Here is a 44,096-nt window from a genome sequence, read left to right as displayed (position 1 = left end):
GAGTCGCCGAGGTAACTGCTGGGATAATGCGCCAATGGAGCGATTTTTCAGGAGTTTAAAAACGGAATGGGTGCCAACGCAAGGCTATAAGAGTTTTGTTGAAGCTAAACAAGATGTGACTGATTATATTATTGGCTATTACAACCAAGTCAGGCCACATCATTATAATGCAGGATTAAGCCCAAATGAATCAGAGCGAAGATTTTGGGAAGATTCTAAAGCCGTGGCCAAATTTAGTTGACCACTACACCATTAGTAAATTGCGAATGATGAAAAATATCGAATTGCTTGATAATTTGTTGTTGGCGATATATTTCCTGCACTTGTGGTGTTAACAACTTATACTTCTTTGTCGATATCCATTTCTCTGGATCATTACTATCTAAAGTTTCATGAACGTAAAGCTCAACTACTTTCTGACACACTGCTATACACTCACTAGGTACATCAAGATTAAGCTGTTCAATATTTGATCGATTTAGGAAAAAGGGTAAATCTAAGCCTAATTCGCCTTGCAAGAGACTTAAAAGTAGATCATTACCACCTAAATAAACTTCTCCTGATTTGGCATTTTTGGGTAAACCCAACACCAGATGATCTAACCAAGGTTTTTTGAACTTAAACTCCTCACCACTTTCGATAAAACTTCGGTAAATCTTTAGTACCTGCTCCAACACCACCTGATCATTTTTTTTCTTTTTCGGCTGTTCGATTTCAATAGACTCAAGCAGTGCTTTAACTTCAGTCAAACTTTTAGAATTTTCATCCTCTGTAGCATCAGATCCAGCTTGTTTCAAAATTTGAGTGAGTTGATGCTGTTTTAGAAATTGCGTAAATTTTTTTGCAGTCAGTTTATCGTTAGCTGTTCGCCCTCGTGATATATAAAAATCAAGTTGCTTGACTGACTTAATTGCAGATTGTGATGCTAAAAACTTCTGTTTGATGAGTGTCAACACACTAGTATTTTCGTTGTTCTCCATAAATTGATTCCGATGACACTAGTGAAAAAGCACACTAGTTAATTTCAATAAACCATAAAAAAATTAAAAGTCAAAAAATGAATCACAATTATTTTAAAAAAGCAAAAAATATTGATTTTTATAACACATTGTTTTTAATTTACTTGTTGAAGAATTTAAAAAATAAAAAAATATATTTTTAACTTGACTTTTAAATACACTTGACTATTCAGTTTCAGTTGATAACATGTGCAACGTTGTCAAACGTGTATTTGAAAAAACACAAGTAAATTATGAATAAGCTAATACAAATAGATAAATCATTATTGGAGGTGTGGAACTAGAATCAGATTCTGGTCGCCTACTCTTCAGCCAGAATAAAAAAACAGGAGAGAAAATGATGAAACATGCCAACTCAAGCTAAATTCGAACAAACCTCGTACGTGAGTTATCGAAAGTCATTTTCTAAATGATTTACGGCTTCTTGCACCCAAAATTTAAGATAAAAAATTAATGCTGGACTCACCAGACAGGATTCGTGCGCTTCAAATTTGGTGAGACTAGAAAAATGGAGGTAACAATGAACAAAAATCATCGATGAGGCGGATTACTGATGGCTTCGAAAGTTTATTTAACCAGCAAAACCAAAAGTTAACATACTAATAATTAAGGGAAAATAATGAACTATTCTATATATAAAACTCAATTAGATAGCTTTAAAAGTAACCGTCAAGGTAAAGCAGCTTTGAGAAAGATCTTTGGAAAAAAGCCAGTCAATCTTCAAGATTTATTATCTATCGTCAGGCAGAGACTCATTGAAACTGAAGGTGAAAGTGAATTTAACCTTGGTATGGGAAAAATACTTAGTGAAGAAATGTTATGGAGTGAATGCGGCTCTCCTGTCATCTTTATCGAAAACGAAGCATTGGCTAACAACCTTTTTACTGCTGAGTTCGATTTTAAAAACAACTTTACTGTTCAGCCTCCTTTTAAATCTTTTGCCTTATCATTTCCGAAAGGAACGCTAGTTAACGGTGTAAAACTAACTAGTTGCCTTGTGACCATTATGACAGAACAAGAGTTTGTTGATTTATACAAAGACAAATGTCAAACAATTTGGGGAGAGTTCGCAACCACATATCCTAACCAGTTATGTGTCCATGTCCATTACAGAAGCGAGGAATTTAGAACGGATTCATGTTTCAGTCCTATCCCAATACTTACAGAAACACTAACAAAGAATGCTAAAAAACCTTTACCGAATCGAAGCACAGATGTTTTAGATGCTTTAACTAGAATAGCGTTGTCTATATGCGTTTATCACTCAGCGACTGATGGTAAGAAGCTTGTTGATGGTTATCCAAAGTCAGCAGTAACACTCCCAATAGGAAAAAATAGATCAGCTTTCAAAGGGCTAATGCTATGCGCTCCAGTACAAAATAAATCTGCGGGTGAAGCTCGAAAAATTAAGTATCGAATCCCGTTTTACAGGAATCTTCGAGCAAAAAGATACTATCAAGGTAAGTACAAGGATCTTAAACCAGGGACACGCTGGGTTCTTGTTAAGGAGGTGGATGCAACAAACAGCATGAATACCATGCTTCAGTAACAGCACAGAAAGTACCTGCCGTGTAAAAGGCAGCATTTTAAGTCACGATACGTAATCGAGCCAACAAACAAATCAAAGGAGAATATCTATGGATCTATCATATGAAGAACTTGCAAAAATAATAGAACAACAGCCCCGACTATATGAGTTCGTCAGGTGCTTGTATGAAGGGAAGAACTACAGACTTAATAAGTTAAAGTCTATGGATAGTATTAACTTCAGTATTGCAATCGAAATAGTGCAGTTTTACTACCCAAGTGAGTGCTTCTATCGGCTTGTAATAGCAGGTAAAAAACCAATCTAAACACGTAAAAACATCCAAATAGGATACCAAATGTTTGACCAAATCTTAGTGAATTTATTACTGAGTGGGAGGTGTCACAAAACCTGATTTTGTGCCGTTAAGCCTCCTTTTGCCTAAAAAATATAAAGGAGACAAAAATGGGCTTATCAATCACCACTAAACAATCTTCAGCAGTTATCGTACCAAGTCGAATCATCAACATTTTAAAAGAATGGCATGCCGATTGGGTTTCACTTCAAAGTATCACATCAGGAAGTTCAAAGGACGTCGCGATAACATATGCAAATATGTTGCGAGACATCATTAAACAACGAAAAATAAACTTAAATTCCTGTAGTAACCTACTACTGCTTGCGCTAAAAAACATTGAAGATAGTAATCTTGAGACAACGACTAATTACTTTGCATCTTCAAGCTATCTCAGCTTGGAACAATACCTCATCGATGCAAACCGTCATCAAACTAATATTGAGTTAGAAGCTGTGAAAATCATCAGTTTTCTAGCGGATCGTTTCGATATCAGATTGATGGATTAACAGAAAGAATTAAGCACAACCAAAAACGGTTAGTTTCTGGTTGTGTTTTTAGCTTCTATCTATACACAAACATGTCCCATGCTCAATTAATTGGTTTGGTGATATATTTCCATTAAAAATACTGGTTTCAGCTTACACACTAAAATATATTGGTTTTACATTAGCGTTCAGTTCATTCGTTCTAGTTTGTCAGAAATTCTAATGTTGTAAGGGTTCATCTCATCAGCTAAAAAACCATCAAACCAAACCTCTAAATCTGCTACCAGCTTATTACCAGAAATAGCGATGTCCTTTGCTTTAGTATTGAATTCTGATGGTGATACCTGCTTATCGATAGGTGAACTTCTGACAAGATTGTGAAGCGCAAAGTTTCTAAGCTGACGCCATTCATCTATTCTATGGGATAATGTATCAGGCAAGATCGCTGAAGATAAAACAACAAGTTTATTTAAGGTTTTTGATTTCGCTTTTTCGCCCCGAAGATACAACACCATCGACAACCGATCAGAGATAATACTCTCAGTAAGAGTAATAGCTTCAAGGTAAAACTCTTGCTCAATTGCCATGTTGATCCTATTGTGGGCGTACTTATGAAGTTCATCCTTTTCTTTTAAGCTTGCGGATAAACTGCCAAACTCTACACCAAAGTTCTTTGATAGATGCAGTTCCATCAGCATTGCACGCAATGAAGTAACCTGTTTCATTAGACCACGTAGCTGCGAAAAAAATGTATGCAAGTAAGTAAAAGTAAAAATATCTTCTCTTTTTAGCCAATAAGCGAAGTTAGGCACTTCAATATCGTGTGCAACCTTTAAGTACCTATCACCTATCTCGTAAATAAAATCATGAATAAAGCTAGATATTGGTGCGATATGTAGCAAAATGGTTTTCCCCTCTGGATAAAACCACTTTTTATCTTCATTCATATCCAGTATTGGAGCTTCAAAAATATGACCTTTTTCTGTTGCACAAGGAACTGCAAGCTCAAGAAGCAGATCCATAATCTCATTTGGGCGAATATTTTCATAGCCATCACGAGTCAAGCAATCATAAAGCCAATAGCTAAAGCCATACACATCAAGGTTCGGACCATGAAAGAAAGGAAAAGATTTTAGCCCCTCAATCTGTTGCAGTTGCTCCTCTTGGGTTAAGACGTCTTTCTTCATTAACTATCCCTCAGCATTCATACCAGCTTTATCAACTGACTTTCCCAAGCCCTTCATCAGCATGTCAAACATCAAGCCTGCAAAGCCTCTCGCAACGGCTTCATTGGACAATACCTTCATTGCCATTTGCTCATGAATGCCCATACTTTCAATCACTGCGGTATTAATTGACTCTGGAAACTGGCCTAACATGGCTTGTTCTTTAGTATTATTGCGCAACTGATCCATGACGATTTCATTTTCAGATACTTTACCCGCTATGGTATTTGCATAGTTGATCATATCGGTTTCAGATAAACCATCTTCAACAAACAAATCGTTCATTCGAGCGATAATTTCATTCAATAGCTCAGTTTTCGGATCTTTAGGTGCCGCGCCAGCGCCTTCCTTACTCGGCGCTAAATAAGACTTAGGCTCTTCACCTATTTTTGTTCCTAACTGCAAGTTCGCTTCACGCTGTTCATGCAAACGGTAATGTGTCATCACAACATCAGAAAGATCGACATCATCCTCCAGCATATCAAAGCGTAACAATGGATGTAGATGCTTAGCAAAGATGCTCAGTTTTTCTAGGTCGTAGTCATTAAAATCAACTATCTGAGAGCTAAACTCGTAATAGCGATAGAATGAAATTAAATCTTTCTTAAACACCTCTAAAATATCTCGGGCTTCTTTTGCATGTTTCACGCTGTTTTCAGCAAACTTAATCGCTTTATCATTCTGTACCATTTTCGCTTTTGAAAGCTCGGCCTGTGCAGTCTGCAACACAATCGTCGCCTCTTTGTAGCGTACAGCAAAGCGTTCAACAGGTGCTTTACAGAGGTTAGCCAGTTTTGCTTGGCTGGCATGTTTACTGTTATAGGCAGTGACAAATGCTTCCACTTCAAACCACTGGTAAATGCCGACCTTTGCAAGTTTATCCATGATTTCATAAACAATATTAGGATCTGACACGCCTGAAAGTTCAGCCGTTTCAAAATACACTTTAAACTCTTTTAATACATCCTCGGGATTGTTCACAAAATCGAGCACAAAGGTCATATCCTTGCCTTTAAATGTGCGGTTTAACCTTGATAACGTTTGAATACACTCAACACCTTTTAAGGGCTTATCAACGTACATAGCGACTAATTTGGGTTGATCAAAACCTGTTTGAAATTTATTGGCTACTAACATGACCTGATAATCCGTAGTATCAAATGCTTTGCGCATATCCCTACCACGCAAGTTTGGGTTCATGTTATTTTCAGTAAATGGTTGATCTGGCAAATCAGGATCATTCACCTCCCCCGAAAACGCCACCATTGCATTGATATTCTCGTAGCCTTTAGTTTGTACATACTTTTCAAACGCTAATTTATAACGCACCGCTTCTAAACGGCTACTGGTTACCACCATAGCCTTTGCTTCACCACCTAGTAAGTGTTTAATTTTACTATTGAAGTGCTCAATGATTGTTTCCACTTTCTGGCTGATATTGTAAGGATGTAACCTTATCCATTTAGCCATTTTGGAAGCGGCTTTTTTACTATCTACTTCATGGTCGGTTTCAGGGTGTTCATGTGCTAACTGATAAGCCACTCGATAACTGGTGTAATTCTGTAACACATCCAGAATAAAGCCTTCTTCAATGGCTTGGCGCATTGAATAAACATGGAATGCCAACGGTTTATTGATATCACTTGCAGGGGAGTCCAGATCAGGTCTGCGGCCAAATAGCTCTAACGTCTTAGCCTTAGGCGTAGCCGTAAATGCAAAATAGCTGATGTTGTTTGAGCCTTTACGCGCTTCAAGCGATAAACGCAGCATATCTTCACTGTCTAGCTCTTCATCCCCTTCAAGTTGCTCTGACATTAACACTTCACGGAGTTTTCGAGCTGTAGTTCCCGTTTGGCTTGAGTGCGCTTCATCAGCAATAACCGCAAAACTTCGACCAGCAAGCGTAGAGTCTTGACGAATGGCTTCTAAAACATGTGGGAAAGTTTGAATTGTTACAATAATGATTGATGTGCTGGCTTTTAATTCTCCAGCTAATTGGCTTGATTTACTGCCTTGTGATTCTTCACGATTAACACGTGCAATCATGCCTTCATTATGGTCAAACTGATAAATCGTATCTTGTAACTGGCTATCAAGTACCGTTCTGTCAGTAATCACAATTACAGAGTCAAACACCTTATCACCAACTTTTTTACCCAGTTCAGGGTGATCGCTTTCTATCGCAGGCGAAGTATAGTGTTTTGACGCAAGTTGATGTGCTAGCCACGCAATCGAATTAGATTTTCCGCTACCTGCACTGTGCTGAATAAGGTATTTTTGTCCAGTACCTTCAATATCAAGGGTGTTCAGTAGTTTAGATACTACCGCCCATTGGTGGTAACGAGGAAAAATCAGGGTTTCTTTAGTTTGGATCGACCCGTCTAATTGCTCTTCATCTTTCACTTCAAGATGAATATAACGGCTTAAAATCAACAACAAATTATCTTTCTGGAAGATTTCATTCCAAAGATAAGCGGTTGCATATTCACTTTCATTTGAAGGGATATCGTTACCTTGACCACCATCAGCGGTGCCTTGGTCAAACGGTAAAAAGTAGGTCTTTTTACCCGCCAAGCGTGTAGTCATAGCCACGTTATATTGGCTTATCGCAAAGTGAACCAATGCACCCCGTTTAAAGGTTAATAGTGGCTCTGATTTATTAGTTATAGGATCTTTAGGTTGCCTATCCTTCATGTACTGGACTTTGGCATTGTTAATCGACTGCTTAAACTCTGATTTCAGCTCACAAGTCGCAACGGGAATTCCATTCACAAACAAGGTTAAATCTAACCGACCGTCATAGCCATTAGGTGAGTAAACTAGCTCAGGCACAACCCGCAGAATGTTTTGCTGATAACGAATCAACGCATCAGGGTTTAAATTATGATCTGGCTTGAAACTACAAAGAGTAAACTTAGCGCCCCGATCTTTTATCTGGTTACGCAATACCCATAACGTACCTTTCGCTTTTAAATCACGCTCTATTGATTTAAGTAACGCATCAGCGGTAGCTGTCGGATTACGGTCAGTGTCTGGATAGTGCTTTGATAGTTTATCCCATTGTTCAGGCTGAGTTTCCTTAGCAAAAACAATCACATCATCGGGGTAAAGTGCTAATTGTCTGTTGTATTTTTTCGACTCACCTAGCAACCAGCCTTGAGACTGCATTTGGTCAAGGATGTCGTTTTGGAATATTTTTTCTTGTGCTGCGTCAGCCATCTTCTAATCCTTTAGGTATTCAGCCGTTTGAGACTTAATGTGTTGAGCAACTTCATCAATCTCAGGGAACAATGTTGCCTTTGAAATCCCTAGCCCTTCTAGGTCTAGAATGATCTTATTCTTTGCTTCGGAGTTAATCTTCAGTACACAACCTCGATCTTGAGTCTCTGAAAAATATGTTGTTTTGCTACCCTTACTTTTTAAGCTTTCAACATCAATTTTCTTATAGAGATTATCCAGTTCTTCAGATGGAAGCACCTTGTTTACTCCCATCCCAAAAAGCAAAAAAGCACCACTCTGACGAATAACTCTAGGATTATCAAGCTTCGGCCTAACAGACTGAATTGAATACAAATGTTCTGGTACTATTACATCTTTGAAGTAAGGTTTTTCTGCATATATTGAGTGCAACAACTTACCGACCATCTTCCGTTCAGCTTCGGACTGTTCATCCTTTTTTATTAAAGGATAAACAAAATTCTCATCCATCCTTGCTAAGTTACTAATCACAGTGACGGTATCACTGCCGTGAAACTTAATTGCCTCATCTTTGATTTCGTAGATGATAACCTCACCATCAGACCCTCCCTTACCTCCACCTGCGTGAGAGTTACTCGCAAAGTACAAGGCTACCAATGGGTTGCTGGTGATATCAAGCAACCGAGTGGGAAGTCCATAATGTTGCATTTTTACAAGGTGATCAAATGCCGATTGGCAGCTTAAAAAGTCATTAGGACAAGAAGCTATCAACTGCTCGAACATAATATGCTCTCGCTCAGAGAATAAAGAGCTTTTGTCATTATTTAGATCGGTATGACGAAACACTGAAGGAAAAGGCTTATAACTTTCTTTGGTTTGACCTCGGAAAAACAATGAATAACCCTTTCTCGGCTTGATTTTAGCTATTTCAGTCACAAACGTAGAAACAGCCCCGATTTTTCTTGGTTCTTCCATAATTATCCTTAAACCTCACCTGACGCAGTCCAATCTCGAACATCAATATTTCCCGTTACTGCTGCGGAAATAAGAGCCGTTTTTCGTTCTTGCATGAGCTGAATAGCATTGATTACTCTAGTTTCTAAAGTTGATACTATTTCTAAGAACTTATATAAATGCACTGCAATATGTTTTTGCTCATTAAGTGGCGGGGTAAAGCATTTAAAATTGAGCATATCTGCAACATTCAGACTTGCTTGGTTTGCTGTTCCATGAGCGTGTAAATCTAAATGGTCTCGGTAGGCTGTTGTTTGTAATAAAAAGAATAAATAATCTCTATCAATTTTTTTATCAATAGGTTCAAAAACAACCGTATTTTGGTTCAGTAAAGTGTTATCTAACTCTTTTGGCACCATTGCAATCTGGCCTACAGCACTATTTTTCACATCGGGACTGCTACCTACAGTACTCAGTATGATATTACCTTGAGTTAAATATGCTTTCGGGTATTTTTTAATAAAGTTTATCGGAAGAAATACATCCGACTGTCTTAGAGAAAGAAGCTTTATATCGCTAGCTTTTACAACTCGAACACCATTATCGCAGAAATCAGATGTGCTAAAGGCGACACCTTTCCTCGTTTTGATTACTTTTTTAAAAGCTATTTTCACCCAATGCTCAGGTACTTCACCCAACCATTCCACACCAGAGTCTTTCATTGGTGCGTTTGGCTGCCCTTTATAAGAGATGCCTTTGGTCACTGCGTGAGAGATAACCGCTTGGCGCTTTTCTTTTAACAGCTCAATCAACTTTTCTTGTTTGTCGATTAAGGTGTCGATCTTGGCGGTTTCGTGATCGAGGAAGTTGGCTATTTTTTGTTGTTCTTCATATGGAAGATAAGGAACGCTTATGCCTACTAATTCAGTAGCATTAATTGCTGGGTAGCTAATACCCACAGAACGAGCGACAACTTCTCTGATAAAGCCTTTTGCTCGTAAGCAATAAGCAGCAAAACCCTTATCTAGTTTGCTGTTAGGTCTAATTACAGCAAAGCCTGTGGATACAATCATATTTTCAGGTGGGTTTGTAATTGGTGCGATTGCTTCTAGGTAGGTTCTTACTGTTGAAACAATAACATCACCGTTACGAACTATTCTTCTAGCTCTTGATGGTGACTTTCCAAAAGCTACTTTTTCTGTTTTTGAAATGCCTTCTACCGCAGAAACGCTACCGATATCAACGTATTCAATTATAGTCTCAGGATCTGTGGTTTCATAGATAACATCATCATTATATGTGCATAAAAACTTGAGTGATTTTGAACTCCAATGAGCGGGGATATTTTCAAGCCATTCAACACCAGATTCTTTATATTCAGGATATTCCTTATAACGACCTGTCATTATGAATGCACCTCGTTAAGTAGTTGCATTATTTCAGCCGATACTGCATCTAAATCAGCATCAATGGCTTCTAATGCTCTTGGTGGTTCATACACATAGAAATGGCGGTTGAATGGGATTTCATAGCCGACAATACCGACTTCACCATCTTTATCATCTGTTTTACTGCCCTCAATCCATGCATCTGGAACGTGTGGTAATACTTCACGGGCAAAATATTCATCAACTGACTCAGTTAGTGGCACATTTTCGTTATCACGTAAATCTGGGTTAGCTTCAATCTGACCTTTTGTTTTACATACTTCAGCTTCGTCATCGTGCTCGCCAAGATGTTTGACGATTAGTTTTAACTGAACAGCGCTGAGTTTGACTGCTTTGGCTGCGCTTTCTAGTTTGGTTTTTAATTGCTTGAGGAACTTATCACGAGAAAAGTATTTATCTTGTTCAAAGGAAGTGAGGGCATCAAGAATGACTTGTTGGGTAGTTTCATCCATTTTTAACCAAGCGTTATCGGCTTGCAAGGCTTCAAGACGTAGTGCGTCTTTTGGGTAAATAGCCAATTGAAGTGGACGCTCAACGGTAATTCTGCGATAGCCAAATGCTTTGTAATCAAAAATCTTACTAAAATCATTTTCAACAAATTGACCATAGGTTTTAACGATAATATCAATACTTTCTTCGGTCAGTTCTTTGCGTTTACTGCCTAACGATTTACGCATCGCTTGATAAAATACATTTTCAACTTCTTCAGCAGATTCACCGCCACCACTGCGCCCACGACCGCCTGTTTTAGCACGTTCTTTTGATGCGTTAATAAGCTGCACTTTACCTTTACGATTAGCTGGCTTATGGCTGGATAAAACCCAAACATAAGTAGCAATGCCCGTGTTGTAGAACATATCGGTAGGGAGTGCAACAATGGCTTCAAGTAGGTCATTTTCAAGAATGTAGCGTCTAATCTCACTTTCACCACTTCCTGCGCCACCTGTAAACAGTGGTGAGCCATTCAAGATAATACCGATACGTGAACCACCTTCATGCTGCGGACGCATTTTACTGACGAGGTGCATTAAGAATAATAACGAACCGTCAGATACTCGTGGTAAACCTGCACCAAAACGACCTTCAAAGCCTTTTTCGTTCCGCTCATCATTGATGAACTTTTCGATTTTCTTCCAATCTACACCAAATGGAGGGTTTGATAGCATATAGTCAAATTTATCAGCACGTAGTTGATCATTAGATAGGGTATTACCTAATTTAATATTATCGACCTTTTGCCCTTTAATCAGCATATCGGCTTTACAGATGGCGTATGATTCTGGGTTAAGCTCTTGACCAAAGGCTGACAATGAAGCCTTTTCATTTAGCTCATGAACATATTCCATACCTGACGATAAGAAACCACCTGTTCCTGCTGTTGGGTCATAGATAGAGCGCACTAACCCTGCTTGAGTCAGCACATCATCATCGTTACTGAATACTAATGAAGTGGTTAAACGTACAATATCCCTTGGGGTAAAGTGCTCACCCGCGGTTTCATTGGAGCTTTCAGCAAAACGTCTGATTAACTCTTCAAACACTAAACCCATGCCATAGTTACTAATATTGTCAGGGTGTAAGTCTGTTGTGGCAAAGCGTTTGGTTACTTTATACAGTAAATCTGCTTCTGCTAATTTATCGATGGTATTAAAAAAGTCGAAATGTTCAAATATCTCGCGCGCATTGGGGCTGAATGATTGAATATAACTTTCTAAGTTACTGGCCACGCCTGTTTCACCAAGGCGGTTTAAATCCATCTTAGAAGTATTGTAAAAACTGTGTTTGGCGGCGTGAGTGAGTAGTTTATCTTGCGCCTCAAAGGGCATAGCTTTTACGGCTTCATATTTGGCTAACACATCGGATTTACTTGACTCGAGCACACATTCTAAGCGTCTTAGCAGCGTGAACGGTAAAATGATCCGTCCATATTGTGATTGCTTGAAGTCTCCACGCAGAAGGTCGGCCACCGACCAGAGAAACGCTGCGGTAGAAGAGAAGTTATCAGCCATAAATATCGTCCAGTAATGAAAAGTGCTGCAATGCCTGTACACGGCAACTTAATCAAAAGACGATATCACAATTTACCTATTTCTCATCAAAAAACTGATGCTTTTAATCACAAATTAGGTATCGAATACAATAAAATACAACAAAAAACGCCTACTTGATAAGCAGGCGTTCACAGATGAAAGGCAAAGGGACTAAAGGTTATGGTTCTAATCAATAATCACTTGCTTAGGGTGCAAATTAGTCAATACTTTGATATTGGCTTCTAGTTGCGTCACTTCCCCCATTTTTTCCAACATATTTGCTAATTCATCATAAGCCACAATCTGGTCATCAATGAAGATAACAGCATGTTCATCTTCTAGATCGCCCATGTCAGCGTAGTTCTTCTCAATACGGTAAGCTTCATCTTTTCTGGAGTAACCAAGATATTTAATCGTTTTTCTTAAGTCCCCATGGTCAAATGAAACTTCATCATCTTTAATCACCATCTTTGAGTCTAGTCGTTGGAATAATAGATTAAGTCGTTTTGAATCACTGGTTATATCTTTCAAGTCTACCCAGTTAAGTATGCTATTACCTGTAGCTATACTATATGCCTCTTCTCTTTGTCCTTTTAATTCATTTAGTTGCGCGGTGATCTTTTCCATAACTTTAAGTAACGAGTTTATCATCTCGTTTTCAGAACTCAGCAGCTTATTTTCAAGAACTTGTAGTTTCTCATTGCACTTGATTATTTCGATATCTAACTTTGAAACAGTTAAGTTAGCTTTTTCATTTTGACTTAACTCCATTAACCTAGCTAAAAAGAAGTGTTCAAGGTTTGACCTAAAAAAATATAAAGGCAACAGGTAAGGGAATATTCCTTTAGAACTACATGCATTTCTAGCCAGACGTTGCTTGTAACTGCAGCGCAATACTGGCCAAGAATGTTTCGACTTTTGAATCGAACATCCATTTCCACAGTGGCCACATTGCACTAAACCGCTGAGATGCCACTCTCGGTTAGGGTTTACATTTTTATGTAGACGCTTTTCATGTACAGTTTGAGCCTTGTAATAAATCGACTCATCCACAGCAGCTTTATAAACTTTATAACGCTCAACTTCGTTGATTCGCCAGTAACCCAGAACAACATCAGATGTGATCCACTTGATAACTGTTGACGGGTTCATCCTTTGAACTTCTAGCAAATCAGGATACTTGTCCTTCAGCTGATTTAGGATATTTCGTTGCCCATTTCCAGAAAGATATAGCTCAAACATATCTTTAATAACGACATGCTTATCGTTAACAGTACCATCACTATTCAACCAAAATGGTTTTCTGATATTTGGAGTAATACCTTTTCGAGCTTCATCTCTTCGTTTATTGTAACTACCTAATACTCGTTCTTTACGATTTTGAGACTCAGAAAAAGCACCGTGAATTTCAACCAGAAGCTTAACTTGTATCCCAAGATCATCTTCTCCTTCGGGGCCATATCTTGCATCATCCTTCGCAGTTACAATGGTTACTCCAGCTTTCCAGATCTTCCGCAATAACTCTTGAGTTTCAGATACCTTCATTCGAGAAAGGCGTGAAAAACGTTCTACTAGAATAATAGAGCCATGCCTTACTCGCCCTATTTCAATATCATTAACAAGACGACCTAAGGAACCTTTATCTAAATGTGCTCCTGTATGCCCAGACAATCCTTTATCTTCATACAACCCAGCTTCTACAGCCCAATCTTTATTTCTCTCAAGCCACGCTCGCTGCTCGTTTCCTTGTCGGTACAATGAGCTACCCAACTCCTGCTTAGGACTACTGAAACGCTGATATAAATACACTTTAGTAAGATTCTTCATATTAATTGGTCGCTCAAAAAGTTTGTATGCACACCTTACCACAGTACTCACAGTTACAATGGTCGATCAGCAACTCATCCAAGGAATCTGATTTTATCGCGACATCAATCCAAGTTTGCGGTGTTTCACAGTGAAGAAATGCGTGGATGGGGGCAAGAAGTTGCAGCATGGACTCACTCAATATCATTCTGAATATCGCGCTATTTTACGCATATTTACTCATAAGCTATAGCATTAGGCTTAAGTAAACTTGACGCGCTGAACTTTTTGTTCAATAAATAATCTACACTCTAAAGAACTGAGATCCTGATCACACAGCCTCTCACTTCTCTATGTGTAACCAATCGATGGATAAAAAGACAGGACACCATTTTAACCTCGATTGTAGAGCTGTTATCAGCTCGTCTGACGTTTGGCGAGCCATTCATCAATGCTGAACAAGGATAATTATAATGATACTGAATCACTTAATGGGGCTATACACTCATCCAAAACAAGAGTGGCAAACAATTGAAAAAAACCATGAGGCACTAAAAAGTAGCTTAAGCCATGTAGTACTTATCGCCTTAATTCCGGCGGTGTGCAGCTATATAGCTACGGCTTACATTGGCTGGAATCCTGGCGCTGGCGATCCTATTTACCTTACACCACAAAGCGCCCTATTTATGTCCGCAGGCATGTATTTAGGCCTGATTGCAGGCGTATTCGCCCTTGCCTATTTAGCCTATTGGATGGCAAAAACCTTCGATGCTAACCCAACTTACACCCAAGCATTAGAGCTCGCGTCCTACACTGCAACCCCGTTGTTTATGGTCGGTTTAGCCGCATTATATCCAGTGCTATGGTTTATCATGATAGTAGGGTTGATTGGTTTAGCCTACTCAGTGTATTTACTGTACGCGGGGGTGCCTATCATTATGAATATCCCTGAAGAGAAAGGTTTTATCTACGCCAGCTCTATGGTGACAGCAGGCTTAGTACTCTTGGTGGGGCTAATGGCAACTAGTGTCATTTTATGGAGCTTAGGCTTTGGTCCTATGTACCAATAACCATTTTAATTCATCACAAATTTAATCAACAGCAACTCAAGCTCTGCGTCGCAATTGATTTGTAGCAGAAAATAAAAAAGAAGGCCGTAAAGGCCTTCTTTTTTGGGTTTAATTAACGCTCTGAGCGAGTTAGCAGATCTGTTTGACTCACTAAGCCAAACAGATCCACTTAAGCAAAATCACTCGAAAGAATCACGCAGCGCTACGGTTAAGTTAAACACTAAATTATCCGACGATGAATCTTTGCTGTCAGCGCAGAAATAGCCTTCACGCTCAAACTGATAGGCTTGTTCCGCAGGTGCATTCACTAGGCTTGCTTCAGCAAAACCGTGCACAACCACTAATGATTCAGGGTTTAACACTTCATCCACAGTCTCTGCCGCAGCAGGATTAGGATCGGTAAATAAACGCTGATAGAGACGGAATTCAGCAGGCTTAGCTGTAGATACCTCAACCCAATGGATCACGCCTTTAACTTTACGGCCATCTGCAGGGTTTTTACCTAAGGTTTCAGGATCATAAGTACAGTAAACCGTCGTGATATTGCCTTCGCTGTCTTTGTCACAACGCTCAGCTTTAATCACATAGGCATTACGTAAACGCACTTCCTTACCTGCTACCAAACGTTTGTATTGTTTGTTGGCTTCTTCTCTAAAGTCAGCCACATCAATCAATATTTCACGGCCAAAGGCTAATTCACGCGTCCCCATGCTCTCATCATTTGGATGAGCGGCCGCTTGAATGTATTCAAGCTCACCTTCAGCATAGTTTTCGATGATGACTTTCAATGGACGTAATACGGCCATCGCACGCGGTGCATGTTCGTTCAATTCTTCACGAATACACGCATCTAACATGCCGACTTCAATCATATTCTCTTGCTTAGTCACGCCGATACGTTGACAAAACTCGCGAATTGACGCCGGTGTATAACCACGGCGACGTAAGCCTGCAATCGTTGGCATACGTGGGTCATCCCAACCTGACACGAGTTTACGGGTCACAAGGTCGTTCAGCTTACGTTTAGACATCAAGGTATATTCGAGATTTAAGCGAGAAAACTCGTATTGACGAGTACGATTCGGCGCTTGAAAGTCGTTCAAATTATCCAACACCCAATCGTATAAACGACGGTTGTCTTGGAACTCTAATGTACATAAAGAGTGGGTAATATGTTCTAACGCATCAGAAATACAGTGCGTGAAGTCGTACATTGGGTAAATGCACCACTTGTCACCTGTTTGATGATGATGGGCAAAACGAATACGGTAGATGATAGGATCACGCATACACATGAATGGCGACGCCATATCAATTTTGGCACGCAGCGCACACTCACCTTCTTTAAAACCACCGTCGCGCATCTTAGCGAATAAGGCGAGGTTCTCTTCGACTGATGTGTCGCGGAAAGGACTGTTTTTACCTGGCTCTTTTAACGTGCCACGGTATTCGCGGGTTTCATCCGCATTCAAAAAACACACATAAGCCAAACCTTTATTAATCAGTTCAACCGCATATTGATGTAACTGATCAAAATAGTTTGATGAATAGCGAACATCACCATCCCACTGGAATCCAAGCCAACGCACATCCGCCTGAATAGAATTCACATAATCAATGTCTTCTTTTTCAGGATTAGTATCGTCAAAACGTAAATTACACAGACCGTTATAGTCTCGCGCTATCCCAAAATTTAAGCAGATAGATTTAGCATGACCAATATGAAGATAGCCATTCGGTTCCGGCGGGAAACGAGTCTGTACACTCGTGTGCTTACCGCTTTGTAAATCTTCATCTATGATATTACGAATAAAGTTACTCGGACGTACTTCAGTGTCCACATGACTCATGGAATTCCTCTTTGCGAACAATGGCAATTTTAAGAAAACCAGCATGATCCTACAGATCACCACTAGTTACAATGCCTAGGGTTAAAAACTCTGGTTTTTGACTGTTTGGGGTTATAACCGCGATAGTAAAACAATAAAAGCAGCCATGAAAGCTGCTTTTATCTTTGACCTAACTAAGCTGACATTTATTATTCAGTCACGCCGACTCAGTAAATCTTACTCGGTGATAATGCGGATCCCAGGAATAATCTGCTGGCTTCTTTTACCCTTACGTTTCAACCACAGATAAAAAGCGGCTAATGCAAACAAGAAGAAACCAATCCACAGACTTGATTGAACTGGGTGCTGCGTAAAGGTAGCGGCTTGATAAACTACCGTTGCAGAACCATAAGCCAGTGAGAAAGTCCACGTTGCCGCAAACGTCGCCCACCGAGAACCAAACTCATGCACTAAGGCGCCCATTGCCGCAACACAAGGAGTATAAAGTAAGATAAACAGCAAGTAGGAGAAAGCCGCAACTTTACCACTAAAACCTGCTTGTAAAGCACCAAAAGTCGATGTCGCAACACCTTGTTCTTCAGCCACGGTTTCTTTATTGGTTAAATCACCGACCGACAGTTTAAGCGGATCTTCAAGATCTAAACCAAACAAGTTAGCTGGAATCGTTGCCAGAGCCGCATTAAAGCTTTCGCTCAATGGTGCAAGCTCTTCATCTGTCGGCGCCGCGCTGCTGTATAGACTGTTTAAGGTACCAACAACCGCTTCTTTAGCGAAAATACCCGTGATAATACCGACGGTTGCAGGCCAGTTATCCTGCTCTATGCCCATAGGCGAGAAGATAGGCGTAATTTTTTGACTCGCGACACTTAGGAGTGATGCTTGGCTATCTTCATGGCCAAATGTACCATCAACACCAATAGCATTAATGAAGTTCAATAAGGTCACAACTAGAACAATCGTTTTACCTGCGCCTAATATAAAACTCTTAGTGCGTTTACCTGTACGAACCATAACAGCTTTCAGCTTAGGTAGTTCATAACTTGGCAGCTCCATCACCACAGCGCTACTGCTGCCGGGTAATAAAGTGCTTCTGAGTAATAAACCCGTACCGATAGCGGCAAAGATACCAATAATATACAGCAAGAAGACTAAATTCTGACCTGAATCAGGGAAGAAAGCCGCCGCAAATAGTGCATAAACCGGAAGACGTGCACCACAGGACATAAATGGTGCCATCATCCCTGTCACAATACGCTCACGCTCACTGCCTAAGGTTCGCGTAGCCATAATTGCAGGCACTGAACAACCAAACCCGACAATCATAGGAACGAATGCTTTACCAGGCAGGCCAATACGACGCATTAAACCGTCAACCACAAATGCAGCGCGTGCCATGTAGCCAGAACTTTCGAGGATCGACAAACCGAGGAAAAGCGCCGCAATAACAGGAATAAAGGTTGATACGGTTTGAATGCCTTGGCCGACACCGCCCGCTAAGATAGTGACCAGCCAAGCCGGAGAGCCCATGCTCGTCAAGAATGAACCGAAGTGATCGACAAACAATGCGCCAGCAAAAACATCAAAGAAATCAATAAAAGCACTGCCAATATTAATGCTGAACATAAACATCAAATACATCACAAACAAGAACACAGGAATGCCAAGCACAGGATGTAAAACGAGTTTATCTAATTTGTCACTGAGGGTGAGGAACCCTGACTCTTTCACTGAACCTTGAAAGACTTGTTCAACGAAATTAAAGCGCGTGGTCGCCACCATCACTTCAATATCATGGCCTTGCTGAGCAATAATCTGAGTACAGGAATTCACTTCATCCTGCAGTTCAGCATTTTTACAGCTACCACAACCTGAACCATTACCTAGCATAGCCAAAGCGCGGCCGCGACTTAATTGGGCATCTTTGCTGCAGAGTAACTGCACGCCCGCTTCAATTTGTTCATCATAATGAAGCACTAATGGGGCTTCTGAGACTCGGCCTTGAAGTAAATCGAGTACCTGTGCCTGCACTTTAGCGACATCGGCAGGATCTCGCGAACACACGCCAATCACAGGGCAACCAAGCTCTTGGCTCATTTTCTTTAGATCGACTTTAATCCCACGTTTGACAGCCGAATCAATTTTATTCAGCACCACCACCATAGGGATAGCGAGTTCACGTAATTGGGCTGTGAGATATAAGTGACGTTCGATATTAGTGGCATCAACTAAATTGATAATGCCATCGACACGTTGCTCGGCAAGGTATTGCTGCGCAATTTGCTCATCAAGTGAACAATCGCAACTATTACCCGCCGGAAGAAGATCGTAAATACCCGGTAAGTCTGTCAGATAGACGTCAGCACCGTTTAAGGTGAAATGACCAGTCTTTTTTTCGACCGTAACACCAGACCAGTTACCCACTTGCTGATTTGCGCCTGTTAGCGCGTTAAAGAGTGTAGATTTACCCGCGTTAGGGTTTCCTACTGTGACGCAATGAAACTGCTTAGCCATTCGTCTTTTCCACCTCAATGATGTCTGCCAAATCTCTGCGCATACAAAGTTTACTACCACGAATATCCAGTTCGAGACCAGAACCCATAGGTGCGTATCGGATCAATAAAAAACGCGTATTTGGCGTGATCCCCATGGACAACAACTTGCGCTTCACGGTTTGTGGCAGCGCCAAACGCCCCACTTCAGAAATAAGACCGCGATCGCCGGGACTGAGTTCGCTTAACTTCATTACGTATTCCACCTTGCAACAGGTTCAGCTCGAAAAACTGCGCCCATTGTAACCGAGCGATGACACTAATAACTTTACCTAGATCAAGATTTTTGATTGGTAACGATAATAGTTTTCAATTGTGTTGGGTATTATGTGATAAAAATTCCAATGAATAAACGACCAACCGAAAATAAAAATCCGCACCTTAGCATTAGTGACTATCAAGCGATGCACAGAAGTCAAAACGCTGTAAACAAATCCCACCCGAAGCAAGTGTGATCAAAATCACACTTAATCTATATCGCCTGTAAAATCATCCTTCTTTACAGTGAAAAGACCACGCAATGTTAAGCACGTGTCACACACTTGTTCTAATATTAACCGAGCTCAATAAGCTAAATTAGCAATATCGAAAGCGTAAAAATAACAAATATAAATGCACTCGGGAAAACATAACCATGGAAATAGGGCTAAAGTTCAGAAGCATAGCTAAGGCTATGCTATGTATTTTGTTATCAATCGCAAGCGTTTCGGCCTCAGCGACCCCTTGGGATGACAAAAAACCAGAAGAAGTTGTTGCGACATTAGACAAAAAATTCGCCGAAGGTAAGTATTCCGCTAAAGGCGCTGATACTTGCCTGATGTGCCACAAAAAAAGTGCCGTGGTGATGGCAATATTTGAGGGGGTTCATGGCAACCCCAATGTGAAAGATTCACCCATGGCCGATTTGCAGTGCGAAGCCTGCCACGGCCCTTTAGGGAATCATAACAAAGGTGGCAAAGAGCCGATGATCACCTTTGGCGCTAACTCCCCTGTTCCCGCGCAAAAGCAAAACAGTGTCTGCATGAGTTGCCACAATGACAGTCAACGTACCGCATGGAAAGGCAATCACCACGATAACGCCGATGTCGCCTGTAGCAGCTGCCATCAAGTGCATACCGCAAAAGATCCTATCAGCGATAAAGCCAATGAAGTCGCCATTTGTACCCAATGCCATACCCAACAAAAAGCCGATATGCACAAGCGCTCGGCGCATCCATTACAGTGGCAACAAATGGTGTGCAGTGACTGCCATAATCCCCACGGCAGTTTAAACGATTCAAGCTTGAAGCAAATGAGTGTTAATGAAAATTGCTATAGCTGTCATGCCGAAAAACGCGGCCCTAAACTGTGGGAACATGCCCCCGTCACCGACAACTGCGCTAATTGCCACAATCCCCATGGCAGCGTGAACGAAGCCATGCTGATCAGCAAACCGCCACAACTGTGTCAGCAGTGTCACGCTTCGGATGGCCATAGCAGTAATGCCTATTTTGGCAATCAAACCAATGCCTTCACTTCTGGTAATTCCTGTATGAATTGTCACGGACAAGTGCATGGATCTAACCATCCTTCTGGCAAATTACTACAGAGATAACAAGGGAATGATCATGCGAACAGCTAAAATGTCCCACCCTAGCGCTTATTTCTCCCTCACTTTGCTGGCTTGGGCGATAAGCGGTGTTTTGACTCAAGCACACGCCGAAGGTTATGAGCTGCAAGAAGCGAATCGAAGTAACATAAAGACCGAGGCATGGAGCTGTAAGCAATGCCAACTTAAGACAGGTCATATTGGCAATGTCAGTGCCAGCCTCGCTTACAACGATAGTGAGGACAGCCGTTTCGGTAACCGCACAGGGACAGATAATGATGGTCTCGTTGGCGCCGTCGGTGCGGATATGATGTACAAAACGCAGACGGGTTATCAAACCGAGCTGGTCGCGGACAAGTTAGGCTTTGACGCTGGATCTGCCATGCTCACAACCGGAAGGCCGGGAAACTATCAAATCAACTTGGGTTATAGAGGCTTAGCAAACTATAACCATAATCAACTCAAAAGCCCCTATACCTCAGTGCAAGATAAAATATTATTGCCCGATAACTGGATAACAGGCGGCACAACGCAATCTATGCCTATGTTACAGAGCAGCCTTGTTAGCCAAGATTTAAGTATTCAACGTGATCGCTTTAGTATCGGTGGTTACTACGCTGGCAAAATATCACCTGAAGGTGACAATAACAGTCACTACAAAGCCTCGCTAAACTATCAGCATGAAGACCGCAGTGGCGCAAAAAAGACCAGTGCCAATATACTCACCAATAGCGTTATGCTAGCCCAACCGATTGATGACAGTACTGATGAAGTCGATGCGAGAATTTATTTTAACGGTTCAGGCTGGCAAGCTGGCATCAATAGCCAAATCAGCCAATATAAAAATGATCACCAAGCCATGCTGTGGCAGTCTGCCTACACACCCACCTTTGGCGCAGCATACTTAGGCCAGAATGCGGTCGACCCCGACAATAAAGCCTACCGAGTTGCCGCAGAAGCCTCAGGGGGGGCAAATGGTCAAAATGTATTGATGCACGCAGGCTTTAGTCGCATGACCCAAGATGACGCCTTTATTCCAGCCACCATCAATGGCCCATCGCCCGTCCTGCCTGCCGATACCTTAGATGGCCAAGTGGATATTATTGAGATGATCCTTAAATATTCAGGCCGGATCACCCAAGACTTAAGTGTACAGGCAAGTTATAACTACCAAGACAGAGATAACAAAACGGCCAAATTAGCCTTTCCGCAGATCATCACCGACAGTATTAATCAAGGCACAGCCCAAAATAGCCTTTATGATAAGCGCACCAAAAAACTCGAACTTAAAAGCAAATACCGTTTTACCTCAGCGGCTTATGCCGAAGCGGGTTACAGCCATAATGAAAACGATTATGCCGAACTCGACCGCCAATCCATCGATGAATCTGGCGTGTTTGCTAAACTGAGTTATCGCTATTCGCCCGCATGGTCAGCTTGGTTGAAAGGAGAAGCACTAGAGCGAGATGGCAGTGAATATCATCCCGTCGCAACCACTCAAAGTTCAAGTAATCCTTGGCTACGTAAATCCTACCTTGCCGATAGAAAAAGACAGAAAGTCACCTTACACACGGATTATCAAACTGATATGGGCCTCTCGCTGGGCGCCAGCTTGCACAGTGTCGATGACGACTATCATCATACCCTAGTAGGTCTAACTCAGGTGTCCTATCTCGGTTACGACTTGTCAGCCCAATATATGCTGAGCAGTGACCTCAATTTAACCGCCTTTGTTAACCAAGATTGGCGCGATTCAGACCAAGCGGGCAGTAATTCCTTCTCGACACCCGATTGGTACAGCACTGCCGAGGAAAAATCGACCTTGATTGGTGCAGGGCTTAGTTATCAAAACCTGTTCGATCATCACCTCGATATTGGTTTGGATTACAGCTATTCCGACGGACAGAGTGATACCGAAGTGACCTACGGCATCACCAGTCCCTATGGCGATTTTTACGCCCGCAAACACAATATTAATGCCTACGCCAAATATAAGTTTGCCGACAGCATGTCGCTGCGCATCGATTGGTTATTCGAAAAATATCAAGATGCTAACTGGCAAAACCAAGGCACAAGCTGGGACACGATTCCCAACGTACTCAGTTTTGGTGATATGGGCCACGACTACAACGCTCACTACTTAGGCTTGACCTTAAGCTACCAAATGTAACTTAGGCACTGACAGCGCATTCCAAGGATAGAAATATGAACAAGTTTGCAAAAATTCGCACTCAATTCAGTCTTATGCTGGCCTTAGTCTCCCTATTAAGCGCCTGTGGCGGTGATAACGGCCAAGATGGTAATCCCGGTGAGCCTGCGAAACCGCCTGCATTAACGATAACTAGCCTTAACATCATGGTCGATAAAGTCGCGATGACAGATGGCATTGCTCAAGTGGATTTTCAAGTAAGCAATCAAGATGATGAAGCCGTGATTGGTATCCCATCGGCGACATTTATTGCCGCGCAGCTTCTCCCCCAAGGTTATACAGGCGCGGGGAATAGCAGTGAATGGCAGCACTTTACCGCTGAAACCTGCGCAGCAACTTGCCCTGGCAGTCTCACAGATCATAAAAACGGTCACTACAGTTACACCTTCAGCACAGCATTTAATGGCATGAATGGAATGACGTTTATGCCCGAAGCGACCCAAAGAATGGTGGTCAAAATTGGCGGCGATAAACTTGCTGATAACACGCCCTTACCTATAACCAATCAGCATTATGACTGGCAATCTTCAGGTAGTAATGTCGCTTACACCCGCAACTTAGTCACAATAGAGACCTGTAATAGTTGCCACAGTAATCTAGCTTTCCATGGCAGTAGATATAATCAAATCGAAACCTGCGTCACCTGCCATAACAGCAAAAAGGTCAGTAACCCTGCGGATATTTTCCCACAAATGATCCACAGCAAACATTTAACCGGCTTCCCGCAACCCATTAGTGACTGCCAAACCTGTCACGTCGATAAGGCTGAGTTAACCGAACAGCAAAACTGGCGCAGAATCCCGACCATACAAGCCTGTGGTGCCTGTCATACACAGATCAATTTCCCCGCAGGCGAAGGACACCCAGTGCAAACAGATAACAGTAACTGCGTGGCGTGTCATAATGCCGACTGGACCGCAAGCGTACACAGTGATGAAGCTAAAAACGCGGCATTGATGCAATTTAGCCCAAGGATCACCAGCGCCAGTATGGATGCCAATGGCACGGTCACTGTTGCGGTTAAACTAATGAATCCAGCCACAGGAACTGTGTATAGCGAAAGTGCCAATAAGCTAAAATTTATCAATGATTTAAGGATATATGCCAACTGGGGAACCAGTTTTGATTATGCGACCCGTTCAGCTCGCTCGATTAAACTGCCGGAATCCACGCCCATATCAGGCTCTAATGGCATTTATACCTATACGATAGCGGGCCTTACCGTGTCAGCAGGCACTGAAACGGATCATGGTGGACTTGCGATTCAAGGCAGAGTCTGTGCCAAAGATAAAGTACTGGTTGATTGCACGACTGAACTGGCGGAAGTGTTAGTGATTAAATCCAGCCACAGTTATTTTGATATGGCAGCATTGAGCAATGAAGGTCGCCGTAGCGTTGTGAGTAATGCAAGCTGCGGTAATTGCCATGGTGATCAAAAACTGAATATTCACGGCTCACGTAACGATCTCGATGGTCAATGCCAGCTATGCCATAACGCCAATATGCTGGCCGATGCGACGGCAGCCAATCCTTCAATCACGTCATTTGACTTTAAGCAGCTGATCCACGGTATTCACACCAGTCAATTCACAGGGTTTGAAAGCCTAAACTACCCAGGAAAAATCGGTAACTGTGCCCAATGCCATGTTAACGATACTGCGGGAATTTCTACCGTCGCCCTCCCCTTAAATTCAGCGGTGCAACCCCTTGCCCTCAATAACGGCACTTTTACCAGCCCAATTGCCGCTGTGTGTAGCAACTGCCATTCAGATACCAGCACTCATAACCACATGGCTCAGCAAGGTGCTGTTTTTGCAGGTACAAAATCCGATGCAACCGCAGGAACTGAAACCTGTGCTTTCTGTCATGGACAGGGCGGAGTCGCGGACGTGTTGAAAGTGCATCCAATAAACTAACCCTATGATGCTGGCCTAAAAAGGCCAGCAACTGCAGATATAAAAGGAACTCATACGATGCAGCCATCTACTCCTAAAGAAATAGTCAGATCTCAGTCACATTACCCGCCTAAAGTGACTGATAAATACCAGTGACTTAGTTAGCCTTACAGATGGAAAACTAATTCCACACATCTTATGCGGGTAATGAGATTTATTCTTATTTGCCAAGCGTTTGATGATGATTACAACTATTGCAGGGAAATATCATGATGAAACGGTTCAATTTCAATACCGCAACAAAAGCGATGTTGGGTGCCGGTTTACTCTCTCTACTACTCGCCGGTTGCGGTGGTAGTGACGGTAAAGATGGTGAAGACGGAAAACCTGGCGTTGTCGGTGTTAATATCGATTCAACTCCTACACTGAAAGCAAGTTTCACTAACGCCACAGTCGATGCAGGTAAAGTGACTGTTAATTTCACATTAGAAAATGCGAATGGTGTGGCTGTACTTGGCTTGAATAAAGATCACGACATTCGCTTTGGTATTGCGCAACTTAGCCACGTAACAGTAGCAACAGAAGATCCAGCAAAACCCGCTGACCGCGGTTACCAATGGCAAGCCTATATCAATACGAAAAAAGAACCTGGCACAGTGCCTTCTGGCGTGGATAACCTCAATCCATCCGCTCAATATCAAGCCAACGTTGAAGCTGCAGCCAAGTGTGATACATGTTTAGTCGATCATGGTGATGGCAACTACAGTTATACCTATCAAGCCAATATCGCCAATGTCACTGAGCCCTTAGCCATCACTTACAGCGCTGAAGCGACTCAACGTGCAACCTTAGAGCTTGAGTTACCACAACTTTCAGCAAACGCACATTTTGACTGGCAGCCTTCAACAGGTAAAACAGAAGGAATCCAAACACGTAACGTTGTTTCAATAACAGCCTGTTACACCTGTCACCAACCAGAAAGTTTAGAGTTACACGGCGGCCGCAGAGTTGATATTGAGAACTGTGCATCTTGCCATACGGCAACATCTGGTGACCCTGAATCAGGCAATAGCATTGAATTTACTTACATGATTCATGCTATCCATAAAGGTGGCGAACGTCATACCTATGATGAAACTGGAGCGGAAGTTCCTGCACCATATAAAATTGTGGGGTATGGCGGTAAAGTCATTGACTATGGCAAGGTTGGTTTCCCATTAAAACCTGCCGCGGATTGTGCAGCCTGTCACGTAGAAGGAACGAACGCGCCAGCTAATGCCGATCTATTTAAGGCTGATTTAAGTAATCAAGCCTGTATTGGTTGTCACACTGAAAAACCATCTGCTCACCACAGCAGCAATGACTGTGTTGCCTGTCATAATGCAACTCAACCCTACGGTGGAACAGGCAGTGCGGCTAAACGTCATGGCGATGTGTTGAAAGCATATAAAGACGCAGAAGCAATGAGCGTGAAATTCACTGACATTACTGCTGATATCAATGGCAAACTAACATTCAAAGTTCAAATATTAGATGGCTCTGGTAGTGCTGTAGATAAAACCTTAATAAATCAGTCCAGTAGAGTGCTTATTGCATGGGATAGTGATAAGAACTACCCCGAATATGCTTCAGCCTCTTCTCGTCGAGTTGCATTGTCGGAAGGTACATTTGATCCTGCTAGCAAAATTTATTCGTTAACTGCTAGTAAAATGGTATTTCCTGCAGACGCAGTAGGAAAAACTTTCGAACTATGGTCAACTCTTGAAGCTTGTTTCAACAATGGTGGTTACGGCGTTGCTGATGTTGTAATGACAGATTGTACGACAGAAAATGTGCGCAAAATTATGATAAAAGAAGCGCCATTCAATTTTGTTTGGAACGGCACAGCTGCAGATCAAAGTACCAAACCAGGTGTGCGTCGTGGAATTATTGACACAGCTAAATGCCAAGGCTGTCACAATCAACAAATCCATCATTATGACAATGGTGTAAACTGCCAAGCCTGTCATACATCTGACAAAACCCTTAAAACCGATTCAAGCTATCCAGGTGGCAAAATCCCAACTAGCTTTGCTTGGAAAGCTCACGAACGTGAAGGCCATTATCTAAAATATGCAGGCGTACAATCAGGCACTGTACTTAAAACCGATTGTGCTACATGCCATACCGTAGATAAATCAAACGTCATTACAGGTATTACCTTAGGCCGTGCACCTGAACGTGCATGGCGTTTTGGTGACATCAACAATAAAGGTGCCGATATTTGGGTATCTTCTGATGCAGGCGCATGTTTAAGCTGTCACCAGAAATATCTCTCTGATGCGGCTAAATCGCACATTGAGACTAATGGTGGTATCTTAAACGGTAAAGACGCAAAAGATGTACAAACTCGTGCATCTGAAAGCTGTGCAACTTGTCATACTCCAGCTCAATTGAGTGAAGTCCACGGTAACTAAACAGATTTAACGCTCTCATTCAGAGCAATGTTTTTATCGTTATTAAAGAGAGAGGTTGTTACCTCTCTCTTTATATTCTTCCCTTTCAAAACCCCGCTGTTTTTTTGTTCTAAAATCATTTTTACCTCTCGCTTTAAATACCTCTTTAGAAATAGAAAGATCCAAGTCACACATTAGCAAAGGCCTTGGAGATTTTAAGGTCATGTTAGGTTAGCCTTTCCTTGGGGAATTCTATTTCCAGCATCCACTTAAGTCGCTTCTAATGACCAAAAACACAGACATAGAATCTGTTGGCTCTAGAACATAGCGTTTAAGCAATGCCAAACCTATGCAGGGAAAAAAATGATGAACGCACAAACAACTAAAATCGCACTGCTGTTAGCAGCAAGTGCAGTCACTATGGCCTTAGCTGGCTGTGGTGGCAGCGATGGTAATGATGGTAATCCCGGTGAACCTGGTGGCGAACCTGCTCCAGCGATTCAAACACTTAATTTCGCCTTTGACAAATCTGTCGTCACTAACGGTATTCCGAGTGTTGAGTTTACCGTCACTAACGAAAATGATTTACCCGTTGTTGGCCTACAAAAAATGCGTTTTGCCGCAGCACAATTAATCCCACAAGGCGCAACTGGTGCAGGTAATGCGTCACAATGGCAATACTTTGGTGATGAAACCTGTGATGTCGCTGCAACATGCCCTGGGACTTTCGTTGACAAGAAAAACGGTCACTACAGTTATACTTTTAGCATGAACCTGACCGCTAACACTAAAGTCACCTATAACGAACAGTTAGCTCAACGGGTATTAATCCGCGCTTATAACACTCCGCTTCCCGATGGTACTCAAGTACCAAACAGTAACGCCTTTGTCGACTTCACTGCCGATACTGGCGCACTGCCAACATATAGTCGCAAAATTGTCGCCACAGAAAGCTGTAATACTTGTCACCAAGATTTAGCCAATGTTAAACATGGCGGCGCGTATTCTGACGTTAATTACTGTGCAACTTGCCACACAGCCGGAAAAGTCGGTGTTGGTAAAGAGTTCAATGTTCTCGTTCACGCTAAACACAAAGACCTCACCTTAGGCTCATTAGAAAGCTGTCAAAGCTGTCACGCAGCAAATGAGGCTACGCCTGATTGGAGTAATTGGTCACGTATCCCAACTGCTGCCTCATGTGGAAGCTGCCATAGTGCAGTGGACTTTGCTGCTGGTAAAGGTCACTCACAACAGCTAGATAACTCTAACTGTATCGCCTGTCATAACAGCGATTGGACTGCAGAACTGCACACAGGTAAGACTGCTGACAAAAAAGCCGTTATCGCTCAGTTAGGTATGTCAGCAGTACTTGCTGGTCAAGCTGATGATACAGCAGTATTAACCGTGTCTATCTTAGGCAAAGATGGTAATGCAATAGATGCGGCAACCGTTCAAGATAAGATTAAACGTTTAGAGTCCGTTACCAACGTTGGCCCTAACTTCCCGATCATGGGCTACAACCCAAGTCCAGGTAGCGGTAAAGCGAAAATAGCGAAAGACTTAGTCAAAGATGGCGCACTGCAAGAAGGTGTAACCTTAGTTGACGGTAAATTGGTCTTTACAACACCCGTTCTACCTTTCGGTGCAGGCGATACTGATACCGCCTTTACCATTATCGGTTTAGAAGTGTGTAGCACTGGTACAAGCTTAACCGCATGTACCGCAGACAGCGCAACAACGAGCATGAAAGCTGAACTAGCTTTTGGCACTAAGTCTGGTAAAGCACCGAGCATGCGTCATGTTAACTCAGTTGAGTTTGGTACCTGTCAAGGTTGTCACGGTGATAGCTTCGAAATTCACAAAGGCCACCATGCGGGTTTTGTGATGACAGAACAGCTATCACATGCAAAAGATGCCAGCGGTAAGCCAATCGTCGGTGTGGATGCGTGTGTCGCTTGTCATACCCCAGATGGTACCTATGCAAGTGGTGCTAACAAAGGTGCGTTGGAGATGAAGTTACACGTTGTTCATGGTAAACAAGGTGTCATCAAAGAATGTACCCAATGTCATAACGACTTCAACCTAGATGCATTCAAGGTCAAAGGCGCTCTGGCAACAACTGCGGGTAAATACACCACGCCAATCACTGCCACTTGTACTTCATGCCACGCGCCAGAATCTATTGGCCACGGCTTAGAAAATATGGGCGCGATTGTGAACGGTGATTATGTTCAAGCCAATCAAGCGGCGCAGTCAGAAACCTGTTTCTACTGTCACAAACCCACACCAACAGATCACACTCAGGTGAAGATGTAATTTGCCCAAGCAGGGGGAGTTCGCTCCCCCTTTCTTGAATTTTGTTGGGACAAATTGGGAAGCCTATTATGAAGAACAGCCTAAAAATGAAAAACCTACTGCCGGCACTTGTCATCTCCATGGCAATGTCTGCAGTGATGTCTTTATGCATCACACCGAGTGCACACGCCTCAAAGTGGGATGACAAAATGACTCCAGAACAAGTCGAAGCCACCTTAGATAAGAAGTTTGCCGAAGGCAGCTACTCCCCTAAAGGTGCCGATTCTTGTTTGATGTGCCACAAAAAATCTGAAAAAGTGATGGACCTTTTCAAAGGTGTCCATGGCGCCATTGATTCATCAAAGAGCCCAATGGCTGGCCTGCAATGTGAAGCCTGTCATGGTCCTATGGGTCAACACAATAAAGGCGGCAACGAGCCGATGATCACTTTTGGTAAGCAATCGACCTTAAGTGCAGAAAAACAAAACAGTGTCTGTATGAGCTGTCACCAAGATGATAAACGCGTATCTTGGAACGGTAGTCACCATGACAATGCCGATGTCGCTTGTGCCTCATGTCACCAAGTGCATGTCGCAAAAGATCCTGTGTTATCAAAAAACACCGAAATGGAAGTCTGTACTAGCTGCCACACTAAGCAAAAAGCAGATATGAATAAACGCTCGAGTCACCCACTAAAATGGGCTCAAATGACCTGTAGCGATTGTCATAATCCCCATGGGAGCATGACAGATTCCGATCTAAACAAGCCTAGCATTAACGAAACCTGTTACTCCTGCCACGCCGAGAAACGCGGCCCAAAACTGTGGGAACATGCACCCGTCACTGAGAACTGTGTGACTTGCCACAATCCTCACGGCAGTGTGAATGATGCCATGTTGAAAACCCGCGCACCGCAGCTGTGTCAACAATGTCACGCTAGCGATGGCCACGCCAGCAATGCTTACTTAGGTAACACTGGTTTAGGTTCAAACGTCGGCGACAATGCCTTTACGGGTGGAAGAAGCTGTTTAAATTGCCACAGTCAGGTCCATGGTTCAAACCATCCATCTGGCAAGCTATTACAGCGCTAAGGAGACGAGAAAATGAAATTTAAACTCAATTTGATCACTCTGGCGTTACTAGCAAACACAGGTTTTGCAATAGCGGCCGACGGGTATGGCTTAGCCAATGCCAATACAGAAAAAGTCAAAATGTCCGCTTGGAGCTGTAAAGGCTGCGTTGTTGAAACGGGTACGTCTGGCACTGTGGGTGTTGGCGTGGGTTACAACAGCGAAGAGGATATTCGCTCGGCGAATGCCTTTGGGACTTCAAACGAAGTTGCAGGTAAATTTGATGCCGATGTCACCTTCCGTGGTGAGAAAGGCTATCAAGCCAGCGTTGAAGCTTATCAACTGGGCATGGATGGTGGCCGTTTAGATGTCAATGCGGGCAAACAAGGCCAGTATAATGTCAATGTAAACTATCGCCAAATCGCCACTTACAACAGTAATAGCGCCTTAACGCCCTACTCTGGTGTCGGCAGCGATAATTTAACCTTGCCAGACAACTGGGTAACTGCGGGTTCAAGCAGCCAGATGCCGTTACTGATGGATAGCCTAAATGCCTTAGAACTGTCGCTCAAACGTGAGCGCACAGGGTTAGGTTTTGACTATCAAGGTGAATCGCTGTGGAGTACGCATGTGAGCTACATGCGTGAAGAAAAAACCGGCTTGAAAAAAACATCAGGTGGATTCTTTAACCAATCCACGATGTTAGCTGAGCCAGTTGATTACACCACTGACTCCATTGAAGCCGGCATTAAACTAAAAGGCGATCGTTGGTTCACTGCACTTAACTACAATGGCTCAATTTTTAAGAACGAGTACAACCAGTTAAACTTCGACAGTGCCTTCAATCCGACCTTTGGTGCTCAAACCTCTGGCACACTAGCCCTTGACCCTGACAACCAGTCACACACAGTCTCGCTCATGGGCCAATACAACGACAATACCAATGTGTTAACAGGTCGTGTGCTTGCGGGACAAATGAGTCAAGACCAAGCATTAGTCACTTCAGGCTATGGCTATCAAGTGCCGACAGAGGCCGTTGATGCCAAAGTTGACCTCACAGGGTTAAACTTAAAAGTCGTCAGTAAAGTGACTAACTCACTGCGCTTAAGTGGTAGCTACGACTATAGCGACCGTGATAACAATACTCAAATTGAAGAGTGGACCCAAGTCAGCATCAACAATGTCAATGGTAAGGTGGCCTATAACACCCCTTACGATAACACTAGCCAACGCTTCAAAGTGGCGGCGGATTATCGTATTACCCATGGACTGAAGCTTGATGGCGGCTATGACTTCAAACGTGACGACCGTAATTATCAAGACCGTGAAACCACGGATGAAAATACTGTTTGGGCACGTTTGCGCGTTAACAGCTTTGAAACTTGGGATATGTGGGTTAAGGGCAGTTACGGTCAGCGTGATGGCTCGCAATATCAAGCTTCTGAATGGACATCTTCTGAAACCAACAGCCTGTTACGTAAGTACAATCTGGCTAACCGCGACAGAACCCAGATTGAAGCTCGAGTCACCCACTCGCCAATCGACAGCTTGACCATAGATTTCGGTGCCCGTTACGCATTAGATGACTACTCTGACACAGTTATTGGCTTAACTGAGTCAAAAGACACCAGTTATGATGCCAACATCAGCTACATGATCACCGATGATTTACTGGCGACAGCCTTCTACAACTACCAAATCATTGAGTCTGAACAAGCGGGAAGCAGTAATTATAGCACCCCAACGTGGACAGGATTCATTGAAGATAATGTAGATGTGGTCGGAGCAGGCCTGAGCTACAACAACTTGCTTGAGAACAAGTTACGCATGGGATTGGATTACACTTATTCAAACTCCGACAGTAACACTCAAGTCAGACAAGGTATCACAGGCGACTATGGCGATTATTTTGCCAAAGTGCACAACATTAACTTATATGCTCAATATCAAGCCACCGAGAAAATGGCGCTGCGCTTGGATTATAAAATCGAGAATTATAAAGACAATGATGCCGCCAATGATATCGCCGTCGATGGGATCTGGAACGTCGTAGGCTTTGGCAGCAATAGCCATGACTACACAGCGCAAATGATCATGCTGAGCATGAGTTACAAACTCTAATCGATACTGTTCATAACACGAAAAGCCCGCATTTTGCGGGCTTTTGTTTAAGCGCAGCATTATCTTTTAAAGCGATAACATCATGGCAGATAACAGTAAAAATCTTGAATAAGATCAGACTCTGGCGCGAAAGTCCGCCCATAAAAACCTTAATCCTTGAGTTTTGGCTCACTTTAGCGGATCTTAATTCAATCTTTTAGTTAATCCTCTGAGCCAATGCGTATTTATTCTTCAATCTCCCAATCTCAGTGGCTGTTATCAATTCCCGCACTAGTGGGGCTAAGCCTATTACCCTTACCCGCCATGGCGTTCGACCCATCGGGTGGCGCAGCGAGCCTATTTATCATTTTAGGCCTAGGTGGTTTTACCTTAATCAATCTGTTTCTACAGGGCTTATTCTTTTTTGCGGGTCAGTATCGCAGCGCCACTTTTGCTAAACGCCATGTATTAAGCGCACTAATAGTGCCATTAATTGCCATTGCGTTAGCCATTTATGATCATAGAGGTTGGAGTGATTTCGCCCTTAACTTAGGCATTATCTGTGTCGGTATTGGACTGATTTTATTGCCACTACAGCTTTGCCAAATCGATAAACCCACCAATCGCAATGCTGATTGGATCATCAGCCTAGGGGCATTATTCATCTTAGCTCTGAGCTATGTGATTGCCCCCTTAGCCCTCTTTACGATTGTACTGGCCCACATCTGTTTAGCTTCAAGCCCAAATCAAATTCCTAAGATATTAAGTTATATCGGTTTAATCCTTGGCTATTCTCTTTTTGGCTACTGGGTATATCAAACAGTGATGATGCTCCAATCCTGATTGAAAATGAATGAGCAACGATAAAATTAGCGATTAAATTGACTAAGACGAATCTCACTAAAGCGCCATCGCCACTTTGCGTAACTGTACCGCCATCATGCTCGGCATCAATGGCTAAACTGCTGGCAAAAATCAGCGCCTGTACTTTATGTCAGGCCCATTTACCCTTAGCGCCCAAGCCGATATTACAGGCCAGTACCCAAGCGCGAATTTTGATTGCAGGCCAAGCTCCGGGCGTGAAAACCCACCATAAAGGCATACCTTTTGACGATGCCAGCGGTGAACGGCTGCGCACTTGGTTGAATGTCACGCGGGAGCAATTCTACGACCCCAATCTTTTTGCCATTATCCCTATGGGATTTTGTTTTCCGGGCAGTATCGAAAAAAACGGTAAAAAGCAGGGTGATAAACCACCGCGCCCCGAATGCGCTGCCACTTGGCATCAGGCCTTGCTCGCCCTAATGCCGCAAATAGAGCTAATTGTGATCCTCGGCCAATATGCCATCGACTATCATCTATCGCGCGAATCGTCCAAGGCCGTAAACCCCACTTTGCCGATCACTGAGCCTCAAACAACCAGCAGTAAAATTTCGACCAGCGCTAAAGTAAAAGCCATCCGCAAACTGAAACCAATAACTGTGACCCAAGCATGCGCGCAATGGCAGCAATATTGGCCTAAGTATCTTGTCTTGCCGCACCCAAGCCCGCGTAATAATCTTTGGCTTAAGCAGCATCCTGAGTTTGAACGCGATATGCTACCCAGATTAAGAATGCGTATTGCATCCCTGTTAAACCTTCAACCCCACTAGGCGCCTGTATGTATCTACTTGATTCTGTCATCGCTAAGCAAATTGTGAGTCGCACAATGAAAATCATTGGCCACAATATCAATGTGATGAACGGCCAAGGGGTGATTTTAGGCTCAGGCGACCCTAAGCGTATAGGGTCAACCCACGAAGGCGCGCTGCTGGCGATTGCCCAAAATCGCAATGTGGAGATCAGTCAAGAAGTCGCCTCAGGGCTGCATGGCGTTAAGCCAGGCATCAATTTACCCTTACATTATCAAGGACAAATTATCGGCGTCGTCGGCATTACCGGTGATCCGCGAGAGCTCACCCATTATGGTGAGTTACTTAAAATGACTGCCGAAATGATTGTTGAACAAGCCAACCTGCAGGATAAATTGCAATGGGAGAATCGCCAGCGTGAAGAGTTTATTCTGCAACTGATCAAAGCAGAAACCGATGATGCACAGTTGCACCGCTGGGCAAAACAGCTCGACATTGATATCAGCCTGCCAAGAGTCGCGGCCATTATTGAGATCAGCGAGAAAAACATCCAGAAACACCACTTAAAGACCGACACCACCCCATCGGCCTTGTACTTAGCTGAGGTATCCACTCAGCCCGCCGATGAACGTAGCCCCAGAGTCAGTGAAACCCTCAAGCAAGTGCTGCATCTATTGCAATATCCTGACCGTGGTAACTTGATTGCCATGACCTCAATGTCGCAGTTGGTGATCCTAAAGCCTGCTTTTTTAGATGGAAAACAATGGGATCCTGAGCTTGAAAATCAGCGTATCGATAAGCTGTTGCAGCGCTTACCCGCCCAAATGGATTTAAACTTTAAAATTGCCCTAGGCCATTTCTTCCCGGAAAAAGGTGGGATAGCGCGCTCCTATCACACGGCTCAAGAAACCTTAGCACTCGGTAAGCAGCTCAATGCAGAAGGGAATAAATACCTGTTTGAAGATTATTCCCTACAAGTGTTACTTGCAGGGCTAAAACATGACTGGCGCGGTCAGGCGCTGGCAACGCCCTACCAGCAACTCGCCAAGGCGGACAAAAACGGCCAATTACGCAAAACCTTAGCGGCTTATATCACCCACTTTGGCGATGCACAGCAATGCGCGAATGCCCTGTTTATTCATCGCAATACACTGAGATATCGCCTTGATAAAATTCAGCAAATCACCCAAGCCGACATTCAATCCCTACATGGATTATTAAGCCTGTATCTTGGGCAATTAATTGATACTTCGACTCGCTTAACTTAACGCTCAAATGACTTAACAACTCAACAGATTTGCCAGAAAAAAGCCCGCAGATGACGGCGCCGACCTGATGGCCAGATCAATTGAGTAAAACTTGGCCTGTACTAAAAAATTAATTGAAAGATTTATACCGTATCCTCTTTCCTATCCTTTCATATAGTATCGCGTCGATATGCTAGCGCTCTCGACTTAGTCCATTGAAAGGAATGATAATGACCTCAATCAAACTGACTTTACTCGCCAAAGCTTGTCTCATTAGCGGCATTGCGCTGACTTCACCTTCGTTAATCGCGGCCGAGAAAACCATTCCCGAACTGGTCGATGCCGTCAACGGCACACCCGATGCGGCAAGTCGCGAGGCGGGTAAAAATGTCAAACTGCGTAATCACACTAAGGGATTTTGTACCTCGGGCAGTTTTAAACCAAATCCACAATTACAACAAACGTTGGCAATTCCATTTTTTAATCAAGATAGTATCAAGGTCACAGCCCGCTTTTCCCTCGGCGGTACAAATCCGCAGATCTCAGATAAAACCGCTGGGCGCTTTATGTCACTCAAAATTGACGGCGATAAAGAAAACCTTAACTTTGTCACCACTAACGTTCCTGTTTTCTTTGCCAAAAATCTCGAAGAATTTTTTAACTTTCAGACCAAAGTGAAACAAGGCCCTGAAGGTAAACAGTGGCTTATTGATAATCAACCCAGCGCCAAAGCTTTTTTCGACTACGTTAGACAGTTGCCTCCCAGCCCAAGTTTTGCCAACAGCCGCTACTTCGGTGTAAATAGTTTCCTGTTCAGCACGCCAAAAAACAGTGTTCAACAAGGTGAAACGGTCGCGGGTAAATGGATTTTTGAACCTGTCGCAGGTACTGCCGCGCTGTCAGCCAGTGAACTTGCCAATCTCAGTGATGATTTTTTAAAGGCGGAATTACTCGAGCGCATTAAAACCCAGCCAGCACAATGGAACCTTTATATTCAACTCGCCGAAATGGGGGATGAGATTAATGACCCAACTGTGATCTGGCCTGAAACTCGCCAGCGTTTACTGGTAGGCCAAGTGATGATTAACGGTGAGCGAGACAGCGATCCCCAAGTTCAACAGTGCGATAAAGGCATATTTAACCCACTGTTATTACCTAAGGGTATTACTGCATCTGCCGATCCCATACTCAATGCCCGCACCGCCGCCTATGTAGAATCCTTTATTCGTCGTCAATAAAGATGTCGAGTTAAGTCCCTCCTGTTTAGGATTGGCAAATAGCCCTATTTGCCAATCCTTATCGACAAGCGCCTCCCTTACCGACAAAACGCCTCCTCCTGCATTCGAATTCACCTAAGCATTTTTGTGCATGAGCACAAAAATGGCGAAACATAACGCGGTAATTCCGTGGATTTAGCCAAAGCTATTCAAACATACCTGCACAATAATAGGATGACCTTAAAGCAGCCCTCATTTGGACTCAGGCCCAAATAAGCACTGCGCCCTACAATATAAGTCAAAAAACTTACTCAAAAACTTCAGCCAAGAACTGAACGGGACAAACTATGAACTTAGTGCTTATTCTCATCGGCGTGATTGCATTTATTGTTATCGCGACCTCAAAATTTAAACTCCACCCCTTTTTAACCTTAATTCTGGCCGCCTTTATCGCGGCCTTCGCCTATGGTCTGCCAAGCGGAGAAATCGCTAAAACCATTACCACAGGGTTTGGCAATATTTTAGGCTATATCGGCTTAGTGATCGTCTTAGGCACTATCATAGGGATTATTCTGGAAAAAAGCGGCGCCGCCATCACCATGGCCGATGTGGTGATCAAGATATTAGGTAAACGCTTCCCGACACTCACTATGTCAATTATCGGTTATCTCGTGTCTATTCCGGTCTTTTGTGACTCGGGTTTTGTGATCTTAAACTCACTGAAACAATCGATGGCGAACCGCATGAAGGTCTCTAGCGTCTCCATGAGCGTTGCCTTAGCCACAGGTCTGTACGCCACTCACACCTTTGTACCGCCAACGCCTGGCCCTATCGCCGCCGCAGGCAACTTAGGCTTAGAGTCCAACTTAGGTTTAGTGATCGGTGTGGGTCTCTTTGTGGCCGCTGTTGCGGCACTCGCGGGTATGTTGTGGGCAAACCGCTTTGCCGATGTTGAGCCCGATGGTGAAGGCGCAGAAGAACTTAAAGCGCAGGCCAGCGACTATGAAACGCTGAAAAAAAGCTATGGTACGTTACCAAGCCCATTAAAAGCTTTCGCACCAATTTTTGTGCCTATCGTATTAATTTGTTTAGGTTCTATCGCTAACTTCCCTTCAGCGCCTTTGGGTAAAGAAGGTGTGTTTGATGCGCTCGTGTTCCTCGGTCAGCCCGTTAATGCCCTGATGATTGGCCTGTTTTTATCCCTGCTGCTGTTAAAGGGTGAGAATAAGATCAGCGAATTTAGCGAACGCATCAGCCAAGGGCTCGTCACTGCCGCGCCGATTATTTTAATCACAGGTGCAGGTGGTGCTTTTGGTGCGGTATTAAAAGCCACGCCTATAGGTGACTTTTTGGGCACATCACTGTCGGCACTGGGTATCGGTATCTTTATGCCATTTATCGTCGCTGCCGCGCTTAAGTCAGCGCAGGGTTCATCGACGGTAGCGTTAGTCGCAACCTCTGCACTGGTTGCGCCTATGCTTGGCGATATTGGTCTTGGTAGCGATATGGGCCGAGTGTTAACAGTAATGGCAATTGGCGCAGGTGCGATGACCGTTTCCCACGCCAATGACAGCTTCTTTTGGGTCGTCACCCAATTTAGCCGCATGAGTGTCAAACAAGCCTATAAAGCCCAAACTATGGCGACCCTAATCCAAGGTGTAACGTCCATGGTAACTGTGTATGTGCTAAGCCTAGTGTTGCTCTAATATTAATAAGTTCTTGATTCAATATTGTCCCTTGGGCACATACCGTGCCCAAGATATATCTCTGTTATACGCCCTAATAATTGCAACAGATTAATGTGCCAGTGATGGATATAAATGCCTTTATATCACCTCAGTTTTAGCACAGGGATGTTGTTGCGCCCAACGTAAGTGGCATTGGGTTTAGTGTTCAATATTGAGCCCTGTTTTATCCCATTTAGCTGTAGGATTTTTAATGAAAATAGTTATCGCCCCCGACTCATTTAAAGAAAGCTTAAGCGCGCTCGAAGTGGCCAACGCCATCGAACAAGGCTTAAAACAAGTGATACCCGACTGCGACATAATCAAAATACCCGTTGCCGATGGTGGCGAAGGCACAGTGCAATCTATGGTGGACGCCACGGGCGGCAGTATTGTCAGCTTAGAGGTCATGGGGCCACTGGGGCATAGAGTGCAAGCACACTATGGCATCCTTGGTGAAGGCATTCTCGGCGCTGCGATCAATACAAGTTCTGCTTCAGTTTCACGTGCAGATCCAACGAACAAATCGCCACATCGAGGCGCGATTGCCGTGATTGAAATGGCCTCAGCCTCAGGTCTGCACCATGTGCCGAGGGAGCAACGTAATCCGCTGCTTACCACAAGTTATGGAACAGGCGAGCTGATTTGTGATGCGCTTAATCGGGGGATAAAGCACATCATTTTGGGGCTGGGCGGCAGTGCCACCAACGATGGCGGCGCGGGTATGGCCCAAGCGCTGGACATTTTATTGCTCGATAGCCAAGGTAAAACCTTACCTTCTGGCGGCGCAGCGCTGGCGAACCTTGCCCAAATCGATGTATCAAACGCTCATCCACTTTTACGTGAGTGCAGCTTCGAAGTTGCCTGCGATGTTGATAATCCACTGTGCGGTGAACGCGGTGCATCGGCAATTTTTGGTCCGCAAAAAGGTGCGACGCCCGAGATGGTTAAGCAGCTAGATGCCGCTCTTGCCCATTATGCCGATGTGATTGCCCGCAATGGCATTAGCGATCACCGCGATCATGCCGGGGCTGGCGCGGCTGGCGGTATGGGTCTTGGCGTGATGGCTTTTTTAAATGCCGAGCTTAAACCTGGGGTTGAGATTGTAATGCAAACCGTTGGCCTTGCGGATAAAATCCGTGGCGCCGATTTAGTGATCACAGGTGAAGGCCGCATCGATGGTCAAACCGTGTTTGGTAAAACCCCAATGGGCGTGTTAAAGCAAGCCAAACTGCAGGGCATTCCCACTATCGGTATCGCGGGCTGCCTCGGTGAAAACGCTAATGCCATATTGGATCACGGTATGGCGGCTATCTTCCCTATCATCCCGCACTTAAGTCCGCTTGATGATGTGCTGGCCAATGCCAAACTAAACCTTTGCAATACCGCCCGAAATATCGGCGCGGTACTCATGTTAGGCCAGCGCTAGTACTGGAACTAATGCTTAAGTAATTCCCTCTGTTTAATGATTTGAAGAAAGGCGCCATAACGGCGCCTTTGCTTATTTAGGCCGCAACGCTTTGGCAATACCAATCGTATTAAATATCTGTTCATTCAGCGGGAGTTCAACGCGCTTTAGACAAGGCGAAGGCTTGAAGGCATAGTGGTGTTCTGTCGAAAGCCTTGAACGCAGTATAAAGCGCGTTGCCATGTAGTGAACATCAGCCGCCCTTCGGGAGCCTCACAGCCATCCCACTCCCGTGTTGCATTGCCTTAAAAGGGAATAACCATTTCTGCGTCAATGCGCCTTGGATTGAGATGCCTGTGAGGCTCTGAACTGATTAGATATTTAACGTGATTGGTATACATGAAATTTTAGTGCTTGATGCCTAAAAGGCCTTGCAGTAAAGTGAGCTCCCTTTTTGGTATTCCGCTGATTGAACATTTGAGCGTCACTGATCGAGCATCACTGGTCCGTTATACTCTTCGAGCCAATTTGCGGTTTCACTATAAAAATTAATAGACGGCAAGCCCCATGACCCAGAAACTCCCTCGCCAAGCCACCGCATCCGAAGCAAGTTTGCTCCGCATTTTTACTGCACCGGAAGATGCAAGCTCAACGCTGAGTATTATTGAGCAAAAGCTCTCCGAGGACTTAGCAGGCTTTTTGGGTGACAGTATCGCCGCGCTCGAAAAACCCTTGTCTGAAATCGAAACCGATTTTCAAGCCTTTGAGATCCCAACTCAGCCGCGTTTTGTCTCCGATTACACCGACGAAATCATGCAAAATTTGGTGGCGCATTCGGTACACACAGCGGCGCCAAGTTTTATCGGCCACATGACTTCGGCACTGCCCTACTTTGTGTTGCCGCTGTCAAAAATGATGGTGGGACTCAATCAAAATCTGGTCAAAATCGAAACCTCTAAGGCATTTACGCCGCTTGAGCGCCAAGTGCTCGGCATGATGCACCATTTGATTTACGCCCAAGACACGGATTTTTATCAAAACTGGATGCACAGCGCCAATCATTCCCTCGGGGCATTTTGCTCCGGCGGCACAGTGGCCAACATCACGGCGCTGTGGATTGCCCGTAACCAATTATTGAAAGCAGAGGGTGAGTTTAAAGGCGTCAGCCGCGAAGGCTTACTCAAGGCACTGCGCCACTACGGCTATGACGATTTAGCGATTTTGGTCTCGGAGCGAGGCCACTACTCGCTGGGCAAAGCCGTCGATCTGCTTGGCATCGGCCGTGATAATATCATCAGCATTCCCACGGGCAGCGATAACAAGGTCGATGTCGCAAAAATGCGCCAAGCCGCCCTCGAATTTGCTAGCAAAAACATCAAAGTGTTAGCGATTGTTGGCGTGGCTGGCACCACAGAAACCGGTAATGTTGACCCGTTGATAGAATTAGCTGCGCTGGCAAAAGAGTTAAACTGCCATTTCCATGTGGATGCAGCGTGGGGCGGCGCAAGTTTATTATCCAATAAATACCGCCACTTACTAGCAGGTATCGAACTTGCCGATTCAGTTACCATCGATGCCCACAAACAAATGTATGTGCCCATGGGCGCAGGTATGGTGTTATTTAAAGACCCAGAGTTCGCCCACGCCATTGCTCATCACGCCGAGTATATTCTGCGCCGTGGTTCAAAGGACTTAGGCAGCCAAACGCTCGAAGGCTCACGCCCCGGCATGGCGATGTTAGTGCACGCTTGCTTACAGATCATCGGCCGTGATGGTTATGAAATCTTAATCAATAACAGCCTTGAAAAAGCCCGCTATTTTGCCGAACAAATCAAAGCCCATGAGGATTTTGAGCTAATCACTGAGCCAGAACTTTGTCTGCTGACTTACCGTTATGTGCCCGCCCGCGTCCAAGCCGCCATGCAGCTTGCCTGTGAGCAAGCAGACACGATAAGAATCGCCCGCTTTAACGAGCTGCTCGATGGTCTTACTCAGTTTATTCAAAAGCACCAACGCGAACAGGGCAAATCCTTCGTCTCCCGTACCCGCATTCAGCCCGCCCGCTATTTTAGACAAGCAACCGTAGTGTTTCGCGTAGTACTCGCCAATCCCCTCACCAGCCATGACATTCTCAATCAAGTGCTTGTTGAGCAAAGTGAAATCGCCGCACTAGATAATGAGTTTTTACCCGTACTCATCGCGATGGTTGCTGAAGAGCAAGTTTTGGATGATGAGTTTCAAATAGCGACTTTCAGATAAAAAGTTTCTAATAGCAAAACAGCCGCAAAGATTTTTGCGGCTGTTTTGCTATTAGACAATGAATTCGCTGCACGTTAAAGAGACAAAATTAAGCGCTTATTCATTGCCATTTGTACGCCGAATTCAACTGCCTCCGTGACTCGCCGTGAAGCCATCCATGGCGGCTCTGCGATGACATCCATGTCATCGAAGGTCACGTCCGCAGTTGAATTCGCCTTGGCTAATTTCTGCGTGATCTGCTGCATATTAAAACACAAATACCGTGATAACATCGCTACGATTTTAACCACAGCCCATAGGCATTATGGTGCGAAAGAGTAACCATGAAGTGTGGGTGTCCTCACTCTTTTCTTGAACAGAAAACGAAGGTAAAAAACCTTTGGTGAACAGAGTATTGGCTTGACTCACCGGGAACGTCCATAGATGGCTAGCTAAACCTCACTTCAGTGACTATTCGCTTGAATGTAAGCAGAAAGCACATTATGTTATTGTTTTTGAATAGGTGGCTGGATTTGGCTTTTCAAACAAGGCTGCTGTTTTATCGGTGGCACAACCAGTTTTATCACAAATAAGATCGTACTCAAGGATGAAACATGCCCTTACTATCGAATAAACAACATGAATTAAGCGCGAATATCGATTGTTTGAGCGATAAGGTTGTGCTGGCTCAAGCTTGGAAAAAAACACATCAATATATCCGCAGCACCAATTGGTATGCGGATACCTTTGAGCTGGATCGTTCTGCCATTGGCTTGGATAAACTGCTGGATAAATGGATCTTAGATTTAAATAGTAAGCGCTTCATGTTTAAGCCACTGCAACTGGTACCTGCACCCAAATCATGTCGATGGGATTTTGAGCACATTCAGATGGGTAGTATGGATTTTACATTAGATGAAGATTTTGATGGATTAAGCGAACTTAGTGAATATATTCGATATGCATGGAAACCTACAGTAGAGCAAAATAAGCAGATAAAGGAGTTGAGGCCTCTTGCCCATATCGATATCCGCGACCAAACCATTATGACAGCGTTAATGATGTGTTTAGCAAATAAAGTAGAAACGGAGCAAGGCGATACCTCATCCAAGTTTGCAGAGGTGCATGACAAAGGCATTATCAGCTATGGCAATAGGCTTTATTGCAAATTTAATAGTAATGAGGCGGATTTTAATTGGGGCAACAGCACTACCTACAGCAAGTACTTTTCCGACTATCGACAATTTCTCTCCCGTCCTGCACATTTTGGCGGTTGTAGTGGTCAAGTAAAATTGGCCACGGTTTTAGAGTCATTCCAATATAAACGTTCTGACTCATTTGGCGTTAACCCACCATTATATTGATGGGGTCTGGTCTCACTGTAATATCCAGTGATGTAATTTGTGATCTCTTTATCTGCTTCTGTAAAATTCCCATAACCACTGGCGGGTATCCACTCAGATTTCAAACTTCTAAAGAAACGCTCCATTGGTGCGTTATCCCAACAATTCCCGCGACGAC

At 43.6% G+C, this 44,096-nt stretch carries 32 protein-coding genes and 1 pseudogene; 19 read left to right on the top strand and 14 right to left on the bottom strand.

Features of this window, described 5'->3' with window-relative positions:
• Nucleotides 1-241 (top strand): integrase core domain-containing protein (locus L5M38_RS18335; protein WP_263179147.1); only part of this gene is annotated, 241 nt, incomplete at its 5' end.
• Here L5M38_RS18335 and L5M38_RS18330 read toward each other — a convergent pair.
• On the bottom strand, nucleotides 234-980 hold the full coding sequence (locus L5M38_RS18330; protein ID WP_263179923.1) for an ArdC-like ssDNA-binding domain-containing protein: 747 nt from the start codon (nucleotides 978-980) through the stop codon (nucleotides 234-236). The two genes, L5M38_RS18335 and L5M38_RS18330, sit on opposite strands and share 8 nt — an antisense overlap.
• A 658-nt stretch (nucleotides 981-1,638) precedes the next feature.
• On the opposite strand from L5M38_RS18330, the gene L5M38_RS18325 reads away from it, so the two are divergent.
• Both L5M38_RS18325 and L5M38_RS18320 read left to right on the top strand, forming a co-directional pair.
• Nucleotides 1,639-2,568, top strand: coding sequence for a hypothetical protein (locus L5M38_RS18325; protein ID WP_263179922.1), 930 nt, complete (start codon nucleotides 1,639-1,641; stop codon nucleotides 2,566-2,568).
• Between the two features lie 441 nt (nucleotides 2,569-3,009).
• Nucleotides 3,010-3,408: a hypothetical protein gene (locus tag L5M38_RS18320; RefSeq protein ID WP_107402176.1), complete on the top strand. Its 399-nt coding sequence runs from the start codon at nucleotides 3,010-3,012 to the stop codon at nucleotides 3,406-3,408.
• A gap of 167 nt (nucleotides 3,409-3,575) precedes the next feature.
• Here L5M38_RS18320 and L5M38_RS18315 read toward each other — a convergent pair whose 3' ends face one another.
• From L5M38_RS18315 to miaE, 7 genes and pseudogenes are all read right to left on the bottom strand, one after another.
• A complete protein-coding gene (locus L5M38_RS18315; RefSeq protein ID WP_263179921.1) occupies nucleotides 3,576-4,574 on the bottom strand; it encodes a hypothetical protein in 999 nt (332 codons plus the stop codon).
• Nucleotides 4,575-4,577: 3 nt separating this feature from the next.
• Entirely contained in the window at nucleotides 4,578-7,832 is a 3,255-nt protein-coding gene (locus L5M38_RS18310; RefSeq protein ID WP_263179920.1) for a type I restriction endonuclease subunit R, read from the bottom strand.
• A 3-nt stretch (nucleotides 7,833-7,835) separates the two neighbouring features.
• On the bottom strand, nucleotides 7,836-8,786 hold the full coding sequence (locus L5M38_RS18305; protein ID WP_263171023.1) for an FRG domain-containing protein: 951 nt from the start codon (nucleotides 8,784-8,786) through the stop codon (nucleotides 7,836-7,838).
• A gap of 8 nt (nucleotides 8,787-8,794) precedes the next feature.
• The gene (locus L5M38_RS18300; protein WP_263179919.1) at nucleotides 8,795-10,171 is read right to left on the bottom strand and encodes a restriction endonuclease subunit S; all 1,377 of its coding nucleotides are present in this window, start codon (nucleotides 10,169-10,171) and stop codon (nucleotides 8,795-8,797) included.
• Entirely contained in the window at nucleotides 10,171-12,222 is a 2,052-nt protein-coding gene (locus L5M38_RS18295) for a class I SAM-dependent DNA methyltransferase (RefSeq protein ID WP_263179917.1), read from the bottom strand. Before L5M38_RS18295 ends, L5M38_RS18300 begins: the two co-directional genes overlap by 1 nt.
• A gap of 207 nt (nucleotides 12,223-12,429) precedes the next feature.
• Nucleotides 12,430-14,070, bottom strand: coding sequence for a recombinase family protein (locus L5M38_RS18290; protein WP_263179916.1), 1,641 nt, complete (start codon nucleotides 14,068-14,070; stop codon nucleotides 12,430-12,432).
• A gap of 46 nt (nucleotides 14,071-14,116) precedes the next feature.
• A pseudogene (gene miaE, locus L5M38_RS18285) lies at nucleotides 14,117-14,239 on the bottom strand (tRNA isopentenyl-2-thiomethyl-A-37 hydroxylase MiaE); the annotation flags it as partial.
• Nucleotides 14,240-14,522: 283 nt separating this feature from the next.
• Here miaE and L5M38_RS18280 point away from each other — a divergent pair.
• A complete protein-coding gene (locus L5M38_RS18280) occupies nucleotides 14,523-15,119 on the top strand; it encodes a Yip1 family protein (protein ID WP_105252940.1) in 597 nt (198 codons plus the stop codon).
• A gap of 179 nt (nucleotides 15,120-15,298) precedes the next feature.
• On the opposite strand, the gene glnS is transcribed toward L5M38_RS18280, so the two are convergent.
• The 3 genes from glnS to L5M38_RS18265 form a co-directional block, all read right to left on the bottom strand.
• Complete coding sequence (gene glnS, locus L5M38_RS18275; protein ID WP_263179915.1) at nucleotides 15,299-16,969, bottom strand: glutamine--tRNA ligase; 1,671 nt, start codon at nucleotides 16,967-16,969, stop codon at nucleotides 15,299-15,301.
• Between the two features lie 216 nt (nucleotides 16,970-17,185).
• Nucleotides 17,186-19,480, bottom strand: a complete 2,295-nt coding sequence (gene feoB, locus L5M38_RS18270; RefSeq protein WP_105252942.1) for a Fe(2+) transporter permease subunit FeoB — start codon at nucleotides 19,478-19,480, stop codon at nucleotides 17,186-17,188.
• On the bottom strand, nucleotides 19,473-19,712 hold the full coding sequence (locus L5M38_RS18265) for a ferrous iron transport protein A (RefSeq protein WP_028760477.1): 240 nt from the start codon (nucleotides 19,710-19,712) through the stop codon (nucleotides 19,473-19,475). Before L5M38_RS18265 ends, feoB begins: the two co-directional genes overlap by 8 nt.
• A gap of 440 nt (nucleotides 19,713-20,152) precedes the next feature.
• On the opposite strand from L5M38_RS18265, the gene L5M38_RS18260 reads away from it, so the two are divergent.
• From L5M38_RS18260 to L5M38_RS18245, 4 genes are all read left to right on the top strand, one after another.
• Nucleotides 20,153-21,112 carry a DmsE family decaheme c-type cytochrome gene (locus L5M38_RS18260; protein ID WP_263165956.1) on the top strand — a complete coding sequence of 320 codons (960 nt, stop codon included), beginning with the start codon at nucleotides 20,153-20,155 and terminating at the stop codon, nucleotides 21,110-21,112.
• Nucleotides 21,113-21,125: 13 nt separating this feature from the next.
• A complete protein-coding gene (locus tag L5M38_RS18255) occupies nucleotides 21,126-23,276 on the top strand; it encodes an MtrB/PioB family decaheme-associated outer membrane protein (RefSeq protein ID WP_263179914.1) in 2,151 nt (716 codons plus the stop codon).
• Between the two features lie 35 nt (nucleotides 23,277-23,311).
• Nucleotides 23,312-25,231 carry an OmcA/MtrC family decaheme c-type cytochrome gene (locus tag L5M38_RS18250; RefSeq protein ID WP_263179913.1) on the top strand — a complete coding sequence of 640 codons (1,920 nt, stop codon included), beginning with the start codon at nucleotides 23,312-23,314 and terminating at the stop codon, nucleotides 25,229-25,231.
• Nucleotides 25,232-25,479: 248 nt separating this feature from the next.
• Nucleotides 25,480-27,666, top strand: a complete 2,187-nt coding sequence (locus tag L5M38_RS18245) for an OmcA/MtrC family decaheme c-type cytochrome (RefSeq protein ID WP_263179911.1) — start codon at nucleotides 25,480-25,482, stop codon at nucleotides 27,664-27,666.
• A gap of 42 nt (nucleotides 27,667-27,708) precedes the next feature.
• Here L5M38_RS18245 and L5M38_RS18240 read toward each other — a convergent pair whose 3' ends face one another.
• The gene (locus L5M38_RS18240; protein ID WP_198572185.1) at nucleotides 27,709-27,870 is read right to left on the bottom strand and encodes a hypothetical protein; all 162 of its coding nucleotides are present in this window, start codon (nucleotides 27,868-27,870) and stop codon (nucleotides 27,709-27,711) included.
• 138 nt (nucleotides 27,871-28,008) lie between these two features.
• On the opposite strand from L5M38_RS18240, the gene L5M38_RS18235 reads away from it, so the two are divergent.
• From L5M38_RS18235 to panP, 10 genes are all read left to right on the top strand, one after another.
• Nucleotides 28,009-29,961 carry an OmcA/MtrC family decaheme c-type cytochrome gene (locus tag L5M38_RS18235; protein ID WP_263179909.1) on the top strand — a complete coding sequence of 651 codons (1,953 nt, stop codon included), beginning with the start codon at nucleotides 28,009-28,011 and terminating at the stop codon, nucleotides 29,959-29,961.
• Between the two features lie 68 nt (nucleotides 29,962-30,029).
• Nucleotides 30,030-31,031 (top strand): decaheme c-type cytochrome MtrA, encoded by a 1,002-nt coding sequence (gene mtrA, locus L5M38_RS18230; RefSeq protein WP_028760483.1) that lies wholly within the window; start codon nucleotides 30,030-30,032, stop codon nucleotides 31,029-31,031.
• A 12-nt stretch (nucleotides 31,032-31,043) separates the two neighbouring features.
• Nucleotides 31,044-33,131 carry an MtrB/PioB family decaheme-associated outer membrane protein gene (locus L5M38_RS18225; RefSeq protein WP_263179907.1) on the top strand — a complete coding sequence of 696 codons (2,088 nt, stop codon included), beginning with the start codon at nucleotides 31,044-31,046 and terminating at the stop codon, nucleotides 33,129-33,131.
• Nucleotides 33,132-33,347: 216 nt separating this feature from the next.
• Nucleotides 33,348-33,953, top strand: a complete 606-nt coding sequence (locus L5M38_RS18220) for a hypothetical protein (RefSeq protein ID WP_263179906.1) — start codon at nucleotides 33,348-33,350, stop codon at nucleotides 33,951-33,953.
• Between the two features lie 110 nt (nucleotides 33,954-34,063).
• On the top strand, nucleotides 34,064-34,762 hold the full coding sequence (locus tag L5M38_RS18215; RefSeq protein WP_263179924.1) for a uracil-DNA glycosylase family protein: 699 nt from the start codon (nucleotides 34,064-34,066) through the stop codon (nucleotides 34,760-34,762).
• A gap of 8 nt (nucleotides 34,763-34,770) precedes the next feature.
• The gene (locus L5M38_RS18210; protein WP_263179905.1) at nucleotides 34,771-36,009 is read left to right on the top strand and encodes a sugar diacid recognition domain-containing protein; all 1,239 of its coding nucleotides are present in this window, start codon (nucleotides 34,771-34,773) and stop codon (nucleotides 36,007-36,009) included.
• Between the two features lie 209 nt (nucleotides 36,010-36,218).
• A complete protein-coding gene (locus tag L5M38_RS18205) occupies nucleotides 36,219-37,226 on the top strand; it encodes a catalase family peroxidase (protein ID WP_263179904.1) in 1,008 nt (335 codons plus the stop codon).
• Between the two features lie 326 nt (nucleotides 37,227-37,552).
• Entirely contained in the window at nucleotides 37,553-38,911 is a 1,359-nt protein-coding gene (locus L5M38_RS18200; protein ID WP_113938868.1) for a GntP family permease, read from the top strand.
• Between the two features lie 232 nt (nucleotides 38,912-39,143).
• Nucleotides 39,144-40,358 (top strand): glycerate kinase, encoded by a 1,215-nt coding sequence (locus tag L5M38_RS18195; protein ID WP_263165933.1) that lies wholly within the window; start codon nucleotides 39,144-39,146, stop codon nucleotides 40,356-40,358.
• A 546-nt stretch (nucleotides 40,359-40,904) separates the two neighbouring features.
• On the top strand, nucleotides 40,905-42,596 hold the full coding sequence (gene panP / locus L5M38_RS18190; RefSeq protein WP_263179902.1) for a pyridoxal-dependent aspartate 1-decarboxylase PanP: 1,692 nt from the start codon (nucleotides 40,905-40,907) through the stop codon (nucleotides 42,594-42,596).
• A 74-nt stretch (nucleotides 42,597-42,670) separates the two neighbouring features.
• Here the strand turns inward: panP and L5M38_RS18185 are convergent, their stop codons facing one another.
• On the bottom strand, nucleotides 42,671-42,841 hold the full coding sequence (locus L5M38_RS18185) for a hypothetical protein (protein WP_263179900.1): 171 nt from the start codon (nucleotides 42,839-42,841) through the stop codon (nucleotides 42,671-42,673).
• A 348-nt stretch (nucleotides 42,842-43,189) separates the two neighbouring features.
• Between L5M38_RS18185 and L5M38_RS18180 the strand changes: the two genes are divergently transcribed.
• Nucleotides 43,190-43,939, top strand: a complete 750-nt coding sequence (locus tag L5M38_RS18180) for a hypothetical protein (RefSeq protein WP_263179898.1) — start codon at nucleotides 43,190-43,192, stop codon at nucleotides 43,937-43,939.
• Here the strand turns inward: L5M38_RS18180 and L5M38_RS18175 are convergent.
• Nucleotides 43,858-44,096 (bottom strand): integrase core domain-containing protein (locus L5M38_RS18175; RefSeq protein ID WP_263146819.1); only part of this gene is annotated, 239 nt, incomplete at its 5' end. The genes L5M38_RS18180 and L5M38_RS18175 overlap by 82 nt on opposite strands.

Source organism: Shewanella sp. SM101, from assembly GCF_025654465.1.
GTDB lineage: Bacteria > Pseudomonadota > Gammaproteobacteria > Enterobacterales > Shewanellaceae > Shewanella > Shewanella oncorhynchi.
The sequence above is the reverse complement of the archived record's forward strand: the minus strand, read 5'-3'. Positions and strand labels throughout refer to the sequence as shown.

Excerpts from the sequence above, each read along its gene's own strand:
- L5M38_RS18330 (WP_263179923.1), bottom strand. The coding sequence starts at position 980 with ATGGAGAACAACGAAAATACTAGTGTGTTGACACTCATCAAACAGAAG.
- L5M38_RS18325 (WP_263179922.1), top strand. The coding sequence starts at position 1,639 with ATGAACTATTCTATATATAAAACTCAATTAGATAGCTTTAAAAGTAAC.
- L5M38_RS18320 (WP_107402176.1), top strand. The coding sequence starts at position 3,010 with ATGGGCTTATCAATCACCACTAAACAATCTTCAGCAGTTATCGTACCA.
- L5M38_RS18315 (WP_263179921.1), bottom strand. The coding sequence starts at position 4,574 with ATGAAGAAAGACGTCTTAACCCAAGAGGAGCAACTGCAACAGATTGAG.
- L5M38_RS18310 (WP_263179920.1), bottom strand. The coding sequence starts at position 7,832 with ATGGCTGACGCAGCACAAGAAAAAATATTCCAAAACGACATCCTTGAC.
- L5M38_RS18305 (WP_263171023.1), bottom strand. The coding sequence starts at position 8,786 with ATGGAAGAACCAAGAAAAATCGGGGCTGTTTCTACGTTTGTGACTGAA.
- L5M38_RS18300 (WP_263179919.1), bottom strand. The coding sequence starts at position 10,171 with ATGACAGGTCGTTATAAGGAATATCCTGAATATAAAGAATCTGGTGTT.
- L5M38_RS18295 (WP_263179917.1), bottom strand. The coding sequence starts at position 12,222 with ATGGCTGATAACTTCTCTTCTACCGCAGCGTTTCTCTGGTCGGTGGCC.
- L5M38_RS18290 (WP_263179916.1), bottom strand. The coding sequence starts at position 14,070 with ATGAAGAATCTTACTAAAGTGTATTTATATCAGCGTTTCAGTAGTCCT.
- L5M38_RS18280 (WP_105252940.1), top strand. The coding sequence starts at position 14,523 with ATGATACTGAATCACTTAATGGGGCTATACACTCATCCAAAACAAGAG.
- glnS (WP_263179915.1), bottom strand. The coding sequence starts at position 16,969 with ATGAGTCATGTGGACACTGAAGTACGTCCGAGTAACTTTATTCGTAAT.
- feoB (WP_105252942.1), bottom strand. The coding sequence starts at position 19,480 with ATGGCTAAGCAGTTTCATTGCGTCACAGTAGGAAACCCTAACGCGGGT.
- L5M38_RS18265 (WP_028760477.1), bottom strand. The coding sequence starts at position 19,712 with ATGAAGTTAAGCGAACTCAGTCCCGGCGATCGCGGTCTTATTTCTGAA.
- L5M38_RS18260 (WP_263165956.1), top strand. The coding sequence starts at position 20,153 with ATGGAAATAGGGCTAAAGTTCAGAAGCATAGCTAAGGCTATGCTATGT.
- L5M38_RS18255 (WP_263179914.1), top strand. The coding sequence starts at position 21,126 with ATGCGAACAGCTAAAATGTCCCACCCTAGCGCTTATTTCTCCCTCACT.
- L5M38_RS18250 (WP_263179913.1), top strand. The coding sequence starts at position 23,312 with ATGAACAAGTTTGCAAAAATTCGCACTCAATTCAGTCTTATGCTGGCC.
- L5M38_RS18245 (WP_263179911.1), top strand. The coding sequence starts at position 25,480 with ATGATGAAACGGTTCAATTTCAATACCGCAACAAAAGCGATGTTGGGT.
- L5M38_RS18240 (WP_198572185.1), bottom strand. The coding sequence starts at position 27,870 with ATGACCTTAAAATCTCCAAGGCCTTTGCTAATGTGTGACTTGGATCTT.
- L5M38_RS18235 (WP_263179909.1), top strand. The coding sequence starts at position 28,009 with ATGATGAACGCACAAACAACTAAAATCGCACTGCTGTTAGCAGCAAGT.
- mtrA (WP_028760483.1), top strand. The coding sequence starts at position 30,030 with ATGAAGAACAGCCTAAAAATGAAAAACCTACTGCCGGCACTTGTCATC.
- L5M38_RS18225 (WP_263179907.1), top strand. The coding sequence starts at position 31,044 with ATGAAATTTAAACTCAATTTGATCACTCTGGCGTTACTAGCAAACACA.
- L5M38_RS18220 (WP_263179906.1), top strand. The coding sequence starts at position 33,348 with ATGCGTATTTATTCTTCAATCTCCCAATCTCAGTGGCTGTTATCAATT.
- L5M38_RS18215 (WP_263179924.1), top strand. The coding sequence starts at position 34,064 with ATGGCTAAACTGCTGGCAAAAATCAGCGCCTGTACTTTATGTCAGGCC.
- L5M38_RS18210 (WP_263179905.1), top strand. The coding sequence starts at position 34,771 with ATGTATCTACTTGATTCTGTCATCGCTAAGCAAATTGTGAGTCGCACA.
- L5M38_RS18205 (WP_263179904.1), top strand. The coding sequence starts at position 36,219 with ATGACCTCAATCAAACTGACTTTACTCGCCAAAGCTTGTCTCATTAGC.
- L5M38_RS18200 (WP_113938868.1), top strand. The coding sequence starts at position 37,553 with ATGAACTTAGTGCTTATTCTCATCGGCGTGATTGCATTTATTGTTATC.
- L5M38_RS18195 (WP_263165933.1), top strand. The coding sequence starts at position 39,144 with ATGAAAATAGTTATCGCCCCCGACTCATTTAAAGAAAGCTTAAGCGCG.
- panP (WP_263179902.1), top strand. The coding sequence starts at position 40,905 with ATGACCCAGAAACTCCCTCGCCAAGCCACCGCATCCGAAGCAAGTTTG.
- L5M38_RS18185 (WP_263179900.1), bottom strand. The coding sequence starts at position 42,841 with ATGCAGCAGATCACGCAGAAATTAGCCAAGGCGAATTCAACTGCGGAC.
- L5M38_RS18180 (WP_263179898.1), top strand. The coding sequence starts at position 43,190 with ATGCCCTTACTATCGAATAAACAACATGAATTAAGCGCGAATATCGAT.